The 55844-nt window shown below is 71.9% G+C and carries 53 protein-coding genes (1 of these 53 running past the window's edge); 23 read left to right on the top strand and 30 right to left on the bottom strand.

What is annotated here, in order from left to right; translation table 11 throughout:
- Positions 1 to 152: 152 nt before the first annotated feature.
- The 5 genes from ABZV06_RS23600 to ABZV06_RS23620 all read right to left on the bottom strand — a co-directional run bounded on the left by ABZV06_RS23600 (position 153) and on the right by ABZV06_RS23620 (position 8424).
- Entirely contained in the window at positions 153 to 2666 is a 2514-nt protein-coding gene (locus tag ABZV06_RS23600; protein WP_355233880.1) for a non-reducing end alpha-L-arabinofuranosidase family hydrolase, read from the bottom strand.
- A gap of 218 nt (positions 2667 to 2884) precedes the next feature.
- Positions 2885 to 3250, bottom strand: a complete 366-nt coding sequence (locus ABZV06_RS23605; protein WP_355233882.1) for a hypothetical protein — start codon at positions 3248 to 3250, stop codon at positions 2885 to 2887.
- Between the two features lie 146 nt (positions 3251 to 3396).
- Positions 3397 to 6294: a glycoside hydrolase family 9 protein gene (locus tag ABZV06_RS23610; RefSeq protein ID WP_355624244.1), complete on the bottom strand. Its 2898-nt coding sequence runs from the start codon at positions 6292 to 6294 to the stop codon at positions 3397 to 3399.
- A gap of 229 nt (positions 6295 to 6523) precedes the next feature.
- Complete coding sequence (locus ABZV06_RS23615) at positions 6524 to 7630, bottom strand: GNAT family N-acetyltransferase (RefSeq protein WP_355624247.1); 1107 nt, start codon at positions 7628 to 7630, stop codon at positions 6524 to 6526.
- Between the two features lie 89 nt (positions 7631 to 7719).
- A complete protein-coding gene (locus ABZV06_RS23620; RefSeq protein WP_355233888.1) occupies positions 7720 to 8424 on the bottom strand; it encodes an amino acid-binding protein in 705 nt (234 codons plus the stop codon).
- Positions 8425 to 8569: 145 nt separating this feature from the next.
- Here ABZV06_RS23620 and ABZV06_RS23625 point away from each other — a divergent pair, with 145 nt between their 5' ends.
- Both ABZV06_RS23625 and ABZV06_RS23630 read left to right on the top strand, forming a co-directional pair.
- Complete coding sequence (locus ABZV06_RS23625; protein ID WP_355624250.1) at positions 8570 to 9649, top strand: phosphotransferase family protein; 1080 nt, start codon at positions 8570 to 8572, stop codon at positions 9647 to 9649.
- A complete protein-coding gene (locus ABZV06_RS23630) occupies positions 9649 to 10860 on the top strand; it encodes an acyl-CoA dehydrogenase family protein (protein WP_355233892.1) in 1212 nt (403 codons plus the stop codon). The genes ABZV06_RS23625 and ABZV06_RS23630 overlap by 1 nt, the downstream gene beginning before the upstream one ends.
- Before the next feature lie 162 nt (positions 10861 to 11022).
- Here the strand turns inward: ABZV06_RS23630 and ABZV06_RS23635 are convergent, their stop codons facing one another.
- From ABZV06_RS23635 to ABZV06_RS23660, 6 genes are all read right to left on the bottom strand, one after another.
- Positions 11023 to 12069: a LacI family DNA-binding transcriptional regulator gene (locus tag ABZV06_RS23635; RefSeq protein WP_355233894.1), complete on the bottom strand. Its 1047-nt coding sequence runs from the start codon at positions 12067 to 12069 to the stop codon at positions 11023 to 11025.
- A gap of 79 nt (positions 12070 to 12148) precedes the next feature.
- Entirely contained in the window at positions 12149 to 13582 is a 1434-nt protein-coding gene (locus tag ABZV06_RS23640; protein ID WP_355624253.1) for a GH1 family beta-glucosidase, read from the bottom strand.
- Entirely contained in the window at positions 13579 to 14424 is an 846-nt protein-coding gene (locus ABZV06_RS23645) for a carbohydrate ABC transporter permease (protein WP_234581704.1), read from the bottom strand. Before ABZV06_RS23645 ends, ABZV06_RS23640 begins: the two co-directional genes overlap by 4 nt.
- Positions 14425 to 14494: 70 nt before the next feature.
- Complete coding sequence (locus ABZV06_RS23650) at positions 14495 to 15481, bottom strand: sugar ABC transporter permease (RefSeq protein WP_355233898.1); 987 nt, start codon at positions 15479 to 15481, stop codon at positions 14495 to 14497.
- 110 nt (positions 15482 to 15591) lie between these two features.
- A complete protein-coding gene (locus ABZV06_RS23655) occupies positions 15592 to 16902 on the bottom strand; it encodes an extracellular solute-binding protein (protein WP_355624256.1) in 1311 nt (436 codons plus the stop codon).
- A gap of 258 nt (positions 16903 to 17160) precedes the next feature.
- Positions 17161 to 17706 carry a plasmid pRiA4b ORF-3 family protein gene (locus tag ABZV06_RS23660; RefSeq protein WP_355233902.1) on the bottom strand — a complete coding sequence of 182 codons (546 nt, stop codon included), beginning with the start codon at positions 17704 to 17706 and terminating at the stop codon, positions 17161 to 17163.
- Positions 17707 to 17857: 151 nt separating this feature from the next.
- Here ABZV06_RS23660 and ABZV06_RS23665 point away from each other — a divergent pair, with 151 nt between their 5' ends.
- From ABZV06_RS23665 to ABZV06_RS23715, 11 genes are all read left to right on the top strand, one after another.
- Positions 17858 to 18604 carry a pyrimidine reductase family protein gene (locus ABZV06_RS23665; RefSeq protein ID WP_355624258.1) on the top strand — a complete coding sequence of 249 codons (747 nt, stop codon included), beginning with the start codon at positions 17858 to 17860 and terminating at the stop codon, positions 18602 to 18604.
- 149 nt (positions 18605 to 18753) lie between these two features.
- A complete protein-coding gene (locus ABZV06_RS23670) occupies positions 18754 to 20505 on the top strand; it encodes an ATP-binding protein (RefSeq protein ID WP_355233906.1) in 1752 nt (583 codons plus the stop codon).
- Between the two features lie 16 nt (positions 20506 to 20521).
- The gene (locus ABZV06_RS23675; protein WP_355624261.1) at positions 20522 to 21670 is read left to right on the top strand and encodes an exonuclease SbcCD subunit D; all 1149 of its coding nucleotides are present in this window, start codon (positions 20522 to 20524) and stop codon (positions 21668 to 21670) included.
- Entirely contained in the window at positions 21670 to 24144 is a 2475-nt protein-coding gene (locus ABZV06_RS23680) for an SMC family ATPase (RefSeq protein WP_355233910.1), read from the top strand. The genes ABZV06_RS23675 and ABZV06_RS23680 overlap by 1 nt, the downstream gene beginning before the upstream one ends.
- On the top strand, positions 24141 to 25100 hold the full coding sequence (locus ABZV06_RS23685) for a hypothetical protein (RefSeq protein ID WP_355233912.1): 960 nt from the start codon (positions 24141 to 24143) through the stop codon (positions 25098 to 25100). Before ABZV06_RS23680 ends, ABZV06_RS23685 begins: the two co-directional genes overlap by 4 nt.
- A 14-nt stretch (positions 25101 to 25114) precedes the next feature.
- Positions 25115 to 25972: a fused MFS/spermidine synthase gene (locus ABZV06_RS23690; protein WP_355233914.1), complete on the top strand. Its 858-nt coding sequence runs from the start codon at positions 25115 to 25117 to the stop codon at positions 25970 to 25972.
- Positions 25973 to 26107: 135 nt separating this feature from the next.
- The gene (locus tag ABZV06_RS23695; protein ID WP_355051883.1) at positions 26108 to 26800 is read left to right on the top strand and encodes a sigma-70 family RNA polymerase sigma factor; all 693 of its coding nucleotides are present in this window, start codon (positions 26108 to 26110) and stop codon (positions 26798 to 26800) included.
- Positions 26797 to 27579 carry a zf-HC2 domain-containing protein gene (locus ABZV06_RS23700; RefSeq protein WP_355233916.1) on the top strand — a complete coding sequence of 261 codons (783 nt, stop codon included), beginning with the start codon at positions 26797 to 26799 and terminating at the stop codon, positions 27577 to 27579. Before ABZV06_RS23695 ends, ABZV06_RS23700 begins: the two co-directional genes overlap by 4 nt.
- 205 nt (positions 27580 to 27784) lie before the next feature.
- Entirely contained in the window at positions 27785 to 28432 is a 648-nt protein-coding gene (locus tag ABZV06_RS23705; RefSeq protein WP_355624264.1) for a hypothetical protein, read from the top strand.
- A 128-nt stretch (positions 28433 to 28560) separates the two neighbouring features.
- Positions 28561 to 29481 (top strand): DNA-3-methyladenine glycosylase 2 family protein, encoded by a 921-nt coding sequence (locus ABZV06_RS23710; protein ID WP_355624267.1) that lies wholly within the window; start codon positions 28561 to 28563, stop codon positions 29479 to 29481.
- Positions 29482 to 29552: 71 nt separating this feature from the next.
- Positions 29553 to 30047, top strand: a complete 495-nt coding sequence (locus ABZV06_RS23715; protein WP_355624270.1) for a GNAT family N-acetyltransferase — start codon at positions 29553 to 29555, stop codon at positions 30045 to 30047.
- On the opposite strand, the gene ABZV06_RS23720 is transcribed toward ABZV06_RS23715, so the two are convergent.
- Together ABZV06_RS23720 and ABZV06_RS23725 are read right to left on the bottom strand one after the other, a co-directional pair.
- Positions 30022 to 30444 carry an SRPBCC family protein gene (locus ABZV06_RS23720; protein WP_355624273.1) on the bottom strand — a complete coding sequence of 141 codons (423 nt, stop codon included), beginning with the start codon at positions 30442 to 30444 and terminating at the stop codon, positions 30022 to 30024. The genes ABZV06_RS23715 and ABZV06_RS23720 overlap by 26 nt on opposite strands.
- A gap of 134 nt (positions 30445 to 30578) precedes the next feature.
- On the bottom strand, positions 30579 to 30791 hold the full coding sequence (locus tag ABZV06_RS23725; RefSeq protein ID WP_355233926.1) for a hypothetical protein: 213 nt from the start codon (positions 30789 to 30791) through the stop codon (positions 30579 to 30581).
- Between the two features lie 135 nt (positions 30792 to 30926).
- On the opposite strand from ABZV06_RS23725, the gene ABZV06_RS23730 reads away from it, so the two are divergent.
- Genes ABZV06_RS23730 through ABZV06_RS23740 form a run of 3 tightly spaced genes read left to right on the top strand, consistent with a single transcriptional unit; the run spans position 30927 to position 34147 of the window.
- A complete protein-coding gene (locus ABZV06_RS23730) occupies positions 30927 to 32042 on the top strand; it encodes an ATP-dependent DNA ligase (protein ID WP_355624277.1) in 1116 nt (371 codons plus the stop codon).
- A 58-nt stretch (positions 32043 to 32100) separates the two neighbouring features.
- The gene (locus ABZV06_RS23735) at positions 32101 to 33672 is read left to right on the top strand and encodes an alpha/beta hydrolase (RefSeq protein ID WP_355624321.1); all 1572 of its coding nucleotides are present in this window, start codon (positions 32101 to 32103) and stop codon (positions 33670 to 33672) included.
- A gap of 22 nt (positions 33673 to 33694) precedes the next feature.
- Entirely contained in the window at positions 33695 to 34147 is a 453-nt protein-coding gene (locus tag ABZV06_RS23740; protein ID WP_355624280.1) for a GNAT family N-acetyltransferase, read from the top strand.
- Positions 34148 to 34269: 122 nt separating this feature from the next.
- Here ABZV06_RS23740 and ABZV06_RS23745 read toward each other — a convergent pair whose 3' ends face one another.
- The 9 genes from ABZV06_RS23745 to ABZV06_RS23785 all read right to left on the bottom strand — a co-directional run bounded on the left by ABZV06_RS23745 (position 34270) and on the right by ABZV06_RS23785 (position 44944).
- Entirely contained in the window at positions 34270 to 34995 is a 726-nt protein-coding gene (locus tag ABZV06_RS23745) for an ABC transporter ATP-binding protein (protein ID WP_355234800.1), read from the bottom strand.
- A gap of 11 nt (positions 34996 to 35006) precedes the next feature.
- Positions 35007 to 36002 (bottom strand): ABC transporter ATP-binding protein, encoded by a 996-nt coding sequence (locus tag ABZV06_RS23750; protein WP_355233932.1) that lies wholly within the window; start codon positions 36000 to 36002, stop codon positions 35007 to 35009.
- Between the two features lies 1 nt (position 36003).
- Positions 36004 to 38700, bottom strand: coding sequence for an FtsX-like permease family protein (locus ABZV06_RS23755; RefSeq protein ID WP_355233934.1), 2697 nt, complete (start codon positions 38698 to 38700; stop codon positions 36004 to 36006).
- On the bottom strand, positions 38697 to 41882 hold the full coding sequence (locus ABZV06_RS23760) for an ABC transporter permease (RefSeq protein WP_355624283.1): 3186 nt from the start codon (positions 41880 to 41882) through the stop codon (positions 38697 to 38699). The genes ABZV06_RS23755 and ABZV06_RS23760 overlap by 4 nt, the downstream gene beginning before the upstream one ends.
- Before the next feature lie 108 nt (positions 41883 to 41990).
- Positions 41991 to 42146, bottom strand: a complete 156-nt coding sequence (locus ABZV06_RS23765; RefSeq protein ID WP_355233938.1) for a hypothetical protein — start codon at positions 42144 to 42146, stop codon at positions 41991 to 41993.
- Complete coding sequence (locus ABZV06_RS23770; RefSeq protein WP_355051732.1) at positions 42143 to 42358, bottom strand: helix-turn-helix transcriptional regulator; 216 nt, start codon at positions 42356 to 42358, stop codon at positions 42143 to 42145. The genes ABZV06_RS23765 and ABZV06_RS23770 overlap by 4 nt, the downstream gene beginning before the upstream one ends.
- Entirely contained in the window at positions 42358 to 42816 is a 459-nt protein-coding gene (locus ABZV06_RS23775) for a DUF2975 domain-containing protein (protein ID WP_355233940.1), read from the bottom strand. The genes ABZV06_RS23770 and ABZV06_RS23775 overlap by 1 nt, the downstream gene beginning before the upstream one ends.
- 117 nt (positions 42817 to 42933) lie before the next feature.
- A complete protein-coding gene (locus tag ABZV06_RS23780; RefSeq protein WP_355624286.1) occupies positions 42934 to 43671 on the bottom strand; it encodes a VOC family protein in 738 nt (245 codons plus the stop codon).
- A 46-nt stretch (positions 43672 to 43717) separates the two neighbouring features.
- Complete coding sequence (locus ABZV06_RS23785; RefSeq protein ID WP_355624289.1) at positions 43718 to 44944, bottom strand: hypothetical protein; 1227 nt, start codon at positions 44942 to 44944, stop codon at positions 43718 to 43720.
- A 385-nt stretch (positions 44945 to 45329) separates the two neighbouring features.
- On the opposite strand from ABZV06_RS23785, the gene ABZV06_RS23790 reads away from it, so the two are divergent.
- Positions 45330 to 45674 (top strand): hypothetical protein, encoded by a 345-nt coding sequence (locus ABZV06_RS23790; protein WP_355624292.1) that lies wholly within the window; start codon positions 45330 to 45332, stop codon positions 45672 to 45674.
- 131 nt (positions 45675 to 45805) lie between these two features.
- Here the strand turns inward: ABZV06_RS23790 and ABZV06_RS23795 are convergent, their stop codons facing one another.
- Positions 45806 to 47056 (bottom strand): DUF222 domain-containing protein, encoded by a 1251-nt coding sequence (locus ABZV06_RS23795; RefSeq protein WP_355233948.1) that lies wholly within the window; start codon positions 47054 to 47056, stop codon positions 45806 to 45808.
- A 61-nt stretch (positions 47057 to 47117) separates the two neighbouring features.
- The gene (locus tag ABZV06_RS23800) at positions 47118 to 47306 is read right to left on the bottom strand and encodes a hypothetical protein (protein ID WP_355233950.1); all 189 of its coding nucleotides are present in this window, start codon (positions 47304 to 47306) and stop codon (positions 47118 to 47120) included.
- An 85-nt stretch (positions 47307 to 47391) separates the two neighbouring features.
- Between ABZV06_RS23800 and ABZV06_RS23805 the strand changes: the two genes are divergently transcribed.
- On the top strand, positions 47392 to 47679 hold the full coding sequence (locus ABZV06_RS23805; protein ID WP_355624324.1) for a hypothetical protein: 288 nt from the start codon (positions 47392 to 47394) through the stop codon (positions 47677 to 47679).
- A 7-nt stretch (positions 47680 to 47686) separates the two neighbouring features.
- Here ABZV06_RS23805 and ligD read toward each other — a convergent pair whose 3' ends face one another.
- The gene (gene ligD / locus ABZV06_RS23810) at positions 47687 to 48709 is read right to left on the bottom strand and encodes a non-homologous end-joining DNA ligase (protein ID WP_355233952.1); all 1023 of its coding nucleotides are present in this window, start codon (positions 48707 to 48709) and stop codon (positions 47687 to 47689) included.
- 47 nt (positions 48710 to 48756) lie between these two features.
- Here ligD and msrB point away from each other — a divergent pair, with 47 nt between their 5' ends.
- Positions 48757 to 49161, top strand: coding sequence for a peptide-methionine (R)-S-oxide reductase MsrB (msrB, locus tag ABZV06_RS23815; RefSeq protein WP_355624295.1), 405 nt, complete (start codon positions 48757 to 48759; stop codon positions 49159 to 49161).
- On the opposite strand, the gene ABZV06_RS23820 is transcribed toward msrB, so the two are convergent.
- The 3 genes from ABZV06_RS23820 to ABZV06_RS23830 form a co-directional block, all read right to left on the bottom strand.
- Complete coding sequence (locus tag ABZV06_RS23820; protein WP_355624297.1) at positions 49127 to 49729, bottom strand: DUF305 domain-containing protein; 603 nt, start codon at positions 49727 to 49729, stop codon at positions 49127 to 49129. The genes msrB and ABZV06_RS23820 overlap by 35 nt on opposite strands.
- Positions 49730 to 49788: 59 nt before the next feature.
- Positions 49789 to 50535, bottom strand: a complete 747-nt coding sequence (locus ABZV06_RS23825; RefSeq protein ID WP_355233958.1) for a lytic polysaccharide monooxygenase — start codon at positions 50533 to 50535, stop codon at positions 49789 to 49791.
- Positions 50536 to 50644: 109 nt separating this feature from the next.
- The gene (locus ABZV06_RS23830; protein WP_355624300.1) at positions 50645 to 50920 is read right to left on the bottom strand and encodes an isoamylase early set domain-containing protein; all 276 of its coding nucleotides are present in this window, start codon (positions 50918 to 50920) and stop codon (positions 50645 to 50647) included.
- Between the two features lie 154 nt (positions 50921 to 51074).
- Here ABZV06_RS23830 and ABZV06_RS23835 point away from each other — a divergent pair, with 154 nt between their 5' ends.
- The 4 genes from ABZV06_RS23835 to ABZV06_RS23850 all read left to right on the top strand — a co-directional run bounded on the left by ABZV06_RS23835 (position 51075) and on the right by ABZV06_RS23850 (position 53699).
- The gene (locus tag ABZV06_RS23835; protein ID WP_355233962.1) at positions 51075 to 51335 is read left to right on the top strand and encodes a Prokaryotic metallothionein; all 261 of its coding nucleotides are present in this window, start codon (positions 51075 to 51077) and stop codon (positions 51333 to 51335) included.
- Positions 51336 to 51384: 49 nt separating this feature from the next.
- A complete protein-coding gene (locus ABZV06_RS23840) occupies positions 51385 to 51840 on the top strand; it encodes a GNAT family N-acetyltransferase (RefSeq protein WP_355624303.1) in 456 nt (151 codons plus the stop codon).
- 184 nt (positions 51841 to 52024) lie between these two features.
- Positions 52025 to 53101, top strand: coding sequence for a lytic polysaccharide monooxygenase (locus ABZV06_RS23845; RefSeq protein ID WP_355624326.1), 1077 nt, complete (start codon positions 52025 to 52027; stop codon positions 53099 to 53101).
- A 91-nt stretch (positions 53102 to 53192) separates the two neighbouring features.
- A complete protein-coding gene (locus ABZV06_RS23850) occupies positions 53193 to 53699 on the top strand; it encodes a GNAT family N-acetyltransferase (RefSeq protein ID WP_355624306.1) in 507 nt (168 codons plus the stop codon).
- A 154-nt stretch (positions 53700 to 53853) separates the two neighbouring features.
- Here the strand turns inward: ABZV06_RS23850 and hemQ are convergent, their stop codons facing one another.
- Together hemQ and hemG are read right to left on the bottom strand one after the other, a co-directional pair.
- A complete protein-coding gene (gene hemQ / locus ABZV06_RS23855; RefSeq protein ID WP_355233968.1) occupies positions 53854 to 54555 on the bottom strand; it encodes a hydrogen peroxide-dependent heme synthase in 702 nt (233 codons plus the stop codon).
- On the bottom strand, positions 54552 to 55844 hold the 3' portion of the coding sequence (hemG, locus tag ABZV06_RS23860; protein WP_355624309.1) for a protoporphyrinogen oxidase. The gene runs 117 nt beyond the window's last position; the window shows 1293 of its 1410 coding nt (coding positions 118–1410); its start codon lies off the right edge, out of view; its stop codon occupies positions 54552 to 54554. Before hemG ends, hemQ begins: the two co-directional genes overlap by 4 nt.

The raw sequence follows: 55844 nt of genomic DNA on the forward strand, positions 1-55844 counted from the left end.
TTTTCTCTCCCGCCCCCCCTCCCATCAACCCCCCCCAACACCCCCCCCCCCCCCCCCCCCCCCCCCCCCCCCCCCCCCGGCGGGGGGGGGGGGGGGCCCCGGCCCCCCGGGGGGGCCGCCCACGCCTCGGTTCTCCACTCTTGGAGTGACGCCTAGCGCTGGAGGGTCAGTACACCCGGCCGCCACGGCAGCCGGTTGTAGTCGCCGCCCGCACCGGGGTCCTTGCCCTGGTACAGCAACTGGAGGTTGCAGGCGTCGACGGTCTTGGTCTGGTCGGGGTTGGTACGGACCAGGTCACCGTGACTGATGTCGTTGGTCCACGTGGCGCCGCTGTTGGCCTTGCCGGCGAAGGGGTTGCTCTCGCTGGCGGCCTGCGGGGTCCACGAGCCGCCCAGGCTGGTGGCCGTGAACGACCGGAAGTAGCGTCCCTGGCTGCCGATCGCCTCCACGATCATCAGGTACTGGTTCTGGCCCTGCACCTTGTAGACCTCGACGCCCTCGAACAGGTTGTTCGTCGAGTCGGTCATGATCGTCGTGTAGGTCGAGCCGAAGCTGCCCGGGAAGTTCCCCAGCGGCATGCTCGACCGGTAGATCTTGCCGTTGTCACCGGCGAAGAACAGGTACATGTTCTGGTCGTCACCGATGAGGGTCTGGTCGATCACCCCGTACGGGGCGTCCGAGAGGGTGGCGGTCGACAGCGTCTGCGCCGAGGACCAGCCGTTGGCGTTGGTCGGGTCGCTCGACGTCTTGTAGCTGAACGAGGTCGGTCCCCACTGGTACGCCAGCACCCAGATGTTCTTCGGGGCGAAGTACAGCAGCGTGGGCGCCACCGTGCCCTGGCTCATCCCGTTCTGGCTGGCCGAGGCCATGTCGGACCAGTTTGTGAACGTGCCGAAGTTCATCGAGCTGTACTGGCCGCTGCTGTTGACGTACGACCCGTAGACCAGGTGCTGGCCGTTGTAGACCACGTTCGTGAAGTCCTTGAGCGAGAGCCAGCCGTTCTTCGGGCTCGTCAGCGCGCCGGTCGACGACCACCGGTAGGTCGACGGGAGCGCGCAGCCACCCGTCGGCGGCGGCGTGGTCGGCGGGGCCGACGTCGGCGGCGGCGTGGTCGGCGGGGCCGACGTCGGCGGCGGCGTGGTCGGCGTGGTGCCGCCGAAGTCGGTCCGCCACTGCTGGTTGGTCTGCCCGTGGCAGTCGTACAGCTGGACCTGCTGACCGTTGCCGGTGCCCCAGACGTCCAGGCAGCGGCCGGACTGCACACCGGTGATGGTGCCGTTGGAGTTGATGTTCCACTGCTGGTTCGCCCCGCTGTTGCAGTCCCAGATGATGATTCCGGTGCCGTTGGCGGTGGCCGCGCCGTTCGCGTCCAGACACTTGCTGCCGTAGACCCGCAACTGCTTGCCGGAGGTGTACGTCCACTGCTGGTTCGACTGACTGTTGCAGTCGTAGAGCTGGACGCGGGTGCCGTTGGTCTGCGTGGAGTTGGGCACGTCGATGCACCGGCCCGACTGCACTCCGACGATCCGGCCGGCACCGCCAGTCGGCGGCGGGCTCGTGGTCGGACTCACGGTCGGGCTGACCGTCGGACTGACGGTCGGGCTCACGGTCGGTCCCGAGGTCGGGGGGGCCGCGTTGAGCGCATTGAGGACGGAGGTGTAGGCGGCCTTCTTGTTGCCGTTGCCGTCGAAGAGCAGCGGGCTCTCGTTCGAGCGCCAGGAGTCGCTGTCGCGTACGCCCCAGACGGTGATGCCGATGCAGCGCGGCACGTTCAGGCACGCCTGGGTGAGCCCGGCGTACTGGGTGGTGGACGAGTTGGTGACGTCGACCTCGGTCAGCGCCACGTCCACGCCGAGCGCGGCGAAGCTGGACAGCGTGGTCTGGAAGTTGCTCGGCAGCGAGCTGCCGCCGGTGAAGTGGGTCTGCAGACCGACGCAGTCGATCGGCACGCCGCGGGACTTGAAGTCCTGGATCATGCGGTAGACGCCCTGCGTCTTGCCGTACGACCAGTTCTCGATGTTGTAGTCGTTGTAGCAGAGCTTGACCGACGGGTCGGCCGCCCGCGCGGTGCGGAACGCCACCTCGATCCAGTCGTTGCCGGTGCCCTGGAGGTTCGAGCTGCGACGGCTGCCGTCCTCGTTGAACGCCTCGTTGACCACGTCCCACGCGGCGAGCTTGCCCCGGTAGTGGCCCATCACGCCGTTGATGTGGTCGATCATCGCCTGACGCAGGCTGCTGCCGTTCAAGCTCTGCATCCACCCCGGCTGTTGCCCGTGCCAGGCCAGGGTGTGCCCACGGACCTTCAGGCCACGCTGGGTCGCCCAGTTGTAGATCTGGTCGCCGGAGGTGAAGTTGAACTGGCCCCGCTGGGGCTCCGTCGCGTCCGGCTTCATCTCGTTCTCAGCGGTGATCATGTCGAACTCACGCGCCGCGATCGTGCTGTACGTCGAGTTGCTGAGCCGGCCCGCCGCGATGGCGGTGCCGAAGTACCGGCCCGACTGCGCGGCGGCCGCGCCGAGCGTGCTCGCTGCGGCGTTCGCCGAGGGCATCATCACCGCGACGGCGGCCACGGTCACGACGCTGAAAGTGCCGGCGAGCAGCGCTCGGACGACGGGCGATCGCCGTCGCCGAGTACCGCCACGATGAACGGATGGGCTTATTGCCATCTCGGCCTCCTTGTTGGCCTGGACCCGGGCCGCCGAGGCGGGACGGCCGGACGTCTCAGTTGAATATTTAACCTAATCGATGTTCATACCACGCCTCCGGCCCGAGCGAGGAGGTTTCGGAAAAGTTTCGGAAATGTGTTGGAGTGGCGCGGCATCGCCGGTTGCCCGGCTGCGGTACCGGCGACGCCAGGCCACAGACTGACGTTGCGCCACCGGAGTCAGCGACGTCGCGGCGTGCGCCGCTTGGCAATCGTGGCGACGACACCGGCGACCAGCGCGGTCAGCACCCCGACCAACTGGATCGCCTGCCCGGTCGCCACATCGGTGCCGTGCCGCCCGAGCAGGTTGTCCACCCCGGTGGGGCTGATCGCGAACCCGACGGCCACAAACAGACCCAGCAGCGCACCCACTGCGGGCGACCAGCGCCACGGGGCGAACGTGACGAAGATGGCGCCTGCCAGCAGGATGATCATGCCGGGCGGTACGGCGACGGGGAACTCGACACCGGCGGCCCACATGACGCCGATGCCTGCGGCGCCGACGAGGAGGCCCGCGATGGTGCACATCCGTGCGGTAACAGTCATGTCGCCACCCTGTCCCGACACGGCCCCGCCCGCGTCGGCCCGGCGACGTCATTCCGAGTACGACAGGCTGCGTACGGCCGTCATGGATCTTGGACAGTTACCGGCCAGCTAACGGTAACTGTCCAAGATCTCAATGCGCGACCGACTCAGGCGACGGCGCAGGTGGTGGTGTTGACGGTGAAGGCCGTCGGCTTCGGGTTGCTGCCGCTGTGCGTGCCGTTGAAGCCGAAGCTCACCGACGCGCCCGGCGCGATCGTGCCGTTGTAGGACAGGTTCGTCGCGGTGACCGCCGCGCCGGACTGGCTGACGGTCGCCGACCAGCCCTGGCTGATCGTCTGCCCGTTGGCGAAGCTGAACCGCAGCGTCCAGCCGTTGATCGCGGCGGTGCCGGTGTTGGTGATCGTCACCGTGGCGGTGAAGCCGGTGTTCCAGTCCGTCGTGGCGTACCCCACCGAGCAGGTGCCGCCGACCGGCGGTGCCGCCGTCGTCACCGCGACCGGCGCGGACGCCGCGGAGGTGTTGCCGGCCGCGTCGACGGCCACCACGTAGAACTGGTACGCCGTGGAGGCCGTCAGCCCGGTCACGGCGAGAGTGCTGCTGGTCGGCGAGCCGACGAGGGCGTCGGTCGTGCCGGCCTCGCGGTAGACCCGGTAACCGGCGACGCCCACGTTGTCGGTGGACGGCGTCCAGGCGAGGGTGAGGCCGGTGGCGGTGACCGCCGAGGCGACAGGTGTGCCGGGCGTGCTCGGCGCGGTCGTGTCGGTGGAGCCGGTCGGCGGCGTGGTCACGGTGAGCGCCGGTGAGGCCGCCGACGTGTTGCCAGCGCCGTCGCGGGCCACGACGGTGAACTCGTACGACGTCGCCGGTAGCAGCGTCGTGATGGTCAACGTCGTGCCGGTGACCGGCCGGACCACGACCGTGTCGCTGTTGACCTGCACCTCGCGGACGTCGTACCCGGCCAGGCCGCTGCCACCGGTGTCGGTGGACGCCGACCAGGTCAGGGTGACCGAACGGGACGCGAGGTTGGACGCCACCGGCTTGCCCGGGACGCTCGGCGCGGTGGTGTCCGGCACGACCGGCCCCGGCTCGTCACCCCAGACGCGGGTGCTGCCGGCGTAGAGCGGAACCTTGCGGTTCGGGCCGGCGGTCGCCTGGTACGACGGGTCGTTGGTCGGGTCCCAGGTGCCGCCCTCCGGCACGCCGATCTTGAACTGGACCTCCATCCGGTGCGCCGACTGTCCTGCCGGGGCGATGGTGTAACCGGTGCAGTCCACCTCGACGTACCAGATGTCGCCGCTGAACTGCTTGGCGGTGGTCGGGGACGGGCAGCCCTGGGTGTAGCCGGAGGTGACCTGCACCGGGCCGCTGCCGTCGGGCCGGAAGTAGTACCGGAACTTTCCGGTGGTCAGCGCGCGGGCCGGGAACGCCGACTTGTTGTAGATGACCGCCTTGAGCCCGGTGGCCCGGGGCTCGGCCTGCATGACGGTGGTCTCCACGGTCATCTCGTCGATGTCCGGCGTCTCGGCGACCGGGAAGTTCGCCAGCGGGGTGCCGCCGTACTCGGAGGTCAGCCGGACCAGCGCGGACGTGAAGCCGGCGTTGTAGTCGGTGGCCACCTCGTTCATGACGTAGTCCGACCGGCTGTCGCTGTACGCGTCGTTGGCCGAGGACGGGCCGCCGACCAGCGCACCGTAGAGGGTGTGCCGGGTCTCGACGGGCACGGTCTGGCTGTCCCACCACGAGCCGTGCGCGGTGCGGTGGTGCGGGTTCTTCGGTGCGTTGGCGCCGAACCCGATGACGTAGCTGGAGCTGCGCGGATTGTCGCCGAGCGCGTAGTTGATCTGCCGGACGGCGAAGTCGTGGTAGCGCGCCTTGCGCGTGGTGTCGGTGGTCTTGTCGCTGTAGACAAGCGCGGCGAAGGAGGTGTTGGCCGCGTAGCGCAGCGCGCCCCAGGAGTCGAGCACGGCCATCCCACCGGGCGAGTACGGCACCCGCTGGCCGTTCACGCCGACGGTCCAGTAGTCCAGCCAGCGGTTGGCGTCGTCGACGTACTTCTGCTTGCCGGTCAGATTGGCCAGCAGCACGTACGCGCCGAACTGCTTGTTGTCCCAGGCGATCGTCCACTTGTAGGAGCGGGTCGTGGACTGCGGCTCGGTGCCGAGCTTGTCGTACTCACTCTCGGCCTTGGTCAGGTAGCTCGCGTCGCCGGTGGCCCGGTAGAGCCAGGTGGCGGCCCACACCAGCTCGTCCTGGTAGCCGCTCCACGACTTGTAGAACGAGGCCGCGTCGGTGATGCACTCGCTGTACGCCTTCCGCACGGTGTCGGCGAACGTGTAGAGCTGCCGCGCGTGGGTGAGCAGTTTGTCCGCGTAGGTCGCGTCGGTGGGCCGGAACACCATCGAGGAGGCGGCCATCGCGGCCGCCGTCTCCCCCGCCAGGTCCGCGCCGCCACAGCTCGCGTCGATCTTGTACGCGGGCCGCGCCATCGGCAGCACCTCGGCCGGGCCCCACCACTTGTGGTCGTCGTCGCCCTTGCCGACCTGTCCGTAGAGGACGTTCGCCGACGGGTGCGCCTTGATGAAGTAGTCGTTGACGAAGCGCAGGTTGTTGAGCAGGTGCGGGAGCTGGCCGGAGGCGCTGTAGCCGCTGCGGTACTCCACCGCGCCCCAGGCGAGCATGGTGGCGCTGAACGCCATCGGGAAGCCGAACTTCACGTGGTCACCGGCGTCGTACCAGCCGCCGGTGAGGTCGACGCCCGTGCCGGCGCCGTCGGTGAGGGCGCTGTCGCCGCGCCAGGAGACCCGGTTCCAGTCGGGCAGCTCACCGGACTGCTGCGCCTCGTAGAACAGCAGCGACTTCTGCAACGCCTCGGCGTAGTTGAAGGACGGCGCGGCGGACGCGGGCCCGGGCGTCGGCGCGGCGACCGCGAGGGACACACCGGTGAGCAGGGCGACGCCGGCGGCCAGCAACCGTCGGGGCCAGGGCTGGTCGGCGACGGGCGACCGGCCGGGGTGGCCGGTCAACGGCCGGGTCAGGTGGCGCATGAACGGCTCCTGTTCACCAGGCGCCGCCGGCGGTCGCACCAACGCGGGACGGCGTGGGGCGGCACGGCCACCGGCGACAGCGGGGGTGGCGGTGTGACCATGGGTCGTGGAAGCGCTCCCATGGATATCCGACAATGTAATGTGCGCCTCGTCGATTGGGAAGCCCATGCCGCACCCCAGCCCCGTCACGCCTACCGGCGTGACGGGGACACGCGCGCCGATCACACGGTCAACGCGTCACCTGGTCCACGGGCGTCCGCGAACCCTCCGATCCGGCCGGCGACCGGAAGACGCCCCGGCGCGCGGCCGGGACGGCAACCGCCAGCGGCAGGGTCAGGGTGAGCAGACCGGCGTCCCGCTGCACCGAGCTGGGCCGGTCCAGCCGGCGCAGCGTCCGCAGCATCGGTGCGTTGTCCGCCCGCACGTGCAGCACCAGCGCCGCGTACCCGGCCCGGTCGGCGTGTGACACCAGCCGGCGCAGCAGGGCCGAACCCAGGCCACGGCGCTGCCAGTCGTCGCGTACCAGAAGCGCCGCCTCGGCCTCGTCGCCCTCACCGAGCAGGTTCGCCATGGCGACCACCGTGCCGTCCCCGTCGGTCGTCGTGGCGACCAGGGTGAGCCCTCGCGTCGGCTCCAGCAGACGGCGCAGCCGGTCCTGCCGCGGCAGTGCCGCCCCGCTCAGGTAGCGCCGCTCCCGGCTGCGCGGGGAGCAGCCCTCGTGCAGCTCCAGCACACCCGCCAGGTCGTCCGCGCTCGCCGGCCGCACCGCCACCTCGGCACCGTCGGGCAGCACCAGGGTGACCTGCTCGGCGGCTCGACGGGTGACCGTGGCCGCCAGCTCGACCAGGGCCTGCGCCCGGGCGTACTCCGCCGGGGTGAAGGCGGGCGCGGCCCGGCGCAGCGCGAACGAACCGCCCGCCGGATCGGCCAGGAGCATTCTCGTGTCGGCGATGCCCCGGTCGTCGCCGGTCGCCGCCGGTCGCCAGCTCACCGAGTCCGCGCCGAGCAGGGTACGCAGCGCCTCACCCGTCGCGTCCGGGTCGCGCACGAGCCGATTGGCCAGCCCGAGCACGCGGGTCGGCTGGTCGGCCAGGCCGCGCGCCTCGCTGCGCGCCACCCAGCAGTCCCGCCCGCGACCCCGCTCGACGGCGGCGATCAGTTCGGCCTCGTCGAGCGCGTCCGGCGCGTCGACCAGGAAGTCGTCCACCGCGCCCTGCTCGGTGGGCTGCACCTGCACGGTGAGGATGTTGACCCCGCGCAGCGCGAGGCTCGCCGTGAGGACCGACAGGTAACCCGGCCGGTCGTCCACTGTCGCTCGGATCCGCCACAACGTCATGGTTGGCTCCCTTCCCACCCCAGAGCCTCGCCCGCGGCTGTTGCCGTCCGGTTGCTCGCCGGTGTCGACCCGGGAACTCCTCGCGCTGGTCAGGAGGGGCCGGCGACCACCGGTGGCGTGCCGACCAGGTCCAGTCGGTCGCCGAGGATCACCGCGCTGGCCCGCACGAGTTGGGTGAGCCGGTCGACCTCGGTGCTGTGGAAACCCGCGGCGCACAGGGTCTCGTTGTGCTCGCGCGCGACCACCAGCACCAGGCCCGCCCGGCCGAACGGGGCGATCGCGTGGTGGGTGCCGTCGGGCGTGGTCATCGACCGGCCGCGCAGCGGAGTCACCTCCGGCAACCGCGGCGGTACGGGAGCGCGCCAGCTCGCGTGACCCACCGTCGCCCCGCCGCCCCCGCTGCGCGACGCCCAGTCCACCGGGACCACCGCGGCGACCGCCCAGTCGGCCGCCAGCAGCCCCGGCACGGCGTCGACAAGGGTGGCCAGCCCATCGGCCGGGTTGGCCGCGACCTGGGCCAGCAGCTCCGCGTCCTGACCGGTGGTGGTGGGCGCGCCGATCGCCCGCCACACCCCGTCCACCCGTACACCCGGGATCGCCGCGAGGCCGGCCAGCAGGCGCTCCACCCGGGCCGCGCCCGGCCACACCACAGTGAAGTCGTCCACCGCGCGCCCGCCGAGACGCTCCAGGACCACCACCTGCACGATGTCCGCGCCGGAGACACCCAGCGTGCGGGCGACCTGGCCGAGGGTGCCCGGACGGTCCGGCAGGGTGACCCGAACTCGCAGCAACATGTCTGTCCCTCCGCTCGGCGGGCCGGCGACGGCCGGCAGGCTGACACCAGCCTGGTGGTTGACCATTTCGTCCCTGTTGCAGAGGCATGTCCCGAGGGGAAAATCTGACCTTGACAACGTGAGCGGGCTGCCATGAACTAGTCGGATGACCGATCCGGCCGCCAGCGCGCTCCGGCCGGGCGCTGTCCCGGCCGCCCCCGCCGGCGTCGACCTCGACCGGCTCGCCGACTACCTGGCGACGCACCACCCCGAGCTGGCCGCGGGGCCGATGCGGGCCCAGTTGATCGCCGGTGGCAAGTCCAACCTCACCTACCTGCTGCGCCTCGGCGACCGCGAGGTCGTGCTGCGCCGCCCACCGCTCGGGCACGTGCTGGCCACCGCGCACGACATGGCCCGCGAGTTCCGGGTCATCTCGGCGCTGGCGCCCACCGAGGTACCGGTGCCCGGCGCGCTGCTGCTCTGCACCGACACCGACGTCCTCGGCGCACCGTTCTACCTGATGGAACGCGTACCCGGCGAGGTGTTCCGGACCCGCGCCCAGACCGACCCACTCGGGGACGAGCGACGCCGGGCCCTCGCCATGGCGATGATGGACACCCTGGCCGCGCTGCACACCGTCGACCCGGCCACCGTCGGGCTCGCCGACTTCGGCCGCCCCGAGGGCTACCTTGCCCGGCAGGTCCGCCGCTGGGCCGGCCAGCTCGACCGCTCGCGCAGCCGCGACCTGCCCGGCATCGACGAGCTGCGCGACAGGCTCGCCGCGACCGCCCCGGAGGGCGCCAACGCGGGCCGCATCGTGCACGGCGACTACCGCCTCGACAACCTCCTCGCCTCCGCCGACCCGGTGGCCGTGCACGCCGTCCTCGACTGGGAGATGGCCACCCTCGGCGACCCCCTCGCCGACCTGGGACTGCTGCTGACGTACTGGGACGTGCTGGGTGACAGCGACACCGCCGCCGGCAACCCCGTCGCCGACGGCCTCGGCCCACGCGCCGGCTTCCCCACCGGCGCCGAGCTGATCGACAGGTACGCCGGGCGCAGCGACGTCGACGTCGGGCCGCTGCACTGGCACGTCGCGCTGGGCTGCTTCAAGCTCGCGGTCATCTGCGAGGGCATCCACTACCGCCACACGCTCGGGCAGACGCTCGGCGAGGGCTTCGACCGGATCGGCGAGATGGTGGCACCGCTGGTCGCGTACGGACTGACCGCCGCCAGGGAGCGGTGATGGACTTCGCGTACGACGCCCGGACCGAGGAGCTGCGCGAGGAGCTGACCCGGTTCCTGACCGAGCACGTCTACCCGGCCGAGCCGGTGCACGCCGAGCAGGTCGCCGTGGGTGACCCGTGGTCGCGTACCCCGGTGTTGGCCGAACTGAAGGCCGAGGCCCGCAAGCGCGGCCTGTGGAACCTGTTCCTGCCCGACCCGCGCTACGGCGCCGGCCTGACCAACCTCCAGTACGCCCCGCTCGCCGAGCTGACCGGGCGCAGCCCGCACCTCGCGCCCGAGGCCGTCAACTGCGCGGCACCGGACACGGGCAACATGGAGCTGTTGGCCGAGTTCGGCTCGGACGCCCAGCGCGAGCGGTGGCTCATGCCGTTGCTGGAGGGGGAGATCCGCTCCGCCTTCTGCATGACCGAGCCGGAGGTCGCCTCCTCCGACGCCACCAACATCGCCACCCGGATCACCCGCGACGGCGACGAGTACGTCATCAACGGCCGCAAGTGGTGGTCGTCCGGCGCGATGGACCCGCGGTGCGAGATCTTCATCGTGATGGGCAAGACCGACCCGGACGCCGACCGGCACCGCCAGCAGAGCATGGTGCTCGTCCCCCGCGACACCCCCGGGGTGACCGTCCGCCGGGGCATGACCGTCTTCGGCTACACCGACGGCTCACACGGCGGGCATGCCGAGATCGACTTCACCGACGTACGGGTGCCGGCGGACAATCTCATCGGCGCCGAGGGCACCGGCTTCGCCATCGCCCAGGCCCGGCTCGGCCCGGGCCGCATCCACCACTGCATGCGGTTGATCGGAATGGCCGAGCGGGCATTGGAGCTACTCTGCCGCCGCGCGAACGAACGGATCGCGTTCGGCCGACCGCTCGCCGAGCAGGGCGTGGTCCGGGAGTGGATCGCCGAGTCCCGGGTCCGCATCGAACAGGCCCGCCTGCTGGTGCTCAAGACCGCGTGGCTGATGGACACCGTCGGCAACAAGGGCGCACACACCGAGATCCAGGCCATCAAGATCGGCACGCCGGCGATGGCCGAGTGGGTGATCGACAAGGCCATCCAGGGGTACGGCGGCGCGGGCGTCAGCCAGGACACGCCCCTGGCCGCCCTCTGGGCGCAGACCCGCACCCTCCGCCTCGCCGACGGCCCCGACGAGGTCCACCGCAACTCCCTGGCCAAACGCGAACTCCGCCGCTGGCTCCCCTAACCCCACCCCCCACCCCTCACCCCCCGCCCCTCCCGGGCCCCCACCCCACCCCACGTCGATCTTGCACTTTCTGTCGACGGTTCGCGGGGAATGCCCGTTATGTCGCCACAGCAAGTGCAAGATCGACGGGGGTGGGGGCGGGAGTATCGACGGGGGTGGGGGTTAGGCGCTGGCGCGGTGGACCAACTGGGTGTCCAGGAGGATGTGGGGGGCGGGCAGGTCGTCGCCGCGGATGCGGGCGACCAGCAGTCGGGCCATCTGCCGGCCCATCTCCTCCACCGGCTGGTACACCGAGGTCAGGGGTGGCTCCGCCTGCCGGGCGATCGGCGCGTCGTCGAAACCGATCACGGCGACGTCCTGCGGAACACGCCGACCGGCGTCGCGCAGGGTACGCAACGCACCGAACGCCATCAGGTCGGACGCGACGAAGACGGCGTCCAGGTCCGGGCAGGCGTCCAGCAGCCGACGCATGGCGGTCGCCCCGCTGCCCTCGCTGAAGTCGCCGTACGCGATCAGGTCGGGGTTGACGCCGACGCCGGTGGCCTTGACGGCCTCGGTGTAGCCGGCCAGTCGGGCCAGGCCGGCGCCCATGTCCTGCGGACCGGCGATGGTGGCGATCCGCCGCCGGCCCTGGCCGGTCAGGTACTCCACCGCCTGCCGCGCGCCGCCAACGTTGTCCACGTCGACGAACCACGCCGGCTGGGCACCGGGTTGCAGCATCCGGGCCGGTCGACCACCGAGCACCGCGGGCAGGCCGCGCTCCTCCAGAAGGGTGGGCAGCGGGTCGGAGTCGTGCAGCGACAGCAGCAGTACGCCGTCGACGTGCTGGTTGGTGAGGTGGTGCTCGACGCGCTCCCGCTCGACCGGCGACTGGGCCATCGCCAGCCAGAGCTGCATGGGCGTCTCCAGCAGACCGGAGCTGATCCCCCGCACGATCGCCGCGAAGAACGGCTCGGTGAAGACCCGCTCCCCGGATTCGGACACCACCAGGGCGACGGAGTCGGTCCGCTGGGTGACCAGCGCTCGGGCGGCGCGGTTCGGCACGTACCCCAGCTCGGCGATGGCCTGCTGGACCGCGGCCCGGGCCTCCGGGCTGACCTGGGGCGAGCCGTTGACCACGCGCGAGACCGTGCCCCGACCCACGCCGGCGCGCGCCGCGACCGCGTCGAGGGTCGGGCGCCCGAGCGAGCGGGTGCGCTGCGTTGTCATCGTCTGCTCCTCCGACGGCGGGCGGACCCGGCCCCACCCGAGGATGGACGCCGGGACCGCCCTGATGGCTGGCCCGAGCCTATTGTGCGGCCAGACCGTTGCGTCGGATCACCGAGGCGTACCACCTGGCGCTGGACTTGGGGATGCGAAGCTGGCTGTCGTAGTCCACGTGGATCATGCCGAAGCGCTTGGTGTAACCCCAGGCCCACTCGAAATTATCCATCAGTGACCAGGCGAAGTATCCCCGCAGGGGTACTCCGGCGTTGATCGCCTCGTGGCAGGCCCGCAGGTGGGCATCGAAGTAGGCCAGCCGGTCGACGTCGTCGACCTTCCCGTCGACGACGGTGTCGACGAACGCGGAACCGTTCTCGGTGACGTACAGGGGCAGGTCGGTGTACTCCTCGTGCACCCGCTGGAGCGTCTCCACCAGGCCCGGGGCGTCGATCTCCCAGTTCATGTCGGTGACCGGGACGCCCCGGGTGACGAACCGGACGTCCTCGCTGCCCGGCCAGCAGGAGGGTGCCCGCCAGTACGGCTCGGGCTCGGCGCCCTCGATCGGCGCGGCGACCACGTGCCGGCTGTAGTAGTTGATCCCGACCAGGTCCAGCGGCGTGGAGATGGTCGCCAGGTCGCCGTCGCGGACGTGGTCGAAGTCGGTGACCGTGCGCAGGTCGGCCACCAGGTCCTCCGGGTACGACCCGCGCAGCAGCGGGTCGAGGAAGAAGCGGTTGGCCAGCCCGTCGATCCGGCGGGCCGCATCGACGTCGGCGGGGGCGTCGGTGGCCGCGTCGACCGGGTACAGGTTGACGGTCACGCCCACCTCGGCCGTGGGCCGGACGGCCCGCAGCGCCTGCACGGCCAGGCCGTGCCCGAGCATCAGGTGGTGACCGGCGCGGACCGAGTCCGCACCGTTCGACCGCCCGGGGGCGTGCACGCCGGAGCCGTACCCGAGGAACGCCGAGCACCACGGCTCGTTCAGCGTCGTCCAGTAGCGCACCCGGTCGCCGAGCGCGTCGGCGACGAGCGTGGTGTAGTCGGCGAAGCGGGCGGCGGTGTCCCGCGACGGCCAGCCGCCGGCGTCCTCCAGCTCCTGGGGCAGGTCCCAGTGGTAGAGGGTGAGCCACGGCTCGATGTCGTGGGCCAGCAGGTCGTCGACGAGCCGCCGGTAGAAGTCCAGGCCCTGCGGGTTGGCCGCGCCCGTGCCACCGGGCTGTACCCGGGGCCAGGAGACCGAGAAACGGTACGACTTCAGGCCCAGCTCGGCCATCAACGCGACGTCGTCACCGAGCCGGTGGTAGTGGTCGCAGGCCACGTCGCCGGTGTGCCCGTTGACCACCCGGCCCTCGGTGTGGCTGAAGGTGTCCCAGATCGACGGGGTGCGGCCGTCCTCGGCCGCCGCCCCCTCGATCTGGTAGGCCGCGGTCGCGGCTCCCCACAGGAAGCCGGGCGGAAAGGTCAGCCCGGAACGCTCGTCGAGGAGGTCGACGGCGGATGGGCTGGCGGTGTTGCTCACGACTTGACGGCACCTTCCATGATCCCGCCAATGATCTGACGGCCGAACAGAACGAAGACGATGAACAGCGGAAGGGTCGCGATGAGCGTACCCGCGAAAATCTGAGAATTGTCCGCGAAATATGCGGTGTTCAGACTGCGCAGCGAGATCTGCACGGTCGGGTTGGCCGGGTCGGCGAGCACCACGAAGGGCCAGAAGAACTGGTTCCACTGCTCCATGAAGGTGAGCAGCCCGAGCACCGCCGCCGCCGGTCGCAGCGCCGGCACCACCACGTGCCAGTAGACACGCCAGGTGGAGCAGCCGTCGACGCGTGCCGCCTCGATCAGCTCGTTGGGCACCGCCTGCTCGGCGTACTGACGCATCATGAAGATGCCGAAGCCGCCGATCAGGAACGGCACCGTCACCGACGGCATCGTGTTCAGCCATTCCAGCTTCGCCATCAGGATGTACAGCGGAAGCACGCCGAGCTGAATCGGAATCATCATCGAGGCCAGGATGATGAGCAACAGCGCGTTCTTGCCGCGGAAGCGCAGCTTCGCGAACGCGAACCCGGCGAGCGAGCCGAAGAACACGGTCGCCACCGTGATCGTGCCCGACACCAGGAACGAGTTCATCAGGCCCTTGACGATGTTGGCGTCGCCGTTGTCGAGCACCCGCTGGATGTTCTCGCCCAGCTTGCCGCCCGGCAGGAACGGCGGCGGCCAGGAGTTCGCCGCGTCGCTGGTCCGCGAGGCGATGACGATCATCCAGTAGAACGGGAAGAGCGACAGGATGACGCCGAGGACGAGCCCGAACCAGGTCAGTGGGCTGGCCGTCCAGAGTTTCTCCGCCCGGTGGCGGATGCCGGCGCGATCGGCCGGTGGCCGGACCGGCGGCGGTCGCAGAGTGGTACTGGTCATGGGAGGGCCACCCTCACTTGTCGGAGCTGATGCGGCGGGCCAGCAGGTAGTTGAGGAACGAGACGGACGCGATCAGCAGGAACAGCACCAGGGCGACGGCGCCCGCGTAACCCCACCGGAACCGCTGGTTCATGACGTCCAGCAGGTACATCGTGATCGTCTGGAACTGCCCCTCCGTGCCGCCGGAGAGCGCGCCCGAGCCACTGGTGAACATCAGCGGCTCGGTGAAGAGCTGCAGGCCACCGATGGTCGAGATGATCAGCGTGAAGATGATGGTGGGACGCAGCTGCGGGATGGTGATCGACCAGAACTGGCGGCGCTGCGACGCGCCGTCGAGAGCGGCCGCCTCGTAGACGTCCTTGCTGATCGACTGCATCGCCGCGAGGTAGATCAGGGCGTTGTAGCCCACCCACCGCCAGTCGACCATCGTGGCGATGGCGAACCAGGAGGCGAAGCGGTTGGCCCGCCAGTCGATGGGGCCGACGCCGACCAGGTCGAGCAGCCAGTTCATCAGGCCGAAGTCGCGGGCGTAGATCATCGAGAAGATGAGCGCCACCACGGCGGTCGAGGTGATGATCGGCATCGCGATGGCCAGTCGGAAGAACATCTGGCCGCGGATGCGCCGGTTCAACGCGTTCGCCAGCAGCAGCGCGATGATCAGCTGCGGGATGGTGGAGAGCGCGAACATCCCGAAGGTGTTCACGACCGCGTTCCAGAACTGCGGGTCGTTCGTGAACAGCTCGACGAAGTTGTCCAGACCGACGAAGCTGATCGTCGCGTTCATCGGTGACCGGTCGGTCATCGCGATCCAGAACGTGTAGACGATCGGGTAGACGCCGAAGATCGCGAAGAGCACGAAGAACGGCAGGACGAAGACGTACGGGGTGAAGCGCAGGTCCAGCCGGTTCAACTGCCGGCGGCGCGCCGTTGAGTGCCGTGGCGCCGGGCGTGGCCCGCGGGCCGACGCGCCCGGTGGCGCGGGGGTCTTCAGGGAGCTCATGAGCGGTCCTTCACACTCGGCGACGCCATCGTGGGGCGCCGCGGCAGGGCGTTTGACGCGGGTTCACGGGTGGTGCCGCAGCGGCACCACCCGTGAGCGCGTCACAGCCGTTACTTGCCTGCTGCCTGGCCGTTCTTCACCGCGTCCTGCCATGCGGCGTCAGCGGCCTTGCCCTGCTCGATGCTGCGCAGCGCGTTCTCGACCGCGTCCCGGACCGCCTGGTTCTTCGGGCCGAGGTAGACCGGCTTCAGCTCCTTGGCGCCAGCGGCGAAGATCTTGCCGATCGGCGCGCCGCTGAAGTACTCGTTGGTCGCGGCGAGCACGGCCGGGTCCTCCAGAGCCTGCGGCGACGAGGGCAGGTTACCGACCTTCTTGAACGCCTCGGTCTGGCTCTTGGCGGTGGTCAGGTACTTGGCCAGCTCGGCGGCTTCCTTCTGGTGCTTGCTGGACTTCGGCACGGCCAGCCACGAACCGCCCCAGTTACCGCCGTTGCCCGGCGCCTTGGCGACGTCCCACTTGCCGGCCGCCGCGTCACCGGCCTGACCCTTGATGACACCGGTCATCCAGGCCGGGCAACCGATGGTGGCGAAGCTGCCGTTCTTGAAACCGGCGTTCCACTCGTTCGAGAAGCTACGCAGGTTGTTCGACAGACCCGCGCTGATCATCTTGGTGGTCTGCTGGAACGCGGACTGCACGTCCTGGTTCTCGCCGACGACGAGCTTGTTGCTCTTGTCGAAGTAGGTGTAGCCGTTGCCCGCGCCCGCCGTCTGCATCAGCACGATGTTGTAGAAGTTGGTGGCCGAGTCGACGAACTTGTGCTTCTTGTCGGCGGCGACGAACTTCTGACCCTGCTCGATGAAGGCGTCCCACGTCGGCCAGAGGGCGCCGACCTGCTCGCGGTCGGTCGGCAGGCCAGCGGCCTTGAAGAGGTCGCTGCGGTAGCAGACGGCCATGCCGCCGACGTCGGTGCCGAGACCGAGCACCTTGCCGTCCGGCGTGAGGCCACCCTCCCACTTCCAGGGCAGGAAGTTGCCCTTGAGGTCGTTGGCGCCGTGGTCGGCCAGGTTCACGAACTTGTCGGCCTGCGCGAAGAACTGCACGATCGTGCCCTCTTCGAGGGCGACGACGTCGCCGGCACCGGCACCGGCGGTGATCTGCTGCGTCAGCCGGGTGTTGTAGTCGCCGAGGCCGAGGCCCTTGCCGCGCTCCTGGATCGTGACGTTCGGGTGCTCCGTCTGGTACTGCTTGTAGAGATCTTCGTAGCCGAAGCCCTGGTCGCCGAAGACGTCGACGACCAGAGTGACCTTGCCGCCGTCCGAATCGGACGACGAGTCGCCGTCGCCGCAGGCGGTTGCCGCGGCGAGCACGGCGACGGACGCGAGCGCGATCGCCGCAAAGCGGCGACGTGAGGTGACGCTCATCCTGACCCCTCTCAAGTGGTGAGGCTTGGTGTGTCGTACGTGGTGGGGGGTGCTGTAGCGCCCCGCGCCGCTCGGCCGGTGGCCGTGGACGTCCGGGGAGAGCTGTGAAGGAGACTTCCGCCACTCCCCCGGGAGCGCTCCCATGAGATTGCCGGGGCGCTACCAGGGTGTCAATAGACCATTGGGAGCGTTCCCAGATCGTTACCGCCCTGTTTCAGGCCGGCACACGGGGTATCGACGTGGGCCTGACCGGCCCGTTCAGCAGAAGCGACGCAGCAGCGTGGTCGCGACGGCGGGATCGAAGAACGCCGGGTCGAAGCGATCGGTGACCCAGCCCGCCAGCAGCGCCCGCTCCGGATGAGCCGGATCGGCCAGGGCCGCCAGCAGCGCCTGGTAGCCCACCGGTCCACCGATGCCCTCCGGCGGGCACGCGCGCTCCCCGTCCAGGCAGAGCGGGTACCGCTCGTCGTGGTCGGCGGTCAGCGCGTCCTCGACGACCAGGTCGTGCTCCCACCAGTCGCCGAAGTCGTAGGTGTAGGAGAACCTGCTGCCCTTGCCGAGCACCGCGTCCAGCCGGACGTCCAGCTCGTCGTGCAGCGCCAGGCCCTCGTCGGGGTCGGGTTCGCCGTACGCCACCGCGTCGATGTCGAACGAGTGCAGGTGGCAGTCCCGCCAGCCCATGGCGTGCTGGGCGACGCGGTGCAGCCGGTCCAGCGTGTAGGCAGCCGGGACGAGCACCCGTCGCCACACCGGCGGGCGGACGCCGCCGAGGGACATCTTCAGCTGGAAGATCTGACGCGGCATGCTGTCCTGCTCCTCCCGCGGCTTAGGCTGCGAGCATGATCTGCCGAGCGTGCCGGGCCCGGCGGCACGACGACTGCCCGGGCCGGAACTGGTGCGACTGCCAGCACCGTACCGCGGAACGGACCCCTCCGGTCACTGGTCCGGCCGGCGAATGACGGTCGGAATTCCGATCCGGCGGCTCTGGCCCGAGCCGTCCGCCGAGCCGCTCGACGACGCCACGCTGACCGCTCTCTACGGCCGCGCCGACCAGCCCCGACTGCGGGTCAACTTCGTCTCCAGCCTGGACGGCGCGGTCACCGTCGAGGGCTACTCCGCCGGGCTGTCGGGCGAGCCGGACAAGCGGGTCTTCGGCCTGCTGCGGATGGTCTGCGACGCCCTCGTGGTGGCCGCCGGCACCCTGCGCCACGAGGGGTACCGGGCCGTGCGCCTGGACGAACGCCGTCGCGCCTGGCGGCAGGCGAACGGGCTGGCCGCGTACCCGACGCTCGTGGTCGTGTCCGGCGCCCTCGACCTCGACCCGGCGCAGTCCGCGTTCGCCGACGCGCCGGTCCGACCGATCGTGCTCACCCATGCCGACGCCGACCCGCCACCCGGCCTCACCGACGTCGCCGACGTGCTGCGCTGCGGCACCGGCCGGGTCGACCTCGCCGCCGCCCTGGGCGCGCTGCACGGGCGGGGGCTGACCCAGTTGCTCTGCGAGGGTGGCCCGCACCTCTTCGGCGCGCTCGCCGCCGCCGACCTGGTGGACGAGCTGTGTCTCACGGTCGCGCCGCTGCTCGCCGGGCCGGGACCGGGGCGGATCACCGCCGGCGCCGCCATCCCACCCCGGCATCTGCCGCTGCGGCACGTGCTCGCCGCCGACGACGGCGTCCTCCTGCTCCGCCACGCCCGAGGGTGACGAACCGTCGCCCGGTCACACACCCAGCGTCGTGGGGCGCGAGCCGGCATCGTGTCCTCCGCCGCGTCGCGTGGCGACCTGTCGTACTCCTCGGGCAGGATGCACATCATGCTTCCCGACCGTGCCGCCCGACCGACCCGAGTCGCCCGATGACCGACGCCGACCTCGACGGCCCGGGCGAGCTGGTCGGCCGGGTGCTGGGCACCGCCGACGCCACGCCGTTGCAGTTCTGGACGGCCGTGGCACCCGGCAGCTACCTCCAGCTCGACGACGTGGTGGTCACCCGTCGTGAGCTGCCCAACCGCGAGCCGGTGACGATCGCCGGGGTGGTCACCCAGGTCCGGGCCCGGCACGAGGGCGCCCAGTTCGACTCGGACGTCTTCGCCATCGCCGACGGCACGCTGCCCGCCCAGGTGCAGGAGGCGGCCGAGATCACCACCACCCGGGTCGACCCGGAGCTGTACGTGCCGCCGACTCCGGGGGCCGTGGTGCACCGCGCCGAGGGCGACGCGCGGGCCCGCGCGCTGCACTTCGACCGGATGGAACGGCGCATCCCGATGGGCATGGGCCGCGACGGCGTGCCGGTCTACCTCAACGCCGACTTCCTCGACGGCAGTCGGGGCGCGCACGTCTCGATCTCCGGCATCTCCGGCGTGGCCACCAAGACCAGCTTCGCCACCTTCCTGCTCTACTCGGTGTTCCGCTCCGGCGTCCTGGGCGGCGACGCCGTCAACGCCAAGGCGCTGATCTTCAACGTCAAGGGCGAGGACCTGCTGTTCCTCGACCACCCCAACACGCGCCTCGACGAGCCGACCCGAGCCGCGTACGCCAAGCTGGGCCTGAGCGCCGGCGCCTTCCCCGACGTCCGGGTGTACGCCCCGCCCCGGGTCGGTGACGCGGCCGGCACGCCGGACGTGAGCAGTCGGCTGACCGGCGTGGACGCCTTCTACTGGACGTTGAGCGAGTTCTGCTCCGACCGCCTGCTGCCGTACGTCTTCGCCGACGCCGACGACGAGCGCCAGCAGTACACGATGGTCGTGCACTCGGTCGCCGCGCACCTGGCCCGGTACGCCCAGCCCGCCGACGGTGGGGTGAGCATCGACGGGGTCCGGCTCGGGTCCTACGGCGACCTGGTCGACCACATCGTCGAGGCGCTCAACGACGACGAGACCCGCTCCGACTGGGCGGGTAGCGCGGTCGGTCTGGGCACCGTCAACGCGTTCGCCCGCCGGCTGATCGGCAGCAAGAAGGATCTGGCTCGGCTGATCCGTGGTGACCTCGCGACCCGCCGCCCGCACTCGATCAACACCAGCGAGTCGGCGCAGGTGACAGTCGTCGACCTGCACAACCTCCCCGATCGGGCCCAGCGGTTCGTGGTGGGTGTGACGCTCAAGAGCGAGTTCGAGCGCAAGGAGAAGGCCGGCACGGCCAAGCCGCTGCTCTTCGTCGTCCTCGACGAGCTCAACAAGTACGCGCCCCGCGAGGGATCCTCCCCCATCAAGGAGGTGCTGCTCGACATCGCCGAGCGGGGTCGGTCGCTCGGGGTCATCCTGATCGGCGCCCAGCAGACGGCGAGCGAGGTCGAACGACGCATCGTCACCAACTCGGCGATCCGCGTGGTCGGCCGGCTCGACCCCGCCGAGGCGTCCCGTCCGGAGTACGGCTTCCTACCACCGGCGCAGCGGCAGCGGGCGCTGCTCGCCAAGCCGGGCACCATGTTCGTCAACCAGCCGGACATTCCGGTGCCGCTCTGCCTGGAGTTCCCGTTCCCGGCCTGGGCCACCCGGGTGTCCGAGGCGGGCCGCGCCCCCTCCGAGACGCTGCGCTCGATCACCCAGTCCGCCGACCCGTTCGCCGTGGTGGGCTCCGGCGGCGGCACCGACGACGACATCCCGTTCTAGCTGAGGGCCGGCACCCATGAAGATCCTGCACACCTCCGACTGGCACGTGGGCAAGGTGCTCAAGGGGCAGTCCCGGGCCGAGGAGCACACGGCCGTGCTGGCCGGGGTGATCGACATCGCCCGCGCCGAACAGCCCGACCTGGTGATCGTCGCCGGTGACCTCTACGACACGGCCGCACCGACCTCGGAGGCGACCCGGCTCGTCACCCGGGCGTTGACCGCGCTGCGTCGTACCGGCGCGGACGTGGTCGCGATCGGCGGCAACCACGACAACGGGCCCGCGCTGGACGCGCTGCGCCCGTGGGCCGAGGCCGCGGGCATCACGCTGCGCGGCGGGGTACGCGAGAATCCGGCCGAGCACGTCATCGACGGCACCACGGCCGGCGGTGAGCGGTGGCAGCTCGCCGCGCTGCCGTTCCTGTCTCAGCGGTACGCGATCCGCGCGCTGGAGATGTACGAGCTGACCGCCGCCGAGGCCAACCAGACGTACGCCGACCACCTGGGTCGGGTGCTAAGCCGGCTCACCGAGGGTTTCTCGGAGCCGGACCGGGTGCACCTGGTCACCGCCCACCTGACGGTGATCGGCGCGGCGGCCGGCGGCGGCGAGCGGGACGCGCACACGGTGCTCGGCTACGCGGTGCCGGCCACCGTCTTCCCGGCGACGGCGCACTACGTGGCGCTGGGCCACCTGCACCGGGCGCAGCGCGTCGAGGGCCCCTGCCCGGTCCGGTACAGCGGCAGCCCGCTCGCCGTCGACTTCGGCGAGCAGGAGAACGTGCCGTCGGTGACGGTCGTCGAGGTGACCGCCAGCACGGCCGCCCGGGTGCGGGAGGTGCCGGTGACCGCGGCGAGCGCGCTGCGGACGATACGCGGCACGCTGGCGCAGCTCGCCGAGATCGAGGCGCCGGACGCCTGGCTGCGGGTGTTCGTGCGGGAGCACCCCCGCGCGGGCCTGCGCGAGGAGGTCCAGGAGCTGCTGCCCCGGGCGTTGGAGATCCGGATCGACCCGGAGTTGCTGGCGACGCCGGGCAGCGGCACGCGGATCGCGCAGCGGTCGGGGCGTTCTCCCCGGGAGCTGTTCGGCGACTACCTGGACAGCCGGGGCCACGACGACGAGGGCGTTCGGGAACTCTTCGACGAACTCTTCGAGGAGGTCGATCACTGATGCGACCGATGCGGCTCGACATGGCCGGGTTCACGGTCTTCCGGGACTCCACGACCGTCGACTTCACCGACGCCGACTTCTTCGCACTGATCGGGCCCACCGGTTCGGGTAAGTCGACAGTGCTGGACGCCATCTGCTTCGCCCTCTACGGCACGGTGCCCCGCTGGGGTGGCGCGCGGGGGTTGGCCAACGCCCTCGCGCCATCGGCGACCGAGGCCCGGGTCCGGCTGGTCTTCGAGTCCGGTGGCGCCCGGTACGTGGCGACCCGGGTGGTGCGCCGGGACGGCCGGGGCAACGTCAAGACGGCGAACGCCGGGTTGCAGGTGATGCCGGCCGGCTTCGACGTGACAAAGCTCGACACCGGGTTGAGCCCGGACGACCTCGGTGAGGTGGTCGCCGGCACGCCGGCCGAGATGGAGCAGGCGGTACTGGAGGCGGTCGGGCTGCCGTACGAGCAGTTCACCAGTTGTGTGGTGCTGCCGCAGGGGCAGTTCGCCGACTTCCTGCACGCCAAACCGGCGACCCGGCAGCAGATCCTGGTCAACCTGCTGGGCCTCGGCGTCTACGAGGACGTACAGAAGAGGGCCACGACCCGCGCGGCGCAGGCGGAAGCCAGGCTGGACGCGGTCGACCAGGTCCTCGCCGGCCTGACGGGGGTGGACGACGACGCGTTGGTCGAGGCCGACGCCCTCGTCGACCGGATGGTCGAGCTGGCCGGCGCGGTGACCGGGGCCATGCCGGAGCTGGCAGAGGCCCGACTCCGCGCGCGGGAGGCGGCGGCCGCCCTGACCGCGCTCGACGACGAGCTGAGCGTGCTGTCCGGGGTTCGTGCCCCGAGCGGAGTGGCCGAGGTGGCGCGCGCGGTGACCGCGGCCCGGGTGGACGCCGACGCGGCGGCCTCGGCCGTGTCGCTGGCCGAGGAACGGGAGGAGAAGCTTCGTGGTGAGCTGGCCGGCGCGGGCGACGAGAGCGCGCTGCGGCTGCAACTGCGGGCGTACGACGATCGGGATCGGCTGACCGGCGAGGCCGACACGGTCCGCGCGGCGGTGCGCGCGGCGGACGAGGAGCATTCGGCGGCGGTGGCGGCGCTGGCCGCCGCCCGCGTGGACGCCGAGCGGGCCGACGCCGAGTTGGAGGCGGCCTTCCAGGCGCACGAGGAGGCGAAGGCCACCGACCTGGCGGTCGGCCTGCGAACGCATCTGCATCCGGGCGCGCCCTGCCCGGTGTGCGAGCAGCCGGTGGCCCGGGTGCCGGCGGTACCGGCGGATTCGGCGGTGGCCGCCGCTACGGCGGCCGGAAAGGCGGCGCGGGCCGCCACGAAGGCCGCGCAGGCGGCGGTGCAGCAACGCGACGCCGCAGCGCGTGACCTGGAGCGGCTGCTGGTGCAGGCGCGCGCCCGCCAGGAGCAGGTGGACGCCCGGCTGGCCGAGCTGAACGGCCAGCTCACGGGCGCGGCCGAGCCGGCGGTGCTGCGCCGGGAGTTGGCCGAGCACGCCCGGCTGCGTCGCGCCCTGGACGAGGCGGCGACCGCCGTGCGGGCGGGCCGGGACAGCGCTCGCCAGGCCCGGGCGGGTGTGGAGGCGGCGCAGGAGCGGCTGCGGGCCACCTGGCGGGGCTTCGACACCGCCCGCGACGGTCTGGCCCGGTTCGGTCCGCCGGCCGCGGACCGGGACGACGTGGCGGCCTCGTGGGCGGCGCTTACCGACTGGGCGACCGCCGAGGCGGAGCGTCGCCGCGCCGACCGGGCCGGCCGGGCGACAGTCGTCGCCGAGGCCGAGGCGGCGGCCGACGCGGTGCAGCAGCGGATCGCCGGGATCTTCGCCGCCGCCGACGTGCCGGTCGGCGACGATCCGGTGCACGCCGCGACGATCGCCGTGGAGCGTGCCGAGGCCGACCGGCGTCGACTGCACGAGCGCCGCGAGCAGGCCGGCACGTTGCGCGAGCAGCGGGCCGGGCACGAGCGTGAGGCACAGGTGGCGCGGGCCCTCGCGGGACACCTGCGGGCCAACAACTTCGAGCGGTGGCTGCTGGCCGAGGCGTTGGACCTGCTGGTCGACGGCGCGTCGGGGATCCTGCGGGAGCTGTCCTCCGGCCAGTACGAGCTGGTACACGACAAGGGCGAGTTCTTCGTGGTCGACCACCACGACGCCGGGTTGCGCCGGGGCGTACGGACCCTCTCCGGTGGGGAGACGTTCCAGGCGTCGCTGGCATTGGCGCTGGCGCTGTCCGAGCAGTTGGCCGGCATGTCGACGACCGCGGCGAGTCTGGAGTCGATAGTCCTGGACGAGGGCTTCGGCACGCTGGACGCGGCCACGCTGGACACGGTGGCCGCGACGCTGGAGAACCTGGCCGCCCGGGGTGACCGGATGGTCGGCGTGGTCACTCACGTGGCAGCGCTGGCCGAGCGGATTCCGGTCCGCTTCGAGGTGCGCAAGGACGCCCGCTCGGCGCGCGTCGAACGGACTGGCCGGTGAGCGACGCGGCGTTCTTCGTCGACTCCTGGGATCCGGCGTACGGTGCGTCGTTCGAGGCGTCCGCCACCGGTCCGGCCAACCCCAGCAGCGCCCAGGTCGAGGTCGACGTGGAGCTGCCGGCCGTCGACTGGCGGGCGATCGGCGTACGCGACGACGTCCGGGCGCCGGACGTGGTGCTCATGGTCGACGGGGTCCGTCGGATCGACGCGAGCATCTGGACGGCGGAGGACGACGGCGGGTCGTTTCCGGGGCTGGCCGCTTCGTACGCGGCCGGGGTGGTGCGCTGCGACCTGGGTCGGGGCGCGGCGCAGTTGGCCGGTACGCAGGTGGGCCGGGGTCTGTTCACGGCGAGCCCGTCGGCGCAGGACGTGGTGGCGGGCGCGATCCGCTATCCGGTGCACCGGGTGGGTGGCACGGGCGAACTGGCGAAGTTGCCGGCGGCCGTCCAGGCTCCGCTGACCGCGTTGGAGGTGGCGGTGTCCGACGCCGTCCGGGTCGACGGGGACCTGTTGGTGGTGGACGGTCCGCTGCGCAGTCGCCGCCACCTGCCGCGCACACTGGGCTACATCAAGACCCAGCACAGCCAGTACCTGGACGCCCGACTGACGGCGGTGGTGACCGGCCTGGCGCCCGGCGAGCGCTCGCCGGTGTTCCGGCTCGGTACGCCCTGGGGTGGCTGGTCGTGGTATCTGCGGCTGCCGGTTGCCGTGGGCGCGCCGTGGGCCGGCATCGTCCGGGTGGAGTGCTCGACCGAACTGTCCGTCGAGGCGGCGATCGACCTGGCCGACCTGTCACTTGTCACGCTGCCCCGGTTCGCGTCGACGCCGTACAAGGATCCGCGGGCACCGCAGAACCTGATTCCGATCGCCGGTCTGGAGCGCCGCCTGCGGGCGCTGCTCGGCGACTCCCGGCTGCTGCACCGCGCGTTGACCGCCGCGGCGCGTGCCGGCCGCTGAGCGGGCGGGTCGCGATGGGGCGCAAACGGACGGACGACCGGGTGGTCGAGCAGGTGGACACCGGGCGGGCCGAGCTGGTGCCGTCGCCGGACCGGGCCGGTTCGTGGACGCTGCTGCTGGACGGCGCGCCGCAGTCGCACGTCGACCTGGACGACCCCACGCACCTGGAGTTCGAGTACGTCCGGCGGCTGGCCGCGGCACTGGATTTGGTCGCGCCTCCCGGAGAGCCGCTGCGGGTGCTGCACCTCGGCGGCGGTGCGTTGACCCTGCCCCGGTACGTGTCGGCGACGCGGCCCGGTTCGACCCAGCGGGTGTCCGAGGTGGACGGTGCGCTGGTCGAGTTGGTGCGCCGCGTGCTGCCCTGGCCCACGGACAACCGGCTGCGGGTCCGCGTGCAGGACGCGCGGGCGGTGCTGGCCTCGACGCGGGACGCCAGCTACGACGTGGTGGTCGCGGACGTCTTCGCCGGTGCCCGCACACCGGCGCATCTCACGTCGGTGGAGTACGCCGCCGAGGTGGCACGGGTGCTCCGTCCGGCGGGTTGGTTGTTGGCCAACCTGGCCGACGGCCCGCCGCTGCGGTACGCCCGCAGCCAGGTCGCCACGGTGCGCTCGGTGCTGCCCCAGGCGTGCCTGGTCGGCGACGCGGCGGTACTGCGTGGTCGCCGGTACGGCAATCTGGTGCTGATGGCCGGACGGTCCGCTCCCCCGGTGCCCGCGTTGACCCGGCGGGCGGCCGGCGACTGGTTCCCCGGCCGGGTGGTGGCCGACGACGAGTTGGACCGTTTCGCGGGTGGGGCGGCGGTGGTGCGCGACGCCGACGCCACGGGGTCGGATCCGCCCCCGCCGGGGCTGTTCTCGGTACGCCGCTGACCGGTTCACTCGGCCCGCTGGCGGCTCGGGTGGAACTTTTTTCGCGGTTCGTTGATCCGCTCGGGGCGTCAGTGCGTACCACCGGGCGGCCCACCTCGTGGGTCGGCGTTGGTCACGAACATCCCGGAGGTCTGCATGCATGCGGTGGCGGCCGGTTGGCATGGCGACGCGGTTGGCGCGGACTGGTTGTCCGCGCGGTCGTCGTCGCGGTCGACCTCGTCTGCCCGGGGGGTCGACGCCCGAGCCACGTCTCGCCAAAATGGTCCGGTGACGCCCCGACCGGCGCCCGGGCGCCACCAGGCGACGACAACCGAGGCCAGCCACTCCGACCAGTTGATCCGGCTGCTCTACGCCGAGCACGCCGGCCCGTTGCTGATGTTCGTCATGCGGCTCACCGGGGGGGACCGGCAGCGCGCGGAGGACATCGTCCAGGAGACGCTGCTGCGGGCCTGGCGCAACGCGCACCGTCTCGGCGCGCAGGGGCAGGGTTCGCTGCGGCCGTGGCTGGTCACCGTGGCGCGTCGGATCGCCATCGACGAACACCGCAGCCAGGAGGCCCGGCCGCCGGAGACGTACGACCGGGACCTGACCGCGTTCGCCGAGGCGGACAGCACCGACCGGGTGCTGCGCACGATGACCGTGGCGGACGCTCTGCGTACGCTGAGTCAGTCGCATCGGGAGATCCTGATCGCGACGTACTTCCGGGGGCGGACGGTGCCGGAGGCGGCCGAGGAGTTGGGGCTGCCGTTGGGCACCGCCAAGTCGCGGGTCTACTACGCGCTGCGCGCCTTGCGCACGGCTCTGCAGGAGCGGGGGGTGACAGAATGAGCCGGCCAGACCACATGGACGTCGCCGCGTACGCGCTCGGCGTGCTCGACGAGCAGGACACCGAGCGGTTCGAGGAGCATCTCGCCGCCTGCTGGGCGTGCGCGGCCGAGCTGGAGACGATGGTGCCGGTGGTGGGCCTGCTCTCCGGCATCGACGGCGAGACGATGATGGCCCTGGAGCAGACCGCCACCGACCCGGCGCTGCTGGACCGGACGCTGGTCGCGGTCCGGGCCGATCGACGGCGTACCAGGTTTCGCCAGATGCTCGCGACCGCCGCGGCGGTGGTGGTCTTCGGCGGGTTGACGGGTTACGGCTTCGTGAGTGTGGCCGGGGACGAGGGGCCGGGGGCTCTTGCCGACCCGTCGACGAGCGCCGCCGTCAACGACCCGCCGACGAGCGCCCCGACCGCGCCGCCGAGTGGCCCGGGTGTCGGCGGTAACGAGGAGGAGGGCGACCAGGTCGACGCCACCGACCCGACGACCGGCGTCCAGACGACCATGTTCCTGGTCCAGCGGGAGTACGGCACCCGTATCAACTTCAGTCTGCGGAAACTGCCCGGCCCGCGTACCTGCCGGTTGGTGGTGGTGCGCAAGAACTCCAGCACGGAGGTCATTTCGACGTGGTCGGTGCCGGACGGTGGCTACGGGACGAACAACCGCCCGCAGGGTTTGGAGCTGAGCGCGTCGACCTCGGCGTTGACGAGCGACATCAAGCAACTCCAGGTGCAGTCGGTCGACCGTAACGGTGTCGCTAGTCCGCTGGTCACCGTGCCCATGTAGGGTCGCGTACCATCGTCGACGCCGGCCATTGTTCCAATGGCTGGCGTCGATGCGTTTTTCCTGGTCAAGCCTCTGCGCAGGGCCATACGGATGAACGCGCGTTCCGGTTCAATCAAATTGCGTGAAATTGACCACTGTTACTTCTTCAACCTTGACAGCCCGCCCGCCGTACCTATGGGTGAACTGCCAAGAATGAGGAGGGCACGTGGCACAGATGAAGCGGACCGTCATCGTCGCGAGCGCGATGGTCGCACTAACGGCCTGCGCTCCCGCGGGTTACGACGGGGCGAACTCGGGCGCGGCTGAGCCGGTCGCCGTCGCCGCGGCCGAACCCAGCGCGTCGGCGGAACCCGAGGCGTCGGCATCGGCGGAGGCACCGGCCGCCGACGCGCCGCCCGCGAACGTCGACCTGACCGAGCAGTTGATCGGTAAGAACGTGGCCCGGATGGGCAAGGTCGTCACCGACCAGGACGGCTGGATCCTATACCGCTTCGACAAGGACACCGCCGACCCGCCCGCGTCGAACTGCGTCGACAAGTGCGCGGAGGTCTGGCCTCCGGCGCTGACCGACGGGAACCCGCAGCTCACCGGCGTCTCCGACGACAAGGTCGGCAGTGTGACCCGGCAGGACGGCACCCGCCAGCTCACCGTCGGCGGCTGGCCGGTGTACCGCTACATCGGTGACAAGAAGCCCGGCCAGTGGAAGGGCCAGGCCGTCGGTGGCACCTGGTTCGTGGTCCAGCCCGACGGCAAGAAGAACCTGAGCTGCCTGCCCACCTCCACGCCGAAGGCGGTCGCCCCGCCGGCCGACAGCGGGTCGAGCGACGCCGGTGGATCGGGCTACTCGTACTGATCCCTACCGCCAGGACACGACGGGGGCCGGTCGCAGCCGAGGAGGGCGCGACCGGCCCCGTCGTGTGGTCGAGCGCGTCGGCGACGGCGGGGAGCGGCACCGCGGCGTGACCTGGCAGAGTGGCAGGGGTGACCGAGACCGAGCCCGCCGCGAGCAGGGTGCTGCACCCGCCGGCCGGGTACCGGCTGGCCGCGTCGGTCCGCGCGCTGACCTTCAGCCCGTACGACCCGTGCGCGCGCATCGCCGCCGGCACGTTCTGGTGGGCGACCCGCACCCCGCAGGGACCGGCCACCCTCGCGCTGCGGCCGGCCGGCGGTGACCTGCTCGCCGAGGGTTACGGACCGGGCGCCGAGCACGTCGTGGCCCACGCGGACCGGATCGCCGGGCTGCACGACGACCTGACGGGCTTCGCCGAACTGGCGGTGGCACACCCGCTCGTCGCCCGGCTGGCCCGGGAACACCGGGGGCTGCGCATCCCCAGCACCGGGCAGGTCTTCCCCCGTCTGCTGCGGGCGGTCTTCGAGCAGAAGGTCACCGGCAAGGAGGCGTACCGGGCGTACGCGGCGACCGTGCGGCACTTTCGCGAGCCGGCACCCGGCCCGCTACAGCCGCTCCTGCTGCCGCCCGAGGCCGCCGCGGTGGCCGCCACCCCGTACTGGGTGTTCCACCCGTTCGGCGTGGAGCAGCGCCGGGCCGACACGCTACGCCGCGCCGCCGCGCTCGCCGACCGGCTGGAGCGCTGCGTCGACGCGACCGAGGCCACCCGCCGGCTGACCGCCATCGCCGGCATCGGACCGTGGACGGCCGCCGAGGTGGTGCGGATCGCGTACGGCGACCCGGACGCGGTAAGCGTCGGCGACTACCACATCCCGAACACCGTGGCCTGGGCGCTCGCCGGTGAGCCACGCGGCGACGACGCGCGGATGCTGACCCTGCTGGAGCCGTTCCGGGGGCATCGGGGGCGGGTGTGCCTGCTGCTGGAGGCCGCCGGCATCCAGGCGCCGAAGTACGGTCCCCGCGCCCCGATCCGCTCGTTCGCCCGGTTCTGAGCCCTTCCCGGCTGACGGGCGGCGGCCGGGCCGCCCGTGGTGGGCGACGCCGACTGTGGTGTGCTGCCCGGATGAGCGTCGAGGTGAGCATCGTCCCGGCGGTCGTCGCGGACGCCGGCGAGATCCTGACCGTGCAGCGCGCCGCCTACCTCAGCGAGGCGCAGCACTACGCCGAGCCCTTCCTGCCGCCGCTGACCGAGACCCTGGACGAGGTCGCGGCCGTGCTGGCCGGCCCGGACATCGTGCTCGTCGCCCGTTCGGGGCACCGGCTGGTCGGGTCGGTACGCGCGCGCCTGGCCGGTGACACCGCACATGTCGGGCGCCTCGCGGTCGCCCCGGACCAGCAGGGGCGAGGTGTCGGAGCGCGGCTGCTCGCCGCGATCGAGGAGGCCTGCGCCGGCCGTGCCGCCCGGTTCAGCCTCTTCACCGGCGCGGACAGCGCCCGCAACATCGCGCTGTACCAGCGGTACGGCTACCGGATCGTGGCACACCGCCCGGACCCGAACGGCACCCCGTTGGCCGTGCTGGAGAAAGCGGCCGTCAGCTCCGCTCGCAGCGACTCCTGAGCCCGTCGGCCTCCAGCCGGACGTAGCGGCGCAGCAGGCCGCCGTACAGCCGGCCGATCAGACCGGCGAGCGGTCCGGCCTGGTCGATGGCCACGTCGACCCGGGTACGTCCGTCGGGCAGCGGCAGCAGCCGGTGCTCGCCCCGGGTGTGCACGCCCGACACGTCGGAGGCCCAGGTGAACTCCCGCCCCTCGGTCAGTTCGACGACCCGCCACACGGCCGGGCGCAGTTTCGGCTGGGTCAGGCGGGCGGTCGCGCCGACCGCGAGGGGGCCCGGCTCGCCCCGCTCGGCCCGGGTCACCGAGGCCGTCCACTCCGGCCACCGCTCGACGTCGACAAGTACCGCCCACACCCGCTCGGCGTCCGCGCCGATCTCCGTGTCCGCTTCGAACCGCATCGCGTCCCCTCCCCCGGCGGCGCCGTCCGGCACTGCCACCTCCTGCCGACGACGCTGCCCGGCGGATCGTGACTACGGCATCCACCGGCCGGTCCGATCGTCGATCGGGCCGTGGGTCCGCCGGCCGCGCGGGATCAGGCGGCTTCGCGCAGGTCGGCCAGGCTCAACGGGGTACGCCGACGCAGCAGCTCCTCCAGCTCCGTCACCGAGCCGACCTCGCCGAGCACGTCGCGGCCGCCACCGAACCGCTGCGGATATCGACGGGTCAGCCGGTAGCGGTAGCGGCCCCGGATCAGCTCCACGCTCACCCGCCACCGCCCGCAGCAGTCGCAGACCCACTCGGCCATTCCGCGAAACTAGCTCTGACCTGCGGTTATCTGATTCGCCCAGGCAGGACGAGCGTCGCGCGGGCGGACACGCCGCCGCCGCACCGGCGGTGATCTGCCTCACGACTGTCGGCCCCGTCTGATTGACTGGTCGCCGTGGACCTGCCGATCAACCCTCCGGTCGAGCCGATGCTGGCCAAGAGCGTCCCGAAGCTGCCCACCACGCCCGGTGTGACGTACGAGCCCAAGTGGGACGGGTTCCGGTGCATCGTGTTCCGCGACGGCGACGAGGTCGAGCTGGCCAGCCGGGGCGGCAAGTCGATGACCCGCTACTTTCCCGAGGTGGTCGAGCAGGCCCGCCGGCAGCTGCCCGAGCGGTGCGCCGTCGACGGCGAGTTGATCGTGATCCGGCGGGACGGGCCGTCCGGCCAGCCGCGGCTGGACTTCGAGCTGCTGGCCCAGCGCATCCACCCGGCGGCGTCCCGGGTCAAGATGCTGGCCGAGACCACGCCCGCCGACTTCGTCGCATTCGACCTGCTGGCCATCGGCGACGAGGCGCTTCTCGACCAGCCGTACCCGCGCCGCCGGGAGCGGCTGGTCCAGGCACTGGCCGACGTACGTCCACCGGTGCACGTCACCCAGGTCACCACCGATCCGGAGACGGCACGCCGCTGGTTCGACGTCTTCGAGGGCGCGGGGCTGGACGGGCTGATCGTCAAGCCGGCCGACCTGCCGTACGAGCCGGGCAAGCGGTTGATGTTCAAGGTCAAGCACGCCCGCACCGCCGACGCGGTGGTGGCCGGCTTCCGCTGGCACAAGTCCGGCCCGGTGGTGGGCTCGCTGCTGCTCGGCCTCTACGACGACGCGGGCGTTCTGCACCACGTCGGGGTGAGCGCGTCGTTCAGCATGGCCCGTCGGGCCGAGCTGCTCGACGAGCTGGCCCCCTACCGGGACATCGGCGGCGAGCACCCGTGGGTGCACGGCGACCACGAGCGCGGTCAGCGCATCCCGGGTGGGGTGAGCCGGTGGACCGGCACCAAGAACCTGGAGTGGGAGCCGCTGCGCCCGGAGCTGGTGGTCGAGGTGGGTTACGACGCGATGGAGGGTGAGCGCTTCCGGCACACCGCCCAGTTCGTCAGGTGGCGGCCCGACCGCGATCCCCGCTCGTGCCGCTACGACCAACTCGACCGCCCGATCCGCTTCGACGTGGACCAGGTGCTGCGCGGTGATCCGACGGTCACCCTCGACCGGGCCGCCACGGGTCCGGCGTAGCCTGGCCGTCGACCCGACACCGGAGGATCATGTGAGCCGCACCGCCGACCACCCCCGGATGACACCCGGTCGCCGGGTCCGTCGCAGTCTCGTCGCCTTCGCCACGGCTGCGCTGCTCACCGCCGGTTGCACGCTTCCGGCGTTCGCGCCACGCACCGAGGTGCAGGGTGAGGCGGCACCGGCCGGCTCGTCGGCCACCTGGCGGCCCTGCCCGGAGGTGGCCGAGGATCTGGTGGGGCGGGGCGCGCCGGACATGCGCTACGAGTGCGCGCGGATCGCGGTGCCGAGGGACTGGGGCACCGGTGGCGGGGCGACGGCCGGGCCAGGCGCCGGGCAGACCTTCGAGATCGCTCTGCTGCGGGCCAGGTCCAGCAAGCAGCGCGACCGCATCGGCTCGCTGGTGGTCAACCCCGGCGGCCCGGGGGGCTCCGGTGTGGACACCGCCGTCTACCTCTCGTTCGGCACCCAGTTCGGTGGGCTGCCCGCCTCCGTCACCGAGCGCTTCGACATCGTCGGCTTCGACCCGCGCGGTGTCTCCCGGTCCAGTCCGGTCAAGTGCATCTCCGACGCCGACCTGGACGCGAGCTTCGGCTACGATCCGGACCCGGCGAGCCAGGCGGCGTTCGACGGTTTCGCCGGACTGAGCCAGCGGATCGGGCGCGGTTGCGGGGACCGCTACGGCGACCAGTTGCCCCTGTACGGCAGTGAGCAGGCCGCCCGGGACATGGACGCCGTCCGCGCCGCTGTCGGCGACGACAAGCTCACCTACCTGGGTTACTCCTACGGCACGCTGCTCGGCGCGGTCTACGCCCAGCTCTACCCGCAGCGGGTACGCGCGCTGGTGCTCGACGGTGCCGTCGACCCGCAGCAGCGGCTGATCGCCGGCTCGGAGAGTCAGGCCCGCGGGTTCGAGCGGGCGTTCGACAACTTCACCCGCTGGTGCACCGCCAACGCCGCGCGCTGCCCGATCGCTCCGGACGCCCGCGCCGCCGTGACCTCGGCCATCGACAAGGCCAAGGTCTCTCCGGTCCGGGGCGACGACGGGCGGGAGGCCACGGCGGGCTGGGTCTTCTACGCGGTCATCTCGTCGCTCTACACCGAGTCCGGCTGGCAGGAGCTGGCCCGGGCCATCGACCGGCTGGCCGAGGGCGATCCGAAGGACGTGTTCCGGCTCGCCGACTCGTACGCCGGCCGGGAGAGCGACGGGCACTACTCGAACCTGTTCGACGCCAACCTCGCCGTCAACTGCGCCGACGAGACCGAGAAGCCGAGCCGGGAGCAGATCCGCCAGTTGCAGTCGCAGTGGCGCACGAAGTACCCGCTGTTCGGTCCGGCGCTGGCGGTGGGCATGTTGAGCTGCGTCGAGTGGCCGGGTGGTCGGGACCCGTACCCGACCGGCCGGGCCAACGGCGCGCCGCCGATCGTGGTGGTCGGCACGACCGGCGACCCCGCCACGCCCTACGAGCAGACCGGCCGGCTCGCCTCGATGTTGGGTGTGGGTCGGGTGCTCACCTGGGAGGGTGAGGGGCACACCGCCTACCCGCAGACCTCCTGCATCACCCGGGCCGTCGACGCGTACCTGATCGACCTGACCGTCCCCGCCGAGGGCCTGCGCTGTCCGGCCAAGTGACAGTTGTGCCAGGCTGACCGGCATGAGCGACATGATCTTCCGGGAGGCGGTTCGCGCGGACCTGCCCGCCGTCATCGCCCTGCTCGCCGACGACGTGCTGGGCAAGGCTCGTGACTTCACCCAGGTCGACGAGGCGTACGAACGGGCGTTCGCCGACATCAGCGCCGACCCGCGGAACGTCCTGATCGTCGCCGAGCAGGCCGGCGAGCTGGTCGGCTGCCTACAGGTCACGTACATCCCGGGGCTCGGCCGGCACGGCGCCGAGCGGGTCCTGGTCGAGTCGGTCCGGGTCCGCTCCGACCGGCGCGGCCAGGGGCTCGGCCGGGAGTTGATGGCCTGGGCAATCGACCAGGCCCGGCAGCGAGGTTGCGCCCTGGTCCAGCTCACCACGGACAAGTCCCGCACCGACGCGCACCGCTTCTACCTGAGCCTCGGCTTCGTGGCCAGTCACGAGGGCATGAAGCTCCCGCTCTGACCCGCCCGAGACGCCAGCCCGCCGGTAGGGCCGACCCGGAGGGCCGCCGCCCACAGGCCACGGGCCGCCACCACAAGCCGCCGCCCACAGGCCACCAGGCCAGCGCGGGCGGCGGGCGCCGGTCAGTCGTCGACGAGGCGGCCGTCGCGCAGGACGAGCACCCGGTCGGCGAGGTCGATCAGGGCCGGGTCGTGGGTGGCGACCAGGGCCGTCATCCCTCGGGCGTGCACCACCGCACGCAGCAGGTTCATGATCGACCGTCCCGTCTCCGAGTCGAGCTGGCCGGTGGGTTCGTCGGCGATGAGCAGGTCCGGCTCGTTGGCGAGCGCGCGGGCCACGGCGACGCGCTGCTGCTGGCCGCCGGAGAGCTCGTACGGGCGCTGGGCCGCGTGCCCACCGAGGCCCACCAGCTCGAGCAGCACCGCGACGCGCTCCTCCCGCTCGGCGGCCGGCACCTGCGCCAATCGCAACGGCACGCCCACGTTCTCGGCTGCGGAGAGGATCGGCACCAGCCCGAAGGTCTGGAACACGAACCCGACAGTGCCCCGACGCAGCCGTAGCAGCTCGGCCTCCCCGGCCGAGGTCACGTCGTGCCCGGCCACCACCACCTGGCCGCTGTCCGGCCGGTCCAGCCCGCCGATGACGTTCAGCAACGTGGTCTTGCCGGCCCCGGAGCGCCCCCGGACTGCAACCAGCTCACCGCGGTCGGCGGTGAACGAGACGTCCCGCACCGCCTGCACGGCGTGCTCACCGCGGCCGAAGGTCCGGCTCACCCCGCTGACCCGGACCACCTCGACGGGTGGCACGCCCGGCCCGCCACCGGTGGACGCCGTTCCCGCCACCGCCATGTCGTGAAAGCTCACGCCTGCGCCTCCCGCTCCTGAGAGACCCGGTCACCGGGCCGTACCTGCACGTGGTCGGGCTCCAGATCGAGCCGGACCCGCTCCTTCAGCGACAGCGCGTCGACGAACGCGGCCGGTAGCTGCATCCGACCGTTACGGTCCAGCACCGCGTACTCCTCGCTGACCAGTTCGGTGTTGCCGTCCGCCCCGACGCGCGCGGTCCGGCGTACCTCGGAGGCGGTTCGACCGTCGCGGATCGCGACGGTCCGGCGGACCTGCGTGGCGACGGCATGGTCGTGGGTGACGATCACGATGGTCACGCCCAGTTCGGCGTTGATGGTGCGCAGCGCCCCGAAGACCTCCGCGCCGGTGGCCTCGTCCAGCTCGCCGGTGGGCTCGTCGGCGAAGAGCACCTCGGGGTCGTTGGCGACGGCCACCGCCACCGCGACCCGCTGCTGCTCGCCCCCGCTGAGCTGACCGGGCCGCCGGTCCGCGCCGTAGCCCACGCCGACCAGGTCGAGCAGTTCCCGCGCCCGCTCGCGGCGGGCCCGCCCGGAGCGCGTGCCGGCCAGCTGCATCGGCAGCTCCACGTTCTCCAGCGCGGTGAGGTACGGCAGCAGGTTGCGGCCGGTCTGTTGCCAGACGAACCCGACGAGCTGCCGGCGGTAGCTCAGCCGGCGCTTCGCGGAGAGCGAGAGCAGGTCGTAGTCGGCCACCCGTGCGATGCCGGCGGTCGGCGTGTCCAGGCCGGAGAGGATGTTGAGCAGGGTCGACTTGCCCGAGCCGGACGCACCGACGATCGCCACCAGCTCACCCCGGTCGATGACCAGGTCGAGCCCCTGTAGGGCGACCACCTCGACCCCCTCGGTCTTGAAGATGCGTACCAGGCCGTCGCAGACGATGTGTCCGCGTAGACGGTCCTGTCCGCCGGCTCGCTCGGCGGCACGTTGCGCCGCCCGCTGCTGCAGGGAAGCCAGGTCGGGCACCAGGGCACTCTGGGCGGTAGCGGTCATCTCAGCTCTCCTCTCCGAGCCGCAGCACCTCACCGAGGCGCAGCCGGCGGTTGTTCAGGGCCTCGACGGCGACCGCGAAGCCGAGGGCGATCGCCCCGAGCGCGACCACCGCGACGACCAGCCCGGGTTCGAACGCCACCCGGACCGGCACTCCGCCGGTGAACGCGGACAGGCCGAGCACCGGATTGAGCACCAGTGGGAGCACCGCGCCGACGAGTGCTCCGGTCAGCACCGACATCCCGACCAGCGGGGTCAGCTCGACCAGCAGCAGCCCTCGCCACTGGCGGCGGGACAGGCCGAGGGTTCGCAGCCGGGACAGCACCTGCCCGCGGGCCCGCGCGCCGGCCAGCACGGTGAACGCGATGGCCAGCAGGCCGAGGACCGTGCCGCCGGCAGCGCCCCCCAGGAACCCGAAGGCCAGGACGCCGTTCGCGCCGCCGTCACCGAGCTGGTGTCGTACGCCCACTCGGGTGTCGACGGTGACGCCCAGCGGCCGTTCCCGGCCGGTGACCGCCCCCTGCTTCTGGTAGCGCAACTGACCCTGGTCACCGGCCTGCCGCAGCGCCTCCGCGTCGATCCGGTCACCGGCGACGAGCAGGCTGGTCGGCGCCGGCGTGGTGGTCCGCGCCGGTAACGCCTGCCAGGGCAGGATCACGAACCGACCGGTGGTCGCCGCCAGCAGGGGGAAGCTGTCCTGCGAGCCGGCAACCCGGAACTCGTACCGCTGCCCCTGCACGGCGACGAACGCCGAGTCCCGCAGATCCGTCCGCGCCAGGTCGGCGGCGACGGCCGGTGACACGATCGCCGGCACGGCCCCCGGTTCGGCGCGGGCGGAGCGCAACGCGTCCGGCACCGTGACGTCCACCCCGGACTCGCCGGTCACCCTGGCCAACCCGGGGCCGTCGACAAGCAGCACCGTGGTCTGCCCGATCCGCGCGTCGGTGCCGACCTCGTCCCTCGCCAGCCGCTGGTCCGGCTCGATCAGCACCGGCGTCGCGGCATCGACGCCGGGCAGACGGTCCAGCGCGTCGACCGTGTCCGGGGCGAAGCGTTCCCCCCGGATCAGCGCGTCGGCGGGGACGACCTGCTCGGCGGCCCGGCCCCGGCTCGCGTCGACGCCGGCGGCGACGACCGCGCAGAAGGCCGCTGTACCGATGGCCAGCACCACGACGACCAGCGGCGCGGCGACCGTCGAGCGCCCGGCCCGCGCGGTGCCGAGGAAGGTCACGCTCCCGCGGGTCCGCGCGGCGAGCCGACTGACGAGCAACAACGGCCAGGGGTACGCGCGCAGCGCGAGCACCGCCGCGGCGACCGCGATCAGCACCGGCACCGACACGAGCAGCGGGTCGACCTCGCCGAGGGTGAGCCCGCGCCGGCGCAGCAGTACGGCGGCGAGCCCGGCCAGCAACAGCAGGAAGACCTCGACGGTCAGCCGCCGTGTCGACGGACGTATCCGGACCAGATCCTGGCGGGCCGCGCCGGCACCCTGCACCGCGAGCGTCGCCAGCGGCAGTGCCAGGGTGACCAGCAGGGTCGCCGCGGCGGCGTACGGCGCGGTCGGGTCGGGCGTACCGGGGAACAGGGTGCCCAGCCACCAACCGAGCGCCGCGGCGACCGGCACCACCAGCAGTGACTCGGCGAGGCTGCGGCGGGCACCGGCGGTGGCCGCGCCACCACGGGCCCGGATCAGCGCGAACTCGGAGCGGCGTCGGCGGGTGGACAGGGTCGCCGCGAGCAGGATCAGCCCGGCCAGCGTGGCCAGGATTCCTGCCCCGACCACCGCGAGCAGGGTCCGGGCGGAGTTCACCTGGGCGGCGAACGCGCGCAGCGGGATGTCGACGGCCTGGGTCAGCGTGAGACCGGGCGGGACGTGACGCTGCAACTGTTGCAGGTTCTCGATCACCTGGTCGAGCTGGCGTGCGTCGATCCGGTCCACGCCAAGGCGGTAGCGCCACTGCGTGCGCACCGGCCAGCCGGCCGCGGCGCCCTTGTCGAGGACCACCGGGGCGACCACGCCGACGCCGATGAAGGGCTGGCCGTCGCCCTCCGGTTCGACGACCTGGAGCACCTGCGGCAACCCGCCCCAGGCGCCGTCCGCCCGGTCGACGGGTCGGAACAGCCCGACCACGACCATCGGTGTCGGTTTGCCATCGTCGGCGAGCTGACGCAGATCGAGCCGGCTGCCGACGCGCAGGTTGAGCTTGCGCGCCACGTCCGTGTCGAGGGCCAGCTCGATGGGCCGGCCGGCGACGTAGGTCTCGTTCGGCCAGGCGCCCTCGACGAGGTTGCTCTCCTGCTGGATGCCGGGCATGGCACGCAGACCGAGGTTGACCAGCAGGTTGCGGGCCTTGAGGTCGGGACCGACCACCCGGTTCGGCGTGGTGTCCACGCTGAGCCATCGTTCGGTGACGGCGGAGCGAATCTGCGGCGGCATCCCCTCGACCAGGCTGTCGAACTGTTCCCGAGCGCCGGGCATGACCGGCGCGGCACCGGTCACGACCTCCCCGGTGGCGTAGTTGAGATCCCGGCGGTCGGCCTGCTCGCTGTTGAGCAACGCTCGCAGGCCCTCTTCGGCGAGCCGGTTGACCAGTCGGGGCACTCCACTGACCAGCAGCGTGACCACCAGGGTCAACACCGCCAGCAGCAGGAACTGCCCGCCGTACGCCCGGACCCGGCGGGCGGCCGCGCCGACGCTCATCGTTCTCCCCCGATTCGCAGCTGCACCGCCGCCACCCGCTGACGGATGCCGGTGGCGATGAACGCGCTGAAGGCGAGCGCCGCCAGCAGCAGGCCGACCGCGGTCAGGCCGATGGGCACCCAGGGCAGCGCGAACGCCGCCGGAGGTACCGGCCGGCCGGCGGCCGGAGTGAGGATGACGAGTGGAGCCATGGTGGCTCCGACCGTGGCACCGAGCAGCAGACCGACCCCGACGCCGATGCCGGCCAGGAAGGTCTGCTCGGCGAGCAGAGCCCGGGCCAGCAGTCGGGGCGTCGCGCCGAGGGTGGTCAGCACCGCGAACTCGCTCATCCGGCGTCGGGCGGTCGCCCACACGTCGACCATGAGGCCGACCAGGGCGAGCAGCACCGCGCCGAGGGCGGCGGCGAGCATCCCGGTGCGCGCCCCCCGCCAGTACGGGTCGTCGGCGGCGGCCTCGATCGCGGCACGCCTGTCGAGGACGGTGACGCCGGTCAGTTCGCCGGCGGCGCGTGCGGCGGCCGCCGGGTCGTCGGCGCCCACCCACCACTCGGGTACGCCTCGAACGGTTCCACCGGTGCGGATCAGCGCGTCGACCGCCGTGGGCAGGTCGAGCAGCACGCCGTCGCCGGCGGTGGTCGGCACGGAGTCCAGCTCACCGACCAACCGGGCCGGCACGGACGCGCCGGAGAGGGCCAGGTTGAGGGTGTCGCCGGTGTGCAGGCTCAACGCGTCGCGCACCCCGGGCGTCATCAGGACCGGAACGGGGGTGATCTGCCCGGCGGGCACGATGGCGAACCGGGTGGGTGGTTGGTAGGCGAACTGTCCGCCGGGAATGACCTCCACCGGGAAGCTGGCGGAGACGCCGCTCGTGCTGGACTGCGCCGTGGCGGCCGGCTTACCGCCGGCCGTGGTGCTCCAGCCCCCGGTCACCTCGGCGGGCCGTCTGGTGCCGTCCGCGCCGACGAGCGTCAGCCCGTCCACCTGGAGCCGGTACGCGTTCCCGGCCGCCGCCCCACCGTCGGCCTCGAATCCGGCCAACCGCAGTCGCGCGTCCCCCACGTCAGGCAGTTGCACGGTGAACGGCGTGGCCCGTCCGTCGCTGGTGGCGTTGACCGCCGGCAGCCGGAAGGCCGAGCCGTCGCTGCTGGTGACCAGCAACGACACAGCGACTTCCAGTGAGCGGAAGGCCCTCTCGACGGGGGTGCGAGCCGTACCGGTGATGGCGCGGGTGCCGGCGGGCAGTTCGACGCCGGTGGGTGCACCCCGGGCCCCGATCATCCGTTGGTACTGCGTCGACACCGGCTCGTCGCTCAGCCGGTCGGCGAGCCGGACGACGCCGGGCGCGCCGGCCGGGTCGAAGCCGATCACGGTGACGGGCAGGTCCCCCCGGCCGACCCGTACCTCGTCGCGCCACACCGGCAGCGCCCGGCGCACGCCCGGCAGCGCGGCGAGCTCGCCGGCCCGGGTCGCCGGAGCCAGTCCGGCCCGCTCGGTCAACCGCAGGTCGGCGCCGACCGTGTGGCCGGCCTGCTCGACCTGGGACCGTTCCCCGGTACTGACCAGGGACCAGGCGAGCGTGCTGCCGCCGACGGCGAGCGCGAGCAGCAGCACGGGCCCGGCGTGGGGACGGCGGCCCGCCTGCCACATCCCCAGCATGGTGGCCGTCCACGGCCGTCGGTCGACGAACCGCTCGGCGAACCGGGTGAGCGGCGGAAGCACCCGCAGTGCCAGCACGGCCCCGGCCAGCACGCCGAGGGTTGGGGCGGCGATGAGCAGCGGGTCCAGACCGAGCCGGCCGTTCGAGCCGGCGAGCGGAGAGGCGTACCGGCGCAGCTGCACCCAGGCGATCACGGCGAGGGCGACAAGTACCAGGTCGACGCTCGCGCGTTGGACGCTCGCCGACCGGTTCGGGCGGGACCGCGCGGCCATGTCGGCGACGTACGTGCCGGAGCCGCGCAGCGTCGGCGCGACCATGGCCACCAGGCAGCCGGCCGCCGTCGCCGCGGCTGCCGCCCAGACCAGCGTGGTGTTGCCGCCGGCGGTGGACAGCTCCGCCGCACCGCCGGGGCGGACGAATCGCAGCGCCTCGCCGGCGATCACCGGCCCGAGCAGTGCCGCCGGAGCCACCACCAGGGTCGCCTCCCGGGCGGCCAGGCCGGCCAGTTGGCGGCGGGCGGCGCCACGGGCACGCAGCAGCGCGGTCTGTGGGCGACGGTCCTCGTGCAGCAGTGCGGCGACCAGCACCAGCGCGTACCCGCCGAGCACCAGGATGAGCAGCAGCGGGGTGGCCAGCGCGGAGCGGCCCACCAGGTCGGCGCGCGCGATCCGGTCCAGCAGGCGGTCCATCTTCGTCGAGGTCTGCCCCGAGGAGCCCAGTTGGGCGGCCTCGGGCACCGCCGCCACGGCCGTGGTCACGGCGGCCCGGACGGCGGGCAGGTCACCGGCGTCGACGCCGCCGAGGTCCGGTTCGGCCAGCCAGGACGCCGTCACCGAGCCCGGGAAGGCTGTCGTGAAGTCGGCCGGATCGAGCACGAACGGCCCGTACGAGGTGGCCGAGCCCGCGCTGCCGGTCCCCACCCCGGGTGCCAGCAGCCAGTACGCCTCGGTCGGGTCGCGGGGTCGCCAGGTGCCGGCGAGCACCACCTCGCTGGCCTTCTCGGTGGCGCGGTCCCGCAGTGGAATCCGGTCGCCGACGGTCAGGCCGAGTGTCGTGGCGACCCGCTCCGGCAGGCTCACCTGGGTTGGCTTCGCCCCGGGGCGGGGCCACGCGCCGCCGGTCAGCTCGGCGTGCGCGGTCAGGTCGTCGAGGGTGGCCAGGTTGGCGAAGATCGGGTCGTCGCCGGTGCGCGGCACCGAGCCGAGATCGTCGGTCAGTTCCCGGCCGGTGCCGTAGCGCGCCACGGAGACGGTTACCGGCGCCCCGCCGAGCCCGTCGGCGAACTGGGCCCGCGCCGCCTGGTCGCGGGTGGCGAACTCAGCGGCGTCTCGACCTCCGGAGCCGCTGACGAGCAGGCCGCGCTCCTCGGCCGGCGACGCCGCGACCAACGCGCGCTGCCCGGCGTCCACCGCACGTCGGTTGTAGTCCGACAGACCGGTGACCAACGCTACGGCGACCAGGGCGGCGATCACCGCGGCAACCAGCAGTCCCCGCGCCTCGCGGGCCCGCCTCCACACCAGCTTCATCCGACGCCTCCCCTGGCCCTGGTGGGCCGACGACCTTCAAGACAGGTCACCTATGGGGAAAGGTTCGCGCCCGTTACATGATCGTTATTACGGGAACGGTCGGCGGCGTCACGTACCGCGTCGAGCCGTCCGTACGGCGAAGGCGATCGCGCCCACGACGAGCAGCGCGCCGATGAGTTGCAGGCCCGGCGAGTCGTCGGCCCCTCCGTACACGACGGCGGCGACGCCGAGGGCGACGGCCGCGATGGCGACGAGATATCTCATGCTGTCTCCTCCTCGACCCATTCGAGCAGGTCTCCGGGCTGGCATTCGAGCACCCGGCACATCGCTTCGAGGGTGCTGAAGCGGACCGCCTTGGCGCGGCCGTTCTTGAGCACCGCCACGTTCGCCGGGGTGAGCCCGACGCGCTCGGCGAACTCGCCGACGCTCATCTTGCGCTTGGCCAGCTCGACGTCGATCCGGACGACGATGGGCATCAGATCACCGCTTCCATGTCGGTCCGCAGCGTGGTGGCCTGCCGCAGCAGGGCGCGCATGACCACCATGAGGAGCCCCAGCACGGTGACGCCCACCGTCAGCAGGAACAGCAGGAGCGGCAGCCCGGGGTCGCCCGCGTTGAACCCCACGTAGAGGAAGACGCCCACCAGCACCAGCCACGCGGCGGCGATGGCCCAGACGATGGCGTCGACCCACTTCAGCGACGCCTCGGTGAAGATGCGGTCGTTCTTGACCAGGCTGAGCAGTTGCCATGTCGCGACGATCACCACCTGGACGCACAGCACCCAGAAGACCGTCACGATCGTCGCCGGCCACCGGAGGTACGCGTCCTGTGGCGACTCCTGCGCCATGTGCGCGAACTGCCCCGGCAGCGAGAGGGTCTGGAACAGGACCAGGATCCCGAACAACACCACGAGAAACACTCGGAGAGCGGACACCGCTCGACGTTCAACAACCATGCATCGAGTTTCGCTCGCTAACTATCGAAAGTCAATCGGTACGGTGGTCGGCCCTCGGCGCGTTCGTCGGCGCTGCGTCTCGTCGCGCGGCGTGGGTCACTTCGGGGTGAGGAGACAGAACTCGTTGCCCTCCGGGTCGGCGAAGACCTTCCACGGGATCGTGCTGTCACCCAGGTCGATCGGCGTGGCGCCCAGGGCCCGCAGTCGCGTCGCCTCGGTCTCCATGTCGTCGTCCGGATACGGGCGGACGTCGAGGTGGACGCGGTTCCACCCCGTCTTCACGTCGGGCGTCCGCAGAAACTGCAGGTACGGACCCACGCCGCTGGACGAGCGCAGGACCGCGTTGTCGTCGGTCACCTTGTGCACGGTCCAGTCCGTCACCTCACCCCAGAAACGGGCCATGCTCCTCGGGTCCGCGCAGTCGACCACGACGGAGGCGATGGGACCCGTGTCCTGGTCCGAGTCGTGCCAGTCGAGCACGCAGAACTCGTTGCCCTCCGGGTCGGCCAGGACGACCCACGGCACGTCCCCCTGCCCCACGTCGGCGGGTGTCGCGCCAAGATCCTTCAGACGTGCGACGACCTGGGCCTGGTGAGCCGCCGAGGTGGTGGCCAGGTCGATGTGCACCGGGTTCTTCACCGTCTTGGGCTCGGTGGAGACGACGATGTCGATGCAGACGGCGACGGGATCGGGATAGACGAAATCCTTCGGTTCGAGGTTCGTCACACCGGGGCCTTCGCTGGACATCTCCCAGCCGAGCACCTCGGCCCAGAATGCGCCGAGTGCCACCTCGTCCCGAGCCTTCATGTTGATCTGCACAAGTCGCGTCGCCATGGCCGCGATGCTATCGAGAAGCGAGTGACGTCCGGGCCTCACCTGGTCACCCGCCCGAGGCCCGGCCCGGGTCGTTGATCTGGCGACGGAACGCGAGGTACGCGGTCAGGTTGGCCAACAGCAGCCCCAACCCGATCATCGAGGCCAGGAGCCCCACGTCGAGGCTCGGCAGTGCCACGAAGGTCAGGGCCGCGAGCACGATGGCGAAGATGTTGAGGAAGGTGAAGGCCAGCACCAGTTCGTTGAGCAGGCGGGACCGCCGGTCCTGGAGTCGACCGACCAGTTGCTGGTGTAGCGTCCGGACGAAATCGAGCCGCTCGTCCAGGGTGGTGAGGACGAGCCGGAACTTCCACTGCTGTTCCAACGCGTTCCAGACGGTGCCGCCGGCCGCGTCGAGGTGCGCCTCCACTGACGAGTAGCCGAGCCGGAACAGGCGGATGCGGTGGTATCCGCTGAGTATCCGCTTGGCCTGGTCTTCGAGAGCGCTCATCGAGAGGCCGCCCCGCCCCGGTTCGATGTGGGACAGCTCCGCCGAGAGCACCGCGTCGTAGCGCAGGGCCGCAGCCCAGCAGACGTGGTGCACCCCGGTCAACCGCGCCAGCAGCAGGGCCGGGCGCGACCCGAAGTCACCGACCACCGCCGTGGTGTGCGTGCCGACCCGCAGCACACCACCGCCGAGGCCACCGGGCGTGCAGTCCACGCCGTCGGGGGTGAACTGCTCGGCGATGGCACGTCGGCGCGCCGGGTCGCAGTCCGGGTCCACCCGTACGGCGAAGGTGGTGTTGGCCCAGAGGACGAACACCTCGTCCGCGCCATCCGGCACCGGCAGGACGGCGCGCAGGAGCCGCGTCACCGCGGGCACCATCCGCTGCACCGGCGGGGCGACCTCGGCAACCACGTCGGCGGCCCCGCTGACGATGCCGTCCGGCAGGTGGTAGGTGACGCATACCAGACCACACTCGACGTTCCAGAGGCTGATCCGGGCCGAGACCACCTGCCACGCGCCGGACTCCGTGCTGGGCACCAGCGCGGGATCGACGTCCTGGCCGGCCGCCCGCAGGATCTCCGGGCCACCGCTGATCTCCATCGTCGGCCGGGGCATGCTGCCCAACAGCTCGTCGAGGAGCCGTTGGCCGTAGGGCTGCAACGCAAGGTCGTCGAGACCGTCGGTGACGCTCCACCCCGCGGGCACGTCACCCTCGAACCCGGCCGGCGCGGAGAACTGACACGGGAAGTAGGCGAGCACCCGGACCGACGTGACGTCCTCGAGCATCAGCCACCTCTCCCCCGGCCAGCGCCTTACGAGGTATCGCGGAAGACACCAGGAACGGCTGCCGCTCGACGTGCAACAACCATCCATCGAGTTTCGCCTTTTACCTATCGAAGTCAATCGGTCGAGGACGTCTGCTTCCACGCGCGGCGGCGTCCGCCCGGGCACCGGCTCGACGCGCGGGTGGGTGGCCGCATGGCGGGCCAGCGTCCGACACACCTCGCCGATCTTGCGCTCGGCGTCGGGGTCGTGCCGATCTCGGACATCCGGCCGGCATATTCGACTGCGTGGACCAGCGGGTGATTCCGCTCCACCGTCGTGTTCGTCACCGTAGCCTGAATTTGTGCCCGGTCGATTGGCGCCGGGGCTGAGACGGGGGACCGATACGGTGGATGCATCAGAGGGCGCGGACAAGGGGCCCATGGCCGGCGGTGGATCGTTCGACTTCTTCGTCGTCAACATCTCCAGTGAAACGCTGACGGGAAATGTCACCTGGACCGGCGGGAGCAGATCCGAGAGCGTAGACGTCAACGGTCTGGCACCCGCCACCATGTCCGAGCTGCAGAGCTTCTCGCCGCAGTCCGGCGTGAACGACTACTGGCAGTGGTCGGAGAAGGGCGACAAATACAAACTCAACGTGTACGACAAAGACCGCTACACCGCCGTTGTCATCAGCGACTACGGTATCGGCGTCCTGGTTACCAACACCAGCCCCGGCACTTGGTCGTGGTGACGCGAGGCATCGACAGTATGTCGCCTCTGCGCCAGCGATAGCTGTCGGCTTATCGTGCGGGTGGGTTGCCGCCCCATTCATTGACACCGGCACACCGTCACCGTCACCGTCACCGTCACGGACCCTCCTGCTCACGTCCGTCGGTGGTAGTGGTTGCGGCGCGGCAGTTGCTCCGGGTCGAGCCAGGCCGGCGGCACGAATTCCGGATGGCCGTCGCCGCCGAGGCGGACGCCCCAGTCACTCCGGTGGACGTGTCGGTGGTGGTGGCCGCAGAGCAGGACGGCGTTGTCGAGGTTGGTCGGGCCGCCGTCGGTCCAGTGCCGGATGTGGTGGGCGGCGCACCAGCGCGGCGGCCGGTCGCAGCCCGGGAACGCGCAGCCGCCGTCTCGAAGAACCAGGGCGCGACGCAGCGGACCAGAGATGAGACGGCGCTGTCGGCCGACATCGAGAACCTGGCCAGCACCGCCCAGCACGGCGGGCAGGACGGCGGCGTCGCAGGCGAGCCGGCGCACCGCGTCGGGCGTGAGCCGCAGGCCGACGTCGAGCGTGCCGGGGCCCAACTGCCTCCTCAGTCCGTCGTAACTGGTGGTCACGACGAGTTGGGCCGGATCACCGCCGGCCTCGGGCAGTTCGCCGGTGCGCAGCGCCAGCCGGCACACGTCCGCGAGGGCGTCATGGCGGCGCTGGCCGGCGCAGCGGGTGTCGTCCGGCCCGGAAGGTGCACTCAACGGGTCGATGGCGGCGCGCAGCAGCGCGGCGGCCTCCGCGTCGAGGACACCGCTGAGCCGGAGTCGCCCACCGGTCTGCTCAGAGACGGTGACGTGCCGGTCGCGGGCCGCGCGGGCGGCCTCGGCGGCCAGGGCGGCCGCATCGGCGGCGTCGGCGAGGTCGGGGGCGACGTGGTCGAGAATGCGGGCGCCCATCCGCCGCAGCAACGTCGGGTCGAACTGCCCCGCCCACTCGACGAGCACGCCGACCGCCTTGTCGGCCACCTCGCCGCCAGCGGAGGCGCTCACGGTGGCAGCCGTGTCGGCGATGACGCGGGCCTGCTCCACATTGACCGTGCCGTCCGCCAGCGCCGCGCGCACACCGGGTGGCGCGACGTCGAGCGAGGCCGCGAGGGCGACCCGTCGGCGCGCGGCGGCGACGTCGAGCCGCAGGCGGTGGCGCAGCCACACCGCCGTTGAGACCGCGCCCTGCGCGACCGCCGTGCCCCGCCCGTCCAGCTCGCGGATCGCCGCCAACTGCACCGCCGCCAGCCGTTGCTGCAACCGGTGCGTGGCATCGAGGATCGCGATCAGATCGTGCTCGGCGAGGGGCCAGACGGCGGTGCCGGCACACTCCGCCACCGCCCGGTCCGCCCGCGCCAACTCATCGATCACGAACAAATTCTAGAACAGGTGTACGACAAGAACAGGTTGCCCGCAGGCCTGAGCCCGGGGATCAGCCCTCGACCAACTCCGGACGGTGCTCTCGAATCCAGGCCATCACGTCCGACTTTCGCCAGACCTTGCCCTGCACGAGATCAGCAACGGGCTCCGGGAAATTCCGGTGGCTGGTGATCACGTAAACACGCTGCTTACTGATGCCGCCGAGCATCGCGCGAATTTCCGCAGCGCCTACCAGGTCCATGTGGCCGACGGTAAACAGGTGACCCGGCTCCTTGACCCGGGTCAACTTACCGGTCACCGTTAGGGGCATGTCCACGTCGAACCGAATGCCGCCCGCGGGCGGGCCACTGACCGGCCTGCATCCGGTGCACCAGCACCTACCGCGCCGGCCGACCTGGCTCTGCCGGATATGCGCCGCGACCTGGCCGTGCGCGAGCGCCCGGATGCTGCTGCGCGTGCAGTACGAAGCCGACCGGGTGGGGTTGTCGGTCTATCTGGCGAGCCAGTTGTTCGAGGCGACGGCCGACCTGCTCACGCTGAACCCGGACGCGGTACCCGACCCTCGGGAGCTGTTCGACAGGTTCGTGGTGTGGACGGCCCGGCCGCCCGAGTGAGACAAACCTACGGGGTGCGCTTGGCGCGGCTGGGCTGGACCCGCTTGGGTTCGCCGGGCATCTTGGGGTGGTCCGGCGGGTACGGCAGGTCGCCCTGGCCGGCGGCGGCGTCGCGCTCGGCCCACTCCAGCAGGGGCGTGATGTCCCATGGCGCGTCGTCGATGCCGGCGTGCGGGTCGCCGATCTCGGTCAGGCGGGCCGGCACGGTACGCAGGTCGAAGTCGTCCGGGTCGACGTCCGGCAGCTCGGCCCAGGTGACCGGGGTGGAGACGGTGGCCCGGGCGTTGGCGCGCAGCGAGTACGCGCAGGCGATCGTCCGGTCCCGGGCCATCTGGTTGTAGTCGACGAAGACCCGGCGGCCCCGCTCCTCCTTCCACCAGGCCGTGGTCACCAGGTCGGGATTGCGGCGCTCGACCTCGCGGGCCAGGGCGATGGTGGCCCGACGCACCTCGGTGAACGTCCAGCGGGGTTGGATGCGTAGGTAGACGTGCACGCCACGCCCACCGGAGGTCTTCGGCCAGCCGGTCGCGCCCAGCTCGTCGAGGACCGCGCGGACCTCCGCGGCGGCCCGGGCGGCGTCGGCGAAGTCGGTGCCGGGCTGCGGGTCGAGGTCGATGCGCAGTTCGTCGGGGCGGTCCACGTCAGCGGCGCGCACCGGCCACGGGTGGAACACGATCGTGCCCATCTGCGCCGCCCAGGCCACGTGCGCCAGGTCGGCCGGGCACAGCTCGGCCGCGCCGCGACCGCTCGGGAAGGTGATCTGGGCGGTGGTGATCCAGGGCGGCACGCCCCGGGTCGGCACCCGCTTCTGGAAGAACGCCTCGCCCTCGACGCCCTCCGGGAAGCGTTGCAGCGTGGTGGGCCGGTCCCGCAGGGCGCGCATGATCCCGTCGCCGACGGCCAGGTAGTAGTGGAAGACGTCCGCCTTGGTGAAGCCCCGCTGCGGGAAGATCACCCGGTCGGGGCTGCTGAGCCGTACGGTGTGCCCGGCCACCTCGACCTCGGCGACCGCTGCCTTGGTGCCACCCATCCCGCGACCTTATGCCACGCCCCCGACGTTCGACGTACCGTTGACGGGTGAGTCTTGACGACAACAACCTGCCCAAGACCGAGGACGAGTGGCGTGTCCGCCTGACCCCGGAGGAGTTCCACGTCCTGCGGGAGCACGGCACCGAACGCCCGTGGACCGGCGAGTACGTGGACACCAAGGCCCAGGGGGTCTACCACTGCCGGGCCTGCGGCCTGGAACTCTTCTCCAGCGACACGAAGTTCGACTCGCACTGCGGGTGGCCGAGCTTCGACGACGCTATTCCGGGTCGGGTCAAGGAGATCGAGGACCGGAGCCTCGGCATGGCGCGTACGGAGATCCGCTGCGCCCGCTGCGACAGCCACCTGGGACACGTGTTCCACGGCGAGGGTTTCACGCCGAAGGACACCCGGCACTGCGTCAACTCGATCTCGGTCCGCCTGGAGCCTCGCTGACCTGAGCGTCGTACCCACTGAGCAGGTCGACCTCGGCGGTCCGGGACTGTTCGATCCGCCGGGCCAGGTCGCGGACCCGCTCGTCGCGGCCGACGCCGACCTGGGCCCGGGCCAGGTCGGCGGCGGCCCGCTGGTGATCGGCGAGGACCTCGCGTAGCACCAGGTCGACGTCGGTGTCCGGCGCGGACCGCAGCCGGTCGAGCGCGGTGTCGTCGCCGTGCCCGGCGTGGTCGTGCCCGGCGGCGTTGGCGCCCGGCCCGGTCGTCGGCAGCCACCCGCGCATGGTCGACAGTTCGTCGGCCTCGGTCACCTCGATGGCGGCGGCCAGGGTGCGCAGCGCGTCGTCGCGCAGTCGGTCCCGGGCGAGCCGGACGATCTGCAGGGTGCGTTCGCTGTGCCCGACCATCGTGCTGAGGAACACCACGTCGATGCCGCTCAGGTCGGCGGCGGCCGGCGCGGAGTCGACCACCCCCGGAGAGGCGGTGGTCGGTGGACGCGCTGACGGCCCGGCGCAGGCGGCGAGCAGCGACGCGGCGACCAACCACGCCAGGTGGGTTGCGCGGGGCATGCCGGGCTCCGATCGGGTGGGGCGGCGACACGGGTGCGGCCGGAGCCGCACCCGTGCGGTCAGACCTGTTGCCAGAGTGCCGGTACGTTCGGCGGCTCCCAGCCGGAGATCGCCGTGTGGGCCTGCCGGCAGCGGTACGTCAATCCGCCGTAGGTGACCTGGTCACCGACCTGGTACGCCCGGCCCGCCGTCCAACTGCCACCCGTCGGGGGCGGGGTCGTCGGCGCGGCGGTGGGGCTGGTGGTCGGGCGCGGCGTGGGTGAGCTGGTCGGTGTGGGGGTGGGTGTCGACCCGCCGCCGCCGATCTGCACGTCGATGCAGGAGTAGAAGGCGTTCGCGGTGTCGGAGATGTTCCACACGGCGAGGATCTTCTGCCGCCCGGAGAAACCGCCCAGGTTGACGGTGTGCGAGACCGTCGCGCCGGGCTGCTGCCCGTTGCCGTTGACCACGCCGACGCGGGTGTTGCCGATCCAGTACTCCCAGTTGCTGGTGGCGTGCCGGGCCGTGTTGAACCAGGTGAAGGTCAGCGAGCTGCCGACCGAGGTGGCCGGCCAGCCCCGGCTGTCGTCGTTGAGGACGGCGAACTGGGTGATGCCGGCGTTGCAGCTCTTGAGACCCTTGGGGCCCTCGACGCTCTGCGGCTCGTACTTGATCTGCCCGCAGTCGGGCACCTTGCCCTGCGCGCAGAGCGCCTGCCGGCTTGGCGGGGCGGAGACGTAGCCGTGCGCCTGGGCGGGCGCGGCGACGGTGAGGGTGGCGGCGACAGCGCCCGCCGCCACCAGCGGGACGGTGATTCTTCGACGCATGGGGGCAGCTCCTTCTGCAGGTGCGGTGAGGTGCCCCCAAGGTAATTTAAACTTTATTAACAGTAAAGAGCTGCATCGATAAATACATCGATGGTGACGAGTTGACCTCTCAGAGTCGCAGCAGGCTACCGCTGTCGTCGACGCCGTCGGCCGTCTCGTCGTCGAGCCAGACGCCGCCGCTGGCGAGGTAGCGGAACCGGTACCCCCCCGGGCCGAGCTTCACGGTGACCGTCCGGGTGCCGTCGCGGCGGGTCACCAACTCGTGCCGGCCGGGCTCCCAGTTGTTGAACGACCCCACCACACTCACCGGACCGGGTGGCGCGTCCCGTGGGAGGCAGAAGGTCACCCGGGTCTGGCTGCCGAAGAGCTTGTTTCGTCTGATCATGGCGATCCTCCGGGGTCACGGCGGTCCACCAGGCCTAACGGACGACACGCCGACGCCGACACGCCGCCCATGCCGACCCGACGACGGCAATTCGCCCCCGACAACCCCCCACTGGGTCACTCTGAGGTCACATGTCCTGATACGGGGGGTTCCCATGGCGAGCTGCGAGGTCTGCGGAAACGACTACTGGATGGCGTTCGAGGTGCACACGGTCAGCGGCGACGTACACACCTTCGACTCCTTCGAGTGCGCCATCCACCGCATGGCACCCATCTGCGAACACTGCCAGGTCAAGATCGTCGGGCACGGTGTCGAGGTCAACGGCCGGTTCTTCTGCTGTGGGCACTGCGCCCGCGCGGTCGAGGGCGCCGAGGGTGCCGAGATCCGCGACGCCGTCGGCGCACGCCCGGCCTGACGCACCCCGGCACGTGAGCCCTCCGGGCCGCCCGGCCTACCATCGGTGCGTGCCCCAGCAGACCACCGAGATCCGGACCGCCTTCATCGCCGACCTGGACGCCCGCACTCTTCACGACCTGCTCAAGCTACGCATCGACGTGTTCGTGGTGGAGCAGAACTGCCCGTACCCGGAACTCGACGGGCGTGACGTCGAGGAGGGGACCCGGCACCTCTGGCTCACCGACGGCGGCACGCCGCTGGCGTACCTGCGGATTCTGGCCGACCCGGACGATGTCGCCCGGATCGGTCGGGTGGTGGTGGCCCCCGGGGCGCGCGGCGGTGGGCACGCCGGTCGGCTGATGACCGCGGCGCTGGAGGTGGTGGGTGACCGGACCTGCGTGCTGGAGGCCCAGTCGCACCTGGTGGCGTTCTACTCCCGGTACGGCTTCACGGTCAGCGGCCCCGACTACGTCGAGGACGGCATCCCGCACACCCCGATGCGGCGCAAGGTCATTGACGTCTGACGATCGACCTGGCATCGTGCCGGGTAGAGCCATCGCAGGAGCCAGCGAGTAGGCACGGGAGTGGGCAACTCCCGGCAGTCCGGGTGTCGTCGTCCGACCTCATCCCCCCGGGGGCTCCATGTCCACAATCGCCCGATCACCACGCGTGCTCCGGCCGCTCGCCGTCGCGGCAGCCGCCACGCTCATGTTGACCACCGCGCTGAGCGTCGCGCTGGTCCCACCCGCCTCCGCGCACGGTTCGGTCGTCGACCCACCCTCGCGCAGCTACAGCTGCTGGCAGCGCTGGGGCAGTGACTTCCAGAACCCGCGCATGGCCACCGAGGACCCGATGTGCTGGCAGGCCTGGCAGGCCGACCCGCAGGCCATGTGGAACTGGAACGGCCTGTTCCGCGAGGGCGTGGCCGGCAACCACCAGGGCGCTATCCCGAACGGTCAACTGTGCAGCGGCGGACGCACCCAGAACGGTCGCTACAACGCCATGGACACGGTCGGCGCGTGGAAGACCACCTCGGTGTCGAACAACTTCCGGCTGCGCTTCTTCGACCAGGCCAGCCACGGCGCCGACTACATCCGGGTGTACGTGACGAAGCAGGGCTTCAACTCGACCACCCAGCCGCTGGGCTGGAACGACCTCGAGTTGGCCGGCCAGATCGGCAACACCCCGGCGTCGCAGTGGGACAAGGACACCGGTGGCGTCTCCATCCAGATCCCGGTCAACGCGACGGGACGGACCGGACGGCACATCGTCTACACCATCTGGCAGGCGAGTCACCTGGACCAGTCGTACTACCTGTGCAGTGACGTCGACTTCGGTGGTGGATCGACCCCGCCGCCCACGACCCCGCCGCCCACGACCCCGCCGCCGACCACTCCTCCGCCGACCACTCCTCCGCCGACGACCCCGCCGCCCACCACTCCCCCGCCCACGACCCCGCCGCCCACCACCCCGCCGCCGGCCGGCGCCTGCACGGCGACGTACCAGATCACGGGTCAGTGGAGCGGCGGATTCCAGGCGGAAGTGAAGGTCACCGCCGGGGGCTCACCCACCAGAGGCTGGTCGGTGAGCTGGAACTACAACAACGGCCAGCAGGTCGCCTCGTCGTGGAGCGCCACCGTCACCACGAACGGCTCGCTGGTCACCGCGCGCAACGTCAACTACAACGGCACGCTGGCTGCCGGGGCGAGTACGACATTCGGTCTGCTCGGCTCGTGGAACGGCAGCAACCCGGTTCCGCTGGTCTCCTGCACGGCGACCAGTTGACCCCCGGCCGGCGCCGCACCCGGGCGGGGGCGCGGCGCCGGCCGGCGGGAATGCGGTGGTGCCCGGCGATCCGTCCGGGCACCATCTCCGCATGATCGACATCTTGGTGCTCTCCCCCGACGACTGGCCCACCTGGCGGGAGCTGCGGCTGGCCGCCCTCGCCGAGGCACCGGAAGCGTTCGGCTCACGGCTCGCCGACTGGCAGGGCGACGGCGATCGCGAGCAGCGCTGGCGTGACCGGTTGAGCATCCCCGGCTCACTCAACCTGGTGGCCGTCCTGGCCGGGCGTCCGGTCGGCATGTCGAGCGGCGTACCCACGTCGGACCCGCTGACGCGGGACCTGATCTCGATGTGGGTGCACCCTGACGCTCGCGGCAGCGGTGTCGGCGACCGCCTGGTGAACGAGGTGGCGCACTGGGCCCAGGAGCGTGGCGCCGAGCGGCTACGGCTATGCGTCAGGGTGGACAACGCGCGCGCCAAGGCCCTCTACCACCGCGCCGGCTTCCGCTTGACCCACGAGCCAAGTGATCTCGTGCCCGACGGCGTACGCCGAGAACAGATCATGCTCCGCCCCCTCCACCTCACGACGTCGCACTAAGCGAGATGCCCGTCGTCCCCGCGCCGCCCCGGCAGCAGGTGCGGCGATCTTGCACTTTCGGTTGCCACATCGCGGCCTATGCCCCTTTCGTCGCGACAGAAAGTGCAAGATCGCGGGGCGGGGCGGGGGCGGGGCGGGGGCGGGGCGGGGCGGGTCAGACCAGGCAGTTGACGATCTCGGCGACCGAGCGGCGGCGGCCCGTGTAGAACGGAACCTCCTCGCGGACGTGCCGGCGGGCCCCGGAGGCGCGCAGGTCACGCATCAGGTCGACGATCCGGTGCAGCTCGTCGGCCTCGAACGCGAGCATCCACTCGTAGTCGCCCAGCGCGAACGAGGCGACGGTGTTGGCGCGTACGTCCGGGTAGCCGCGCGCCATCTTCCCGTGCTCGGCCAGCAGCTCACGCCGCTCGGCGTCGGGCAGCAGGTACCACTCGTACGAGCGCACGAACGGGTAGACGCACAGGTATCCGCGCGCCTCCTCACCGGCCAGGAACGCCGGGATGTGGCTCTTGTTGAACTCCGCGGGCCGGTGCAGCGCCATCTGCGACCACACCGGGGTCAGCGCCCGACCCAGCGTCGTACGCCGGAACCGCAGGTACGCGTCCTGGAGCGCGTCGCTCGACGTCGAGTGCCACCAGATCATCACGTCCGCGTCGGCGCGTAGCCCGGCCACGTCGTACACGCCCCGGACCACCACGTCCTTGCCGGCCAGCTCGTCGAAGAGGGACTCGACCTCGCCGGTGACGTTGTCCCGCAGCGACGGCAGCGGGCCGCTGGCCCGGAACACCGACCACATCGTGTAGCGGATGCTGTCGTTCAGCTCCCGCAGCCGGGCCGCGTTGGTCTGCTCGGTCATCTCGCCGATCCTCCCAGTGCTGTGATGATCTCGTCGGCCGCCGTCTCGCCGGAGCGGACGCAGACCGGTATGCCGACACCGTCGTAGCCGGCGCCGGCCAGGACCAGGGTGGGCTGCGCGGCCCGCAGCGCCGTCCGCGCGGCGGCGACCCGGTCGGCGTGCCCCGGGGCGTACTGGGGCAGCGCGCCGCCCCACCGCTGCACGTGCCCGTCGACCGGGGCGGGCAGCGGGGTGTCGAGCACCGCCGACAGTTCCCGGTGCACTGTCGCGGCCAGGTCGGTGTCCGGGCGCTGGAGCTGCGCCTCCTCGCCGTAGCGGCCCACCGAGGCACGCACGAGGGCCAACCCGTCGGGCCGCCGCAGGTGCCCCCACTTCGTGGTGAAGAACGTGGCCGCCTTGATCAACAGCCCCTCGGTGCTCGGCACCAGGAAGCCAGACAGCTCGGGCAGCGGTGGCTGCGGCAACGCCAGCGTGACCAGCGCGACGCTGGCGTAGTCCAACTCGCCGACGGCCGAGGCGGCCTCCGGGGCCGGACCGCCGAGCAGGCGCGCCGCCGGTCGGGCCGGCACCGCCAGCACCACGGCGTCCACGTCGACGCTCACAGGGTCACGCGTCGGACCGACCGTGAGCCGCCAGCCGGTGCCGGTCCGGGTCACCTCGCGCACGGCGGCGTCCCGCCGGATCGTCGCGCCGCTGGCCGTCACCGCCGCCTCGACCAGGGTGCCCAGCCCGCCGGCCAGGGTGCCGAAGACGGGGGCGCCGGGCGCGCGGGGGGCGGCGGCCTGCGCGGCCCGGACCGCGCCGACCAGTGTGTGCTCGACCCGGGCGGTACGGGCCAGCGCCGGCATGGTCGTGACCAGGGACAGGTCGTCGGCACGGCCCGCGTACACGCCACCCAGCATCGGGTCGACCAGCCGGTCGACCACCTCGTCACCGAAACGGGACCGGACCAGCGCGCCCACCGAGACGTCCGCGTCGGGCCCGACCAACGGCCGACCGTCGTCCAGGTCGGCGTCCGCCGCCGGGCGCGCGACCGTCGCCACCTGATCCAGATCCCCGGGTACGCCGACCAGCGTCCCGCCCGGAATGGGGCGCAGCCCTCCGTCGACGACAAGCGCGGCCTGCCCGACGGTGGGGTGGACGATCTTCTCGGCCAGCCCGAGCCGGCGGGCCAGCACCACCGCCGCGCTCTCGGCCCCGGTGGGGTCCCGCATCAGGAAGGACTCGGCGCCGAACTCCACCGGTCCGCCGGCCAGCGCACCGGTGCGCAACTTGCCGCCCAGGGCGCC

The organism is Micromonospora sp. NPDC005172 (genome assembly GCF_040608555.1).
GTDB lineage: Bacteria > Actinomycetota > Actinomycetes > Mycobacteriales > Micromonosporaceae > Micromonospora.

What these genes read in the sequence shown, in the direction of transcription:
- ABZV06_RS23600 (WP_355233880.1), bottom strand. Translation starts at nt 2,666, where the DNA reads ATGGCAATAAGCCCATCCGTTCATCGTGGCGGTACTCGGCGACGGCGA.
- ABZV06_RS23605 (WP_355233882.1), bottom strand. Translation starts at nt 3,250, where the DNA reads ATGACTGTTACCGCACGGATGTGCACCATCGCGGGCCTCCTCGTCGGC.
- ABZV06_RS23610 (WP_355624244.1), bottom strand. Translation starts at nt 6,294, where the DNA reads ATGCGCCACCTGACCCGGCCGTTGACCGGCCACCCCGGCCGGTCGCCC.
- ABZV06_RS23615 (WP_355624247.1), bottom strand. Translation starts at nt 7,630, where the DNA reads ATGACGTTGTGGCGGATCCGAGCGACAGTGGACGACCGGCCGGGTTAC.
- ABZV06_RS23620 (WP_355233888.1), bottom strand. Translation starts at nt 8,424, where the DNA reads ATGTTGCTGCGAGTTCGGGTCACCCTGCCGGACCGTCCGGGCACCCTC.
- ABZV06_RS23625 (WP_355624250.1), top strand. Translation starts at nt 8,570, where the DNA reads ATGACCGATCCGGCCGCCAGCGCGCTCCGGCCGGGCGCTGTCCCGGCC.
- ABZV06_RS23630 (WP_355233892.1), top strand. Translation starts at nt 9,649, where the DNA reads ATGGACTTCGCGTACGACGCCCGGACCGAGGAGCTGCGCGAGGAGCTG.
- ABZV06_RS23635 (WP_355233894.1), bottom strand. Translation starts at nt 12,069, where the DNA reads ATGACAACGCAGCGCACCCGCTCGCTCGGGCGCCCGACCCTCGACGCG.
- ABZV06_RS23650 (WP_355233898.1), bottom strand. Translation starts at nt 15,481, where the DNA reads ATGAGCTCCCTGAAGACCCCCGCGCCACCGGGCGCGTCGGCCCGCGGG.
- ABZV06_RS23655 (WP_355624256.1), bottom strand. Translation starts at nt 16,902, where the DNA reads ATGAGCGTCACCTCACGTCGCCGCTTTGCGGCGATCGCGCTCGCGTCC.
- ABZV06_RS23660 (WP_355233902.1), bottom strand. Translation starts at nt 17,706, where the DNA reads ATGCCGCGTCAGATCTTCCAGCTGAAGATGTCCCTCGGCGGCGTCCGC.
- ABZV06_RS23665 (WP_355624258.1), top strand. Translation starts at nt 17,858, where the DNA reads ATGACGGTCGGAATTCCGATCCGGCGGCTCTGGCCCGAGCCGTCCGCC.
- ABZV06_RS23670 (WP_355233906.1), top strand. Translation starts at nt 18,754, where the DNA reads ATGACCGACGCCGACCTCGACGGCCCGGGCGAGCTGGTCGGCCGGGTG.
- ABZV06_RS23675 (WP_355624261.1), top strand. Translation starts at nt 20,522, where the DNA reads ATGAAGATCCTGCACACCTCCGACTGGCACGTGGGCAAGGTGCTCAAG.
- ABZV06_RS23680 (WP_355233910.1), top strand. Translation starts at nt 21,670, where the DNA reads ATGCGACCGATGCGGCTCGACATGGCCGGGTTCACGGTCTTCCGGGAC.
- ABZV06_RS23690 (WP_355233914.1), top strand. Translation starts at nt 25,115, where the DNA reads ATGGGGCGCAAACGGACGGACGACCGGGTGGTCGAGCAGGTGGACACC.
- ABZV06_RS23695 (WP_355051883.1), top strand. Translation starts at nt 26,108, where the DNA reads ATGCATGCGGTGGCGGCCGGTTGGCATGGCGACGCGGTTGGCGCGGAC.
- ABZV06_RS23700 (WP_355233916.1), top strand. Translation starts at nt 26,797, where the DNA reads ATGAGCCGGCCAGACCACATGGACGTCGCCGCGTACGCGCTCGGCGTG.
- ABZV06_RS23715 (WP_355624270.1), top strand. Translation starts at nt 29,553, where the DNA reads ATGAGCGTCGAGGTGAGCATCGTCCCGGCGGTCGTCGCGGACGCCGGC.
- ABZV06_RS23720 (WP_355624273.1), bottom strand. Translation starts at nt 30,444, where the DNA reads ATGCGGTTCGAAGCGGACACGGAGATCGGCGCGGACGCCGAGCGGGTG.
- ABZV06_RS23725 (WP_355233926.1), bottom strand. Translation starts at nt 30,791, where the DNA reads ATGGCCGAGTGGGTCTGCGACTGCTGCGGGCGGTGGCGGGTGAGCGTG.
- ABZV06_RS23735 (WP_355624321.1), top strand. Translation starts at nt 32,101, where the DNA reads ATGACACCCGGTCGCCGGGTCCGTCGCAGTCTCGTCGCCTTCGCCACG.
- ABZV06_RS23740 (WP_355624280.1), top strand. Translation starts at nt 33,695, where the DNA reads ATGAGCGACATGATCTTCCGGGAGGCGGTTCGCGCGGACCTGCCCGCC.
- ABZV06_RS23745 (WP_355234800.1), bottom strand. Translation starts at nt 34,995, where the DNA reads ATGGCGGTGGCGGGAACGGCGTCCACCGGTGGCGGGCCGGGCGTGCCA.
- ABZV06_RS23750 (WP_355233932.1), bottom strand. Translation starts at nt 36,002, where the DNA reads ATGACCGCTACCGCCCAGAGTGCCCTGGTGCCCGACCTGGCTTCCCTG.
- ABZV06_RS23755 (WP_355233934.1), bottom strand. Translation starts at nt 38,700, where the DNA reads ATGAGCGTCGGCGCGGCCGCCCGCCGGGTCCGGGCGTACGGCGGGCAG.
- ABZV06_RS23760 (WP_355624283.1), bottom strand. Translation starts at nt 41,882, where the DNA reads ATGAAGCTGGTGTGGAGGCGGGCCCGCGAGGCGCGGGGACTGCTGGTT.
- ABZV06_RS23765 (WP_355233938.1), bottom strand. Translation starts at nt 42,146, where the DNA reads ATGAGATATCTCGTCGCCATCGCGGCCGTCGCCCTCGGCGTCGCCGCC.
- ABZV06_RS23770 (WP_355051732.1), bottom strand. Translation starts at nt 42,358, where the DNA reads ATGCCCATCGTCGTCCGGATCGACGTCGAGCTGGCCAAGCGCAAGATG.
- ABZV06_RS23780 (WP_355624286.1), bottom strand. Translation starts at nt 43,671, where the DNA reads ATGGCGACGCGACTTGTGCAGATCAACATGAAGGCTCGGGACGAGGTG.
- ABZV06_RS23785 (WP_355624289.1), bottom strand. Translation starts at nt 44,944, where the DNA reads ATGCTCGAGGACGTCACGTCGGTCCGGGTGCTCGCCTACTTCCCGTGT.
- ABZV06_RS23800 (WP_355233950.1), bottom strand. Translation starts at nt 47,306, where the DNA reads ATGGACCTGGTAGGCGCTGCGGAAATTCGCGCGATGCTCGGCGGCATC.
- ABZV06_RS23805 (WP_355624324.1), top strand. Translation starts at nt 47,392, where the DNA reads ATGCCGCCCGCGGGCGGGCCACTGACCGGCCTGCATCCGGTGCACCAG.
- ligD (WP_355233952.1), bottom strand. Translation starts at nt 48,709, where the DNA reads ATGGGTGGCACCAAGGCAGCGGTCGCCGAGGTCGAGGTGGCCGGGCAC.
- ABZV06_RS23820 (WP_355624297.1), bottom strand. Translation starts at nt 49,729, where the DNA reads ATGCCCCGCGCAACCCACCTGGCGTGGTTGGTCGCCGCGTCGCTGCTC.
- ABZV06_RS23825 (WP_355233958.1), bottom strand. Translation starts at nt 50,535, where the DNA reads ATGCGTCGAAGAATCACCGTCCCGCTGGTGGCGGCGGGCGCTGTCGCC.
- ABZV06_RS23830 (WP_355624300.1), bottom strand. Translation starts at nt 50,920, where the DNA reads ATGATCAGACGAAACAAGCTCTTCGGCAGCCAGACCCGGGTGACCTTC.
- ABZV06_RS23835 (WP_355233962.1), top strand. Translation starts at nt 51,075, where the DNA reads ATGGCGAGCTGCGAGGTCTGCGGAAACGACTACTGGATGGCGTTCGAG.
- ABZV06_RS23845 (WP_355624326.1), top strand. Translation starts at nt 52,025, where the DNA reads ATGTTGACCACCGCGCTGAGCGTCGCGCTGGTCCCACCCGCCTCCGCG.
- ABZV06_RS23850 (WP_355624306.1), top strand. Translation starts at nt 53,193, where the DNA reads ATGATCGACATCTTGGTGCTCTCCCCCGACGACTGGCCCACCTGGCGG.
- hemQ (WP_355233968.1), bottom strand. Translation starts at nt 54,555, where the DNA reads ATGACCGAGCAGACCAACGCGGCCCGGCTGCGGGAGCTGAACGACAGC.